Origin of the sequence: Bradyrhizobium forestalis (assembly GCF_002795245.1) — a bacterium.
Classification (GTDB): Bacteria; Pseudomonadota; Alphaproteobacteria; order Rhizobiales; family Xanthobacteraceae; genus Bradyrhizobium; species Bradyrhizobium forestalis.
Genome location: NZ_PGVG01000002.1, coordinates 169370 through 225007, shown reverse-complemented (window position 1 = coordinate 225007; position 55638 = coordinate 169370). Strand labels below are relative to the sequence as shown.

Annotated in this window: 53 protein-coding genes and 1 pseudogene; 30 read left to right on the top strand and 24 right to left on the bottom strand. The window is 65.1% G+C overall.

The window, feature by feature from the left end; all coding sequences use genetic code 11:
• Window positions 1-134 precede the first annotated feature (134 nt).
• On the top strand, window positions 135-1265 hold the full coding sequence (locus tag CVM73_RS03350) for an acyl-CoA desaturase (protein WP_167406622.1): 1131 nt from the start codon (window positions 135-137) through the stop codon (window positions 1263-1265).
• A gap of 34 nt (window positions 1266-1299) precedes the next feature.
• Here CVM73_RS03350 and CVM73_RS03345 read toward each other — a convergent pair whose 3' ends face one another.
• The 3 genes from CVM73_RS03345 to CVM73_RS03335 all read right to left on the bottom strand — a co-directional run bounded on the left by CVM73_RS03345 (window position 1300) and on the right by CVM73_RS03335 (window position 5972).
• Window positions 1300-2523, bottom strand: coding sequence for a hypothetical protein (locus CVM73_RS03345; protein ID WP_100230583.1), 1224 nt, complete (start codon window positions 2521-2523; stop codon window positions 1300-1302).
• 85 nt (window positions 2524-2608) lie between these two features.
• Window positions 2609-4111, bottom strand: coding sequence for a class I adenylate-forming enzyme family protein (locus CVM73_RS03340; RefSeq protein ID WP_100230582.1), 1503 nt, complete (start codon window positions 4109-4111; stop codon window positions 2609-2611).
• A 4-nt stretch (window positions 4112-4115) separates the two neighbouring features.
• Window positions 4116-5972: an extracellular solute-binding protein gene (locus tag CVM73_RS03335; protein ID WP_167406598.1), complete on the bottom strand. Its 1857-nt coding sequence runs from the start codon at window positions 5970-5972 to the stop codon at window positions 4116-4118.
• A gap of 259 nt (window positions 5973-6231) precedes the next feature.
• Here CVM73_RS03335 and CVM73_RS03330 point away from each other — a divergent pair, with 259 nt between their 5' ends.
• A complete protein-coding gene (locus CVM73_RS03330) occupies window positions 6232-7056 on the top strand; it encodes an invasion associated locus B family protein (protein ID WP_100230580.1) in 825 nt (274 codons plus the stop codon).
• 258 nt (window positions 7057-7314) lie between these two features.
• Here the strand turns inward: CVM73_RS03330 and hspQ are convergent, their stop codons facing one another.
• Window positions 7315-7647 carry a heat shock protein HspQ gene (gene hspQ / locus CVM73_RS03325; RefSeq protein WP_028178766.1) on the bottom strand — a complete coding sequence of 111 codons (333 nt, stop codon included), beginning with the start codon at window positions 7645-7647 and terminating at the stop codon, window positions 7315-7317.
• Between the two features lie 106 nt (window positions 7648-7753).
• Between hspQ and CVM73_RS03320 the strand changes: the two genes are divergently transcribed.
• Window positions 7754-8707 (top strand): AEC family transporter, encoded by a 954-nt coding sequence (locus CVM73_RS03320; protein ID WP_100230579.1) that lies wholly within the window; start codon window positions 7754-7756, stop codon window positions 8705-8707.
• A 199-nt stretch (window positions 8708-8906) separates the two neighbouring features.
• Here CVM73_RS03320 and CVM73_RS03315 read toward each other — a convergent pair whose 3' ends face one another.
• Entirely contained in the window at window positions 8907-10091 is a 1185-nt protein-coding gene (locus tag CVM73_RS03315; protein ID WP_100230578.1) for a UbiH/UbiF family hydroxylase, read from the bottom strand.
• Window positions 10092-10176: 85 nt separating this feature from the next.
• Between CVM73_RS03315 and pcsA the strand changes: the two genes are divergently transcribed.
• The 3 genes and pseudogenes from pcsA to CVM73_RS03300 all read left to right on the top strand — a co-directional run bounded on the left by pcsA (window position 10177) and on the right by CVM73_RS03300 (window position 12283).
• Window positions 10177-10956 (top strand): phosphatidylcholine synthase, encoded by a 780-nt coding sequence (gene pcsA / locus CVM73_RS03310; RefSeq protein ID WP_167406597.1) that lies wholly within the window; start codon window positions 10177-10179, stop codon window positions 10954-10956.
• Between the two features lie 8 nt (window positions 10957-10964).
• Window positions 10965-11137: pseudogene (locus CVM73_RS39060) on the top strand (TerC family protein); the annotation flags it as partial.
• Between the two features lie 171 nt (window positions 11138-11308).
• On the top strand, window positions 11309-12283 hold the full coding sequence (locus CVM73_RS03300) for a quinone oxidoreductase family protein (protein WP_100230575.1): 975 nt from the start codon (window positions 11309-11311) through the stop codon (window positions 12281-12283).
• 187 nt (window positions 12284-12470) lie between these two features.
• Here CVM73_RS03300 and CVM73_RS03295 read toward each other — a convergent pair whose 3' ends face one another.
• Together CVM73_RS03295 and CVM73_RS03290 are read right to left on the bottom strand one after the other, a co-directional pair.
• Window positions 12471-13661 carry an acetylornithine transaminase gene (locus CVM73_RS03295; RefSeq protein WP_100230574.1) on the bottom strand — a complete coding sequence of 397 codons (1191 nt, stop codon included), beginning with the start codon at window positions 13659-13661 and terminating at the stop codon, window positions 12471-12473.
• A 269-nt stretch (window positions 13662-13930) separates the two neighbouring features.
• Window positions 13931-14572 carry a hypothetical protein gene (locus CVM73_RS03290; protein ID WP_100230573.1) on the bottom strand — a complete coding sequence of 214 codons (642 nt, stop codon included), beginning with the start codon at window positions 14570-14572 and terminating at the stop codon, window positions 13931-13933.
• Between the two features lie 239 nt (window positions 14573-14811).
• Between CVM73_RS03290 and CVM73_RS03285 the strand changes: the two genes are divergently transcribed.
• Window positions 14812-15753, top strand: a complete 942-nt coding sequence (locus tag CVM73_RS03285; RefSeq protein ID WP_100230572.1) for a hypothetical protein — start codon at window positions 14812-14814, stop codon at window positions 15751-15753.
• Window positions 15754-15940: 187 nt separating this feature from the next.
• Here CVM73_RS03285 and rimO read toward each other — a convergent pair whose 3' ends face one another.
• Window positions 15941-17260 carry a 30S ribosomal protein S12 methylthiotransferase RimO gene (gene rimO / locus CVM73_RS03280; protein ID WP_100230796.1) on the bottom strand — a complete coding sequence of 440 codons (1320 nt, stop codon included), beginning with the start codon at window positions 17258-17260 and terminating at the stop codon, window positions 15941-15943.
• 270 nt (window positions 17261-17530) lie between these two features.
• On the opposite strand from rimO, the gene CVM73_RS03275 reads away from it, so the two are divergent.
• The 6 genes from CVM73_RS03275 (at window position 17531) to CVM73_RS03250 (ending at window position 24154) form a co-directional block, all read left to right on the top strand.
• On the top strand, window positions 17531-18091 hold the full coding sequence (locus CVM73_RS03275) for an Imm21 family immunity protein (RefSeq protein ID WP_100230571.1): 561 nt from the start codon (window positions 17531-17533) through the stop codon (window positions 18089-18091).
• A 237-nt stretch (window positions 18092-18328) separates the two neighbouring features.
• A complete protein-coding gene (locus CVM73_RS03270) occupies window positions 18329-18919 on the top strand; it encodes an ANTAR domain-containing response regulator (protein WP_008564898.1) in 591 nt (196 codons plus the stop codon).
• Window positions 18916-20079: a CmpA/NrtA family ABC transporter substrate-binding protein gene (locus CVM73_RS03265; protein ID WP_100230570.1), complete on the top strand. Its 1164-nt coding sequence runs from the start codon at window positions 18916-18918 to the stop codon at window positions 20077-20079. Before CVM73_RS03270 ends, CVM73_RS03265 begins: the two co-directional genes overlap by 4 nt.
• A 334-nt stretch (window positions 20080-20413) precedes the next feature.
• Entirely contained in the window at window positions 20414-22195 is a 1782-nt protein-coding gene (locus tag CVM73_RS03260; protein WP_100230569.1) for a NirA family protein, read from the top strand.
• Complete coding sequence (locus CVM73_RS03255; protein WP_100230568.1) at window positions 22192-23802, top strand: sulfite reductase subunit alpha; 1611 nt, start codon at window positions 22192-22194, stop codon at window positions 23800-23802. The genes CVM73_RS03260 and CVM73_RS03255 overlap by 4 nt, the downstream gene beginning before the upstream one ends.
• Window positions 23803-24001: 199 nt before the next feature.
• On the top strand, window positions 24002-24154 hold the full coding sequence (locus tag CVM73_RS03250) for a hypothetical protein (protein WP_035666020.1): 153 nt from the start codon (window positions 24002-24004) through the stop codon (window positions 24152-24154).
• A gap of 116 nt (window positions 24155-24270) precedes the next feature.
• On the opposite strand, the gene CVM73_RS03245 is transcribed toward CVM73_RS03250, so the two are convergent.
• The 3 genes from CVM73_RS03245 to pxpB are packed head-to-tail and all read right to left on the bottom strand — an operon-like array spanning window position 24271 to window position 26839.
• A complete protein-coding gene (locus tag CVM73_RS03245; RefSeq protein WP_100230567.1) occupies window positions 24271-25041 on the bottom strand; it encodes a LamB/YcsF family protein in 771 nt (256 codons plus the stop codon).
• Between the two features lie 32 nt (window positions 25042-25073).
• Window positions 25074-26111: a 5-oxoprolinase subunit C family protein gene (locus CVM73_RS03240; RefSeq protein ID WP_100230566.1), complete on the bottom strand. Its 1038-nt coding sequence runs from the start codon at window positions 26109-26111 to the stop codon at window positions 25074-25076.
• Window positions 26108-26839 (bottom strand): 5-oxoprolinase subunit PxpB, encoded by a 732-nt coding sequence (gene pxpB / locus CVM73_RS03235; RefSeq protein WP_100230565.1) that lies wholly within the window; start codon window positions 26837-26839, stop codon window positions 26108-26110. The genes CVM73_RS03240 and pxpB overlap by 4 nt, the downstream gene beginning before the upstream one ends.
• 247 nt (window positions 26840-27086) lie before the next feature.
• On the opposite strand from pxpB, the gene CVM73_RS03230 reads away from it, so the two are divergent.
• Together CVM73_RS03230 and CVM73_RS03225 are read left to right on the top strand one after the other, a co-directional pair.
• On the top strand, window positions 27087-27785 hold the full coding sequence (locus CVM73_RS03230; RefSeq protein WP_028136365.1) for a ribonuclease activity regulator RraA: 699 nt from the start codon (window positions 27087-27089) through the stop codon (window positions 27783-27785).
• 23 nt (window positions 27786-27808) lie between these two features.
• On the top strand, window positions 27809-28213 hold the full coding sequence (locus CVM73_RS03225; protein WP_100230564.1) for a (R)-mandelonitrile lyase: 405 nt from the start codon (window positions 27809-27811) through the stop codon (window positions 28211-28213).
• A gap of 143 nt (window positions 28214-28356) precedes the next feature.
• Here the strand turns inward: CVM73_RS03225 and CVM73_RS03220 are convergent, their stop codons facing one another.
• The 4 genes from CVM73_RS03220 to CVM73_RS03205 all read right to left on the bottom strand — a co-directional run bounded on the left by CVM73_RS03220 (window position 28357) and on the right by CVM73_RS03205 (window position 31243).
• Window positions 28357-28713 (bottom strand): hypothetical protein, encoded by a 357-nt coding sequence (locus CVM73_RS03220; protein WP_100230563.1) that lies wholly within the window; start codon window positions 28711-28713, stop codon window positions 28357-28359.
• A 172-nt stretch (window positions 28714-28885) separates the two neighbouring features.
• Window positions 28886-29761 (bottom strand): DUF2147 domain-containing protein, encoded by an 876-nt coding sequence (locus CVM73_RS03215; RefSeq protein ID WP_100230562.1) that lies wholly within the window; start codon window positions 29759-29761, stop codon window positions 28886-28888.
• A 200-nt stretch (window positions 29762-29961) separates the two neighbouring features.
• A complete protein-coding gene (locus tag CVM73_RS03210; RefSeq protein WP_100230561.1) occupies window positions 29962-30462 on the bottom strand; it encodes a hypothetical protein in 501 nt (166 codons plus the stop codon).
• A gap of 1 nt (window position 30463) precedes the next feature.
• The gene (locus tag CVM73_RS03205) at window positions 30464-31243 is read right to left on the bottom strand and encodes a transporter substrate-binding domain-containing protein (protein ID WP_100230560.1); all 780 of its coding nucleotides are present in this window, start codon (window positions 31241-31243) and stop codon (window positions 30464-30466) included.
• A gap of 127 nt (window positions 31244-31370) precedes the next feature.
• Here CVM73_RS03205 and CVM73_RS03200 point away from each other — a divergent pair, with 127 nt between their 5' ends.
• Window positions 31371-31868: a DUF1993 domain-containing protein gene (locus CVM73_RS03200; protein ID WP_100230795.1), complete on the top strand. Its 498-nt coding sequence runs from the start codon at window positions 31371-31373 to the stop codon at window positions 31866-31868.
• 193 nt (window positions 31869-32061) lie between these two features.
• Here CVM73_RS03200 and CVM73_RS39980 read toward each other — a convergent pair whose 3' ends face one another.
• The 7 genes from CVM73_RS39980 to CVM73_RS39055 all read right to left on the bottom strand — a co-directional run bounded on the left by CVM73_RS39980 (window position 32062) and on the right by CVM73_RS39055 (window position 38645).
• Window positions 32062-32529 (bottom strand): hypothetical protein, encoded by a 468-nt coding sequence (locus tag CVM73_RS39980; protein WP_167406595.1) that lies wholly within the window; start codon window positions 32527-32529, stop codon window positions 32062-32064.
• A gap of 171 nt (window positions 32530-32700) precedes the next feature.
• Window positions 32701-33690, bottom strand: coding sequence for a hydroxyacid dehydrogenase (locus CVM73_RS03190; protein WP_100230559.1), 990 nt, complete (start codon window positions 33688-33690; stop codon window positions 32701-32703).
• Window positions 33691-33727: 37 nt separating this feature from the next.
• Entirely contained in the window at window positions 33728-34828 is a 1101-nt protein-coding gene (locus CVM73_RS03185) for an ABC transporter ATP-binding protein (RefSeq protein ID WP_100230558.1), read from the bottom strand.
• Window positions 34829-34834: 6 nt separating this feature from the next.
• On the bottom strand, window positions 34835-35746 hold the full coding sequence (locus CVM73_RS03180; protein ID WP_100230557.1) for a carbohydrate ABC transporter permease: 912 nt from the start codon (window positions 35744-35746) through the stop codon (window positions 34835-34837).
• A complete protein-coding gene (locus CVM73_RS03175) occupies window positions 35746-36684 on the bottom strand; it encodes a carbohydrate ABC transporter permease (protein WP_100230556.1) in 939 nt (312 codons plus the stop codon). Before CVM73_RS03175 ends, CVM73_RS03180 begins: the two co-directional genes overlap by 1 nt.
• A gap of 130 nt (window positions 36685-36814) precedes the next feature.
• Window positions 36815-38155 carry an ABC transporter substrate-binding protein gene (locus tag CVM73_RS03170; protein ID WP_100230555.1) on the bottom strand — a complete coding sequence of 447 codons (1341 nt, stop codon included), beginning with the start codon at window positions 38153-38155 and terminating at the stop codon, window positions 36815-36817.
• Between the two features lie 145 nt (window positions 38156-38300).
• Window positions 38301-38645, bottom strand: coding sequence for a hypothetical protein (locus CVM73_RS39055; RefSeq protein ID WP_146006560.1), 345 nt, complete (start codon window positions 38643-38645; stop codon window positions 38301-38303).
• Here CVM73_RS39055 and CVM73_RS03165 point away from each other — a divergent pair.
• Window positions 38638-39435, top strand: coding sequence for a Spy/CpxP family protein refolding chaperone (locus CVM73_RS03165; RefSeq protein ID WP_100230554.1), 798 nt, complete (start codon window positions 38638-38640; stop codon window positions 39433-39435). The two genes, CVM73_RS39055 and CVM73_RS03165, sit on opposite strands and share 8 nt — an antisense overlap.
• Before the next feature lie 112 nt (window positions 39436-39547).
• Window positions 39548-39925 carry a response regulator gene (locus CVM73_RS03160; protein ID WP_100230553.1) on the top strand — a complete coding sequence of 126 codons (378 nt, stop codon included), beginning with the start codon at window positions 39548-39550 and terminating at the stop codon, window positions 39923-39925.
• 45 nt (window positions 39926-39970) lie between these two features.
• Here the strand turns inward: CVM73_RS03160 and CVM73_RS03155 are convergent, their stop codons facing one another.
• Together CVM73_RS03155 and glk are read right to left on the bottom strand one after the other, a co-directional pair.
• Window positions 39971-40174, bottom strand: coding sequence for a hypothetical protein (locus CVM73_RS03155; RefSeq protein ID WP_100230552.1), 204 nt, complete (start codon window positions 40172-40174; stop codon window positions 39971-39973).
• A 146-nt stretch (window positions 40175-40320) separates the two neighbouring features.
• The gene (gene glk, locus CVM73_RS03150) at window positions 40321-41307 is read right to left on the bottom strand and encodes a glucokinase (RefSeq protein WP_100230551.1); all 987 of its coding nucleotides are present in this window, start codon (window positions 41305-41307) and stop codon (window positions 40321-40323) included.
• A gap of 269 nt (window positions 41308-41576) precedes the next feature.
• Here glk and pncA point away from each other — a divergent pair, with 269 nt between their 5' ends.
• The 12 genes from pncA (at window position 41577) to CVM73_RS03090 (ending at window position 55578) form a co-directional block, all read left to right on the top strand.
• Window positions 41577-42203 carry a bifunctional nicotinamidase/pyrazinamidase gene (gene pncA / locus CVM73_RS03145; protein ID WP_167406594.1) on the top strand — a complete coding sequence of 209 codons (627 nt, stop codon included), beginning with the start codon at window positions 41577-41579 and terminating at the stop codon, window positions 42201-42203.
• A 16-nt stretch (window positions 42204-42219) separates the two neighbouring features.
• Complete coding sequence (locus CVM73_RS03140; RefSeq protein WP_100230550.1) at window positions 42220-43335, top strand: alpha/beta fold hydrolase; 1116 nt, start codon at window positions 42220-42222, stop codon at window positions 43333-43335.
• A 140-nt stretch (window positions 43336-43475) separates the two neighbouring features.
• The gene (locus CVM73_RS03135; RefSeq protein WP_100230792.1) at window positions 43476-45509 is read left to right on the top strand and encodes an NAD(+) synthase; all 2034 of its coding nucleotides are present in this window, start codon (window positions 43476-43478) and stop codon (window positions 45507-45509) included.
• Between the two features lie 30 nt (window positions 45510-45539).
• Window positions 45540-45923 carry a GrlR family regulatory protein gene (locus tag CVM73_RS03130; protein WP_100230549.1) on the top strand — a complete coding sequence of 128 codons (384 nt, stop codon included), beginning with the start codon at window positions 45540-45542 and terminating at the stop codon, window positions 45921-45923.
• Window positions 45924-46502: 579 nt separating this feature from the next.
• On the top strand, window positions 46503-47318 hold the full coding sequence (locus tag CVM73_RS03125) for a sugar phosphate isomerase/epimerase family protein (RefSeq protein WP_100230548.1): 816 nt from the start codon (window positions 46503-46505) through the stop codon (window positions 47316-47318).
• Window positions 47319-47347: 29 nt separating this feature from the next.
• Window positions 47348-48985 carry an ABC transporter substrate-binding protein gene (locus tag CVM73_RS03120; protein ID WP_100230547.1) on the top strand — a complete coding sequence of 546 codons (1638 nt, stop codon included), beginning with the start codon at window positions 47348-47350 and terminating at the stop codon, window positions 48983-48985.
• Window position 48986: 1 nt separating this feature from the next.
• Window positions 48987-49970, top strand: a complete 984-nt coding sequence (locus CVM73_RS03115) for an ABC transporter ATP-binding protein (RefSeq protein WP_100230546.1) — start codon at window positions 48987-48989, stop codon at window positions 49968-49970.
• Entirely contained in the window at window positions 49967-50953 is a 987-nt protein-coding gene (locus tag CVM73_RS03110) for an ABC transporter ATP-binding protein (protein ID WP_100230545.1), read from the top strand. The genes CVM73_RS03115 and CVM73_RS03110 overlap by 4 nt, the downstream gene beginning before the upstream one ends.
• The gene (locus CVM73_RS03105) at window positions 50953-51882 is read left to right on the top strand and encodes an ABC transporter permease (protein ID WP_167406593.1); all 930 of its coding nucleotides are present in this window, start codon (window positions 50953-50955) and stop codon (window positions 51880-51882) included. Before CVM73_RS03110 ends, CVM73_RS03105 begins: the two co-directional genes overlap by 1 nt.
• The gene (locus tag CVM73_RS03100) at window positions 51879-52736 is read left to right on the top strand and encodes an ABC transporter permease (RefSeq protein ID WP_100230543.1); all 858 of its coding nucleotides are present in this window, start codon (window positions 51879-51881) and stop codon (window positions 52734-52736) included. The genes CVM73_RS03105 and CVM73_RS03100 overlap by 4 nt, the downstream gene beginning before the upstream one ends.
• Window positions 52737-53012: 276 nt before the next feature.
• Window positions 53013-54863, top strand: coding sequence for a dihydroxy-acid dehydratase (gene ilvD / locus CVM73_RS03095; RefSeq protein WP_100230542.1), 1851 nt, complete (start codon window positions 53013-53015; stop codon window positions 54861-54863).
• A gap of 397 nt (window positions 54864-55260) precedes the next feature.
• Window positions 55261-55578, top strand: coding sequence for a hypothetical protein (locus CVM73_RS03090; RefSeq protein WP_100230541.1), 318 nt, complete (start codon window positions 55261-55263; stop codon window positions 55576-55578).
• The last annotated feature ends 60 nt before the right edge of the window (window positions 55579-55638 follow it).

Here is a 55638-nt window from a genome sequence, read left to right as displayed (position 1 = left end):
CCGCGACTGGTTTACCGGCCGCGGTTTTTTCATACCGCAAGCGGGGTGGCCCGCCGAGACAAACAGGAGAGGTCGCAAGCGTGTCTATCAATATCGGTTCGGGCCCGGACAACGACGACGAGCACGATGACGTCATGTATCCGCAGGTTCTGCCGTTCGTATTGGTCCACGCGGGATGCGTCGCGGCGATCGGGTCAGGTATCTCGTGGCAAGCCGTGACCATTTGCGTGGCCCTGTACTGGCTGCGCATGTTCGGGATCACGGCCGGGTATCACCGGTATTTCTCGCATCGCTCCTACGCGACCAGCCGGGTTTTTCAATTCATCCTCGCCTTCCTGGCCCAGAGCAGCGCCCAGAAGAGCGTGCTGTGGTGGGCCACCAAGCATCGTCATCATCATCTTCATTCCGATACGGCGCATGACGTGCATTCGCCCCGGCACAAGGGCTTCCTCTACAGTCATGTCGGCTGGATCTTCTACCGGCAACATGATGCGACGGACCTTGTGAAGGTTTCGGACCTGGCGTCCTATCCCGAGCTGATGTGGCTGCACAGGCTGGAGCTTCTGCCGGCGATCGTGCTCGCGGGGCTCTGCTTCCTCATCGCCGGCTGGTCGGGGCTCGTGGTCGGATTCCTCTGGAGCACAGTGCTGCTCTATCACGCCACGTTCTGCATCAACTCGCTCGCGCATGTTCGCGGCCGCAGGCGGTATGTGACCGGCGATGACTCCCGCAACAACTGGCTGCTCGCGCTCCTGACGATGGGTGAGGGGTGGCATAACAATCACCACGCCTATCAGGCCAGCGCTCGGCAGGGCTTCTACTGGTACGAGATCGATCTGACCTATTACGTTCTGGTGGTCTTGTCCTGGCTCGGAATTGTCTGGGATCTGAAGACGCCACCCGGGCAGGTTCTGCGCAATGAGCATCGGCTGGGATCGCGCGTGATAAGGCAAGCGGCCGAGCAGCTTGCCGCTCGGTTTAATCCCGAACACATCGCATCTGCGATCAAGACATCGATTCATGAGACCGAATTGTCGCTGCGGGACGCACTCCTTCTGTTGCAGCAGCGTGCCGACTTGCATCTGCCCAGCGTGCCGACTCGCGACCAGTTGCTGGCTGAAGCGCAGCGCATGTTCGCGAAGACGATCTCCTTGGAGGACATCGTCGAGCGCGCCCACGAACTCCTGAGCGACTCCGTTGGCTTTCTCCTGGTCACTTCCGCCCAGCCGGTCCACGCGAAGTCGACGACGAATGGTGGCGGTTAGCGCAACGAACCCCCAGGGGGAAGCTGGCGGATGACTACGATGCCGCCCGCGACGCGTCGGCGGACAGCCGCGCCAGCAGCGACCGTGCCGTATCCGACGGCGACAGCGAGTCCACGCTGACCACGGGATCGCTGCGCATCTCGTGCTTGCCGTTGGAGGTGTGCCGCATTACCGCCGAGAGGCGGCGCGCGATCATGTGGGCCGTGCGGAAGTCGGTCTCCGCGAACACGACGATGACGGAGCCATCCTTCTGCGCCGCGCCAAAATCCATCTGCCGCATCAGGCGGCTGAGGATGCGCGCGGCATCGAGCTGGGCGCGGGAATTATTGGGATCGAAGGCGAAGCGGGCGACCGACAGGCCGCCGCCGCGGGCCAGCGTCTGCTCGACCGCCTTGGCAAAGTCGCGGGCGAAGGCTTCCACCGTGAGCAGGCCACTGCGCGGATCGATCCAGCCGCCGGCGTCGATCGAGCGCAGCGTGCGGCTCAGCTGCGCTTCCATCGCGTGCTGGCGGATCAAGGGCAGCGCGTTGGCGGCGATCTTGGCCGGCTCGCCCGGGATCAGCTCGAGATTGGGCAGGTCGTAAGTTTGCGTCAGCTGGTGCGCGGTGACGACCACGGGCAGGCTGCGGAAGCGGGTATCCTCGGCGAGCACCGTGAGGAAGGCATCGGTCACGCGCGCGGTAAAACCTTCGGCGAGCACGACGCCGTCGAGGTCACGGGTGTTGAGGTGCTTGGCGGCGGCCTCGATCGAGAGCGCACCGACCACGCCGACGCGCTCACCCAGAGCGACGGAGAGCGCAGGATAGGCCGCGCCGCGACCGATCAGCAGCACGGTGGCGTCGCGTGCGGGATCGCCCTCCGGCAGCGCGACCTTCGCTTCGGGCAGCCGGCGCAGCACCGTTGCGTGCAGCGTGCGAACGCGTAGCGCGGCACGGAGCCGCGCGATCAGGCGGTCGGGATTGCCGCCGCGCGAGGAGAAGGGCAGGGCGTTGTGCGGCAGCATGCCCGCCGCATCCAGGGTCACGAAGGGAAGGTAAGGCGATTGATCGGCAATTTTCTTTGCAAGCGCCGCCACATGCGGCTCGTGTCCGGCATGCATCGCAGCGAGAACCGCGGCCGGCTGCACCGCTTCGACCGCGCGCGCCGCGCCGGCCCAATCGGTGTCGACCATGGGAAAGAGCCGGGCCTCGTCCAGCGCCGCCACGAAGGCGGGGCGGTGGGCGTCGGACACAAACAGGATCGGGCCCGCCTGGGACATCGAAAGACTCAAATCACGCAACAGATGCCGCGCAATCTAGTTTGGCCGCCTTAATGCTGCGTCAACGCAGGCGCCGAAACTGTGCCTAGGCCGCCCCGGAGCGGTCGCGAAAAGCCTCGACCATCAGGGGGTTAAGCCCGAGCTCGCTGAGCGCCTCGCGGGCGCGGGCATTGTCCTGGGCCCGTCCCGCCAGCCGGTGACCCGAGAGGCGGTCGGGCAGCGCCGTGAGCAGGGCGCCCTGGCCGAGCCGGCGCGCCCATTCCTGGAGATCGTTGGAGAGAAATCGGTAGCCACCGACGGCCATGATGCCGGAGGGCGGCGCGGTGATGCAGATCGCGCCGCTGGCACGGTCGAGCCGCGCCGCATAGCCGGTATCGACATAGTCGCGCGGTGGCTGCGCTGTCAGGGTGTCGCCGACCGGCTGCGGCGGGGCATAGGCCGCGATCGGCACCATCGCGCCGCGCAGGCCGAGCGTGCCCTTCGGCGTCAGCAGGATCTCGCCGGCGATGGAGGAGCCGGCCTGTTCGCGCGGCGCGCCGTGCGGTCCCGGCATCACGGGCACCGGCATGCCGTCCTCGCCGCGGCGGGCGCCGAACAGTCCTGCCTCGCCGAACAGATAGACGTCGGTCAGCGGTGCATGCGGCGCGATCCAGACATCGCTCGCCGCCACCTGCTCGGGCGCGCGCCACAGGCCGATGACGTTGCGTAAGCTGGGCATCCGCGCGGCGAGATCGGAATCGCCGAGGCGCAACGCGAGCTGCGCCGGCGCGATCAGCACCTCGCATTCATGCTCGTTGATCTGCTGCTCCAGCACGTCGTTCTCGAACGGATGATGCAGCGCCAGCGTGCCGCCCGAGAGCAGCCACACCGCGAGGGAGGAGGCGAGGCCCGCAAACGACATCGGCGTGAACGCCGCCATCACCGTTGCACCCTGCTTGACGTCGGCTTCGAGCGACATCGCGAGGCCGCCGGCGATCAGGCTGAAATGAGGCCGCGGCACCGGCCGAAAGCCTTCGGCGGTGACGTCGAAGGAGATCATCGCCGCCTTGCGGCCGTCCTGGATCACGGCGCGCGTGGTGCCAGGCGGGCGGGCAAGGACGTCGTCGAGCGAGGCCATGCCCTCCGGCAGGTCGTCTCCGAAGCCGTAGACATGACGGATCGAGAAGGCTTCGGCGGCGGCGTGCATCGCGAGGTCGGCATAGCCGACGCCGTCAACCGTGCTCATGGTGACGATGGCGCGCGCCGCGGTGCGGTTGAGCGCCGCGGTCAGCTCCGCATGCCGCCACAGCAGCGGCAGCACGGCGACGACGAGGCCGGCACGATGGGCGGCGAGTACGGTCAGCACGAACTCGACCGTGTTGGGCAACTGGATGGCGATGACGGAATTGGCCGGCAAGCCCGATTCGACGAAGTGCGCCGACAGCGCCTCGATGGCCGTGTCGGCCTCGGCATAGCTCATCCGCCGCGGCTGGTGTCCGGTCACGCGCGCCTTGTTGAGGGGATCGAGCAGAGCGGTCGCGTGCGGCTGCCGCATCAGCGTGCGCTGAAACAGTGTGTCGAGCGTCGGCGATACGGCTGGCTGGTTCACGGCGTCACTTTGCTTGATGAGCTTGCGGCGGCCCCTTCGACCACCAGGTCTCCGGCAAATAGCCCGAGAGCGCGGTGGCCCTCGGCCGTTCTATCCGATTCCAGCGCGCGATCCATTGCTCCGATACGTTAAACAGCGGGATTGTATAGAAGCCCGCGATCAGGGCACGGTCGAGTGCGCGCACCGCCGAGACGAAATCCGTATGTTCACGGGCCTCAAGCAGGGCAGCGATCATGGCATCGACGGCGAGATTCCTGGCGCCCATATAGTTGCGGGTGCCCGGATTGTCGGCGGCAGCGCTGCCCCAATAGAAATACTGCTCGTTGCCGGGCGACAGCGACTGGTCCCAGCGGTTCTGGATCATGTCGAACTCGTAAGCCAGCCGGCGCTGGTCGAACTGCACGGGATCGACCGAGCGCACGGTCGGCTCGATACCGGCGCGCTTGAGGTCGCGCTGGAACGCGAGCGCAATGCGCTCCTGGTCGCGGGTCGTGACCATGATCTCGAAGGTGAAGGGCGCCTTGGTCACGCGATTGCGCAGCACGGTGCCGTCGAGATCGTAGCCGGCCTCCGACAACAGTTTGAGCGCGGCACGCAGCGTGGTGCGGTCGCGCCCGGAGCCGTCGGTGACCGGCAGGCGGTAGCTGCCGTCCATGACGTCGGGCGGGATCTGCGCGGCGAAGGGCTTCAGCAGCTCACGCTCGTGCGCATCCGCAGGGCGGCCATAGGCCGACAGCTCCGAGCCGGCAAAATAGCCGGCAACGCGCGAATAGAGCCCGAAGAAGTAATTGCGGTTGACCAGCTCGAAATCGAACAGCAGCGTCAGGGCCTGCCGCACCCTTATGTCGGCGAAGATCGGACGTCGCGTGTTGAACACCAGGAATTCGGACGGCTGCGGCACGCCCGGCTTGACGGTGTCGCGGATCACCTCGCCGCTCCGTGCGGCCGGAAAATCGTAGCCGTCGTGCCAGCGCAAAGGCTCGTGCTCGACGCGGAAATCGTAGAGGCCGCGCTTGAAGGCTTCGAACTGGCCGTTGGCCTCGCGAAAATAATCGAGCCTGATCTCGTCGAAATTGTAGAGCCCGCGGTTGATGGCGAGGTCGCGGCCCCAATAATCGGGATTGCGCGTGAGCGTCACGCTGGCGCCCGGCTTCACCGTGGTCACACGATAGGGGCCCGAGCCGACCGGCGCCGTCAGCGTCGTCTCCTCGAAGGTCGCAACGTCGATCGCATGCTTCGGCAGGATCGGCATCAGGCCGAGGATCAGCGGCAGCTCCCGGTCGTTGGCCCCGGTCAGGTCGAAGCGGACGGTGAGGGGATCGGGCGCCTCGGCCTTTGCGACCTTGGCGTAATATTGCCGATGATTGGGACGGCCGTGGTCGCGCAGCAGCTGCCAGGAGAACAGCACGTCCTCCGCCAGCACCGGCCTGCCGTCGGAGAAGCGGGCGCGGGAATCGAGACGGAAGGTGACGAAGCTTCGCTCGTCATTGGTCTCGACCGTCCTGGCGAGCAGGCCGTAAAGCGTGAACGGCTCATCCTGGCCGCGTGCCAGCAGGCTCTCGACCACGTAGTTGCGGACCGGCTGCACCGCCAATCCCTTCACGATGAAGGGATTGAGGCTGTCGAAGGTGCCGAGAATGCCCCAGGTCAGGCGCCCGCCCTTTGGGGCCCCTGGATTGGCGTAGGGCAGGTGGGTGAAATCGGCAGCCATCGCCGGCTTGCCGTGCATGGCGATGGCATGGGCTTCCTCCGCCAGTGCGCCGCCCGCCGACAGCCCGAAGGAGAGAGCCAGAACGAGGGCTGGGGCGAGACGGGAAAGGCGGAATCCGGAGCCCTCGAGAAGGCGCGGGAGCATGAACATCGGCACACGGTGATTCGAGGACCGGCGGGCCTGAATCCTATCACAGGGAATTTCCCTGGGCGCAGCGGAGGATGTGGCCAAAGCCGCCTGCCGGCATTGATCTTTTCGTCGACCACGTTAAAAGGCGGGCAATCGCGCAAGAGCGCCGAGCCCGTCACTTATCCGCCTCAATTGACGGGGAGAGAGCCGCGCCCAAGGCGGCTTGGTTCGGTGCTTCGGAGCGGTTCGGGCACTTCCCGTTCAGAAAGGGTTTTCTGCAATGAATTTCCGTTACTTGGCCGCGTCCGTCCGGCCGCGCGGGCGACTTCTCGCCCTGTTGACGGCGACGGCGTTGGTCGTCCCGTTTGCCGCTGAGGCCCAAGCTCCCGCACCGGCTCCTGGCGCGCCCGCGCCCAAGGCCGCCCCGGCCCCGAAGGCCGCTCCGAAGGCTGCCCCCAAGGCTCCGGCGCCCGCAGCGTCTCCGCAGGCCCAGCAGGCTCCCGCCCAGGGCGCTCCGGCGCAGCAGGGCGCGGCTCAGCCCGCTGACCAGCAGATTCAGCTGATCTACGCTCCCTGGACCAAGTTCTGCCTGAAGGGCCAGGACGCCAACGCCAAGCAGGTCTGCTTCACCGGCAAGGACGGTCGCATCGAGTCGGGCCAGCCGGTCATCGCCGCCGTCATCATCGAGCCGGAAGGCGAGCCCAAGAAGATCCTGCGCGTGACGCTGCCGCTCGGCATGCAGCTGGTTCACGGCACCCGCATCATCGTGGACAACAATGCGCCGCTGCAGCAACCCTATGTGATCTGCTTCCAGAACGGCTGCATGTCCGACTACGAGGCCTCGCCCGAGCTCATCAACAACATGAAGAAGGGCCAGAATCTCGTTGTCCAGGCGATCAATGCCAACGGCGCGCCGCTGACCCTGCCGCTGCCGCTCGCCGGCGAATTCCAGAAGGCCTATGACGGTCCGCCGACCGATCCGAAGGTGTTCGAGGAAACCCAGAAGAAGCTCCAGGAAGAGCTTCAGAAGAAGGCCGAGGAGCAGCGCAAGAAGCTCGAGCAGGGCGGTGGTGCCCCCGGCGCAGCGCCGACCGGCCAGAAGTAATCGGACGAAAATCCCGGACACGAAAAAGGCGCTCATCTCGAGCGCCTTTTTTATTGGTGTTTCCGATGGAGCGACACTGTTCACCTCTCCCGAAGGGAGAGGTCGGATCGCATCGAAAGATGCGATCCGGGTGAGGGGTTACAGTTTCACTGTGCGCTGCGGCCCCTCACCCGGATTGCTCAGGCGCGCAATTGCGCGCCAAAGCAATCCGACCTCTCCCCGCTGGGGAGAGGTGAACACCGAGCTGTTCGTCGCGTTTTAGTTCAGCGAGGGATTGCGCGGGCGATAGCCGCCGGCCTTGTCCTTGATGAAGATCTCGGCGACCTGGGAATGCCGGACCGGCTCGCCGGAATCATCCGGCAGCAGGTTCTGCTCCGAGACATAGGCGACGTATTCCGACTCCGCGTTCTCAGCGAGCAGGTGGTAGAACGGCTGGTCCTTGTTGGGCCGCACCTCCTCGGGAATCGACAGCCACCACTCCTCGGTGTTGTTGAATTCCGGATCGATGTCGAAGATCACTCCCCGGAACGAGAAGATCCGGTGGCGAACGACCTGTCCAATCTGGAATTTCGCGGTCCGCGCTTTAATCATCCCCCGTCGATAGACCAGGATTGTGGCCGATGCTAGTGCCCTCATCTGGAATTAACCTTCGTTTCCGGGGCGGATAGCCCCCAAGCCTTCAGAAAACACTTCATCAATGGTCGATATCCTCAATCTGGCGCTGCCTTATTTCGGCTTGATCTTCGTTGGTTTCGCGTGCGGCAAGGTCAAGTCCCTCCCGGAATCGGGCCTCGCCTGGATGAACTTCTTCCTGCTCTACGTGTCGCTGCCGGCGCTGCTGTTCGCGATCATGTCGAAGACGCCGTTTTCGGAATTGAATAACCCGCCGTTCCTGGTGGCGACCACGCTGTCGACGGTTGCGGCGTTCACGCTGGCGCTGGTGGTCGGCAAGCTGCTCGGCAGGCTGACGCTGCGCGAAGCGACGCTCGCGGGCCTCTCCGGCGGCTATGGCAATATCGGCTACATGGGGCCGGGTCTGGCGCTCGCCGTGCTGGGGCCGAAGGCGGCCGCGCCGACGGCGCTGATCTTCTGCTGCGACAGCATCTTCCTGTTCACGATCGTGCCGCTCTTGATCGAGCTCTCCGACCGCGACCATCCCTCGCTCGTCCACGCCTTCGGCGTCGTGCTGAAGCAGATCGTGCTCAATCCGCTGATCATGTCGGCCTGTTTCGGAGCGGCGGTCGCAGCGCTCCATATCGAGCTGCCGGTCGCGCTCGATCGCACCATCACCTTCCTGCAGAACGCAGCCGCGCCGACCGCGCTGTTCGTGCTCGGCGTGACCGTGGCGCTCCGCCCGTTCGACCGGGTGCCGTGGGAGGTGCCGGGCGTGATCGCGGTCAAGCTGCTGATCCATCCGCTCACGGCGTTCGCTCTGATGCTGGCGTTCGGCCCGTTCGCGCAGCCCTGGGCCGCCACCGCCGTGCTGATGGCCTCGCTGCCGCCGGCGCTGAACGTGTTCGTGATCGCCCGGCAGAACGATGCCTGGATCGAATCCGCCTCGGTGGCGGTGTTGCTCGGGACCTTTGCGTCGGTGGTCACGCTGACCAGCGTGATGTGGGCGATCCAGAGCGGGCGGCTGGCGTTTCCGTGAGCGGGGTGGAGCGCAATCGAATTGAGCTGCCTGCCGCTCGGTAGGTGCGCTCCCTCTCCCGCTTGCGGTGGAGGGTTGGGGAGGGGGTCCGCGTCGGGATTATCGAAGGATGTCGAGAAAGTCTCCGCGGGGAGAAAGCCCTCACCCGGCGCTACGCGCCGACCTCTCCCGCAGGCAGGCGGGAGAGGTGTCCTCGCCGCTAACGTCGCCAGGTCGGCGTCAGGCCCTCGCGCATGGCGAAGCGCCGGAGCGGACCGATGGCGCCGAGCAGGTGCATGCCGACGGCGCGGACCGGCTGGAGCGGCAGGAAGTCGTTGAGCAGGGAGCGGTTGGCAATGTCGATCGCAAAGGTCCGGCTCAGGATGTCGGGCCGCCGCGCGCGGTCGTAGCGCTTGAGCACCTCGTCCGCGCCGGGATCCTGGCCCGCGGCGATGGCCTCGCCCGCGAGCCGCGCAATGTCGGCGGCATCGCGCAGGCCGAGATTGAGGCCCTGGGCGCCGATCGGCGGCACCACATGGGCGGCTTCCCCGACCAGCGCGATACGGTCGCGGCCAAAGGATTTCGGACGCTCGATCGACAGCGGAAACAGGTTGCGCCCGGGCTCCGCCGTCATGCGTCCCAGGATCGAATGCGACTGCTTCTCGATCGCGGCAGACAGCTCCTCATCGCTCAAGCCGCGGAGCCGTTCGGCTTCCGCAGGCGCCGAGACCCAGACGATACTGCAGCGGTCGCCGGGGAGGGGCACGAACACGCAGGGACCATGCGGCGTGTGGAACTCGGTCGAGACATTGCGATGCGGCCGGGCATGGCCGACGTTGAAGGTCAGCGCGGTCTGGTTCAGCTCGCGCCGTGTCACGGCGATGCCGGCGGCCTGGCGGCAGAGTGAGTGCCGTCCGTCGGCACCGACCACCAGGCGGGCCGAGAGAAACTGTCCGGAGGCCGTGCGCACCGCGACGTCGTCGGCCTCGATGACGACGCTTTCGGCCTCGTCGTCGAAGCGAACGAGGTTGGCCAGCTCAGCCGCGCGCGCTTCCAGCGCCAGCATCAGCGAGCGGTTGTCGATGTTGTAGCCGAACGCGTCGAGGCCGATTTCGTGACAGGAGAAGCGGACCTCCGGCGCGCGGAACAGCCGGCCGGTGTCGTCGACGAGGCGCATGACCTCCAGCGCGGCCGCCTTGTCCTTGCAGCGCGACCAGACGTCGAGCATCTCCAGCAGGTCGATGGAAGCCCCGAGCAGCGCGGTGGTGCGGTTATCGGCATAGGGCACGCGTCGCGCCACCAGCGCGGTCCGCGCGCCCGCCTGGGCCAATGCGATCGCCGCTGCGAGGCCCGCCGGTCCACCGCCGATCACGGCGGCGTCATGGAGTGTCGATGCGTCTGTCATGGAAGACATTTGACACGGCCCGCGGCAAATTCAAGCCCGCTGATTTGGCCTGATTTTATGGCGAATTGTGCGATCGTGCGCCGCAATGGCGGATGTGCAAACCGGCCGCATTCTGATAGCAGAAGCCATGGATACGCAGCAGGATTCCCTCAAGCCGAGACCGGCGATCCGCGCCGCGGCCTTCTCGGTGCACATCTTCACCGCATTCGGTGCGGCGATCGCGCTCCTGGCGATGCTCGAGGCCGTGCGCGAGCACTGGGCGGCGATGTTTCAATGGCTGGGAGTCGCCCTGATCATCGACGCGATCGACGGGCCGATCGCGCGCCGGCTCGACGTCAAGAACGTACAGCCGAACTGGTCGGGTGACGTGCTCGATCTCGTGGTCGACTTCGTCACCTATGTCTTCGTGCCGGCCTATGCGATCGTGGCGAGCGGCATGCTGCTGCCGGTCGCAGCGCCCTTGCTCGGCATCGCCATCATCGTCACCAGCGCATTATATTTCGCCGATCTGCGCATGAAGGCCGACGACAATCATTTCCGCGGTTTCCCGGCGCTGTGGAATGCGGCGGCGTTCTACCTGTTCCTGCTGCACTGGCCGCCGCTGTGGTCGACGCTGCTGGTGGCCGCGCTCGTCGTGCTGACCTTCGTGCCGTTCCACGTGCTGCATCCGATCCGCGTCGTGCGGCTGCGCTGGCTGACGATGTCGCTGATCGCGATCTGGGCGGTGCTCGGCCTCTACACGCTCGAGATGGATTTTCGCGTCGGCACCGGCGTCACCGTCGTGCTCTGCGCCATCGCGCTCTGGATCAGCTTCAGCGACGCCTTGATCCGCCTGGCGAGATCCTTGGCGAGACCCTTGGCGTGACCCTTGGCGTGATGCACCTGTTGACCAGCCCCGAAGCCTGGGCGGCGCTGCTGACATTGACGGCGCTCGAGATCGTGCTCGGTATCGACTGTCGGTGATTGTCTCGCGCATCCGGGAGCAGCAGGCGCACCGTACCCGCCAGATCGGGCTCGCGCTGGCGCTGGCGTTCCGCATCATCCTGTGATCGGCCCAGCCGGCGCCGAGTTGACAAGGCTGGCGCGATGGCTTTCGCTCGGAGCGTTTTCGAGCGAAGTGGACACCGGTTCGCGCCAAGAAAACGCGTCAAGACTGGAATCTGGAGCCCCGTTCCAATTGGCATGGGGCTCCAGGGGCGAGAAGAGGAGGTCAGGCGATGACCAAAGCCATCCGTGTGCACAAGGTCGGAGGCCCCGAAGCCCTGGTCTATGAGAGCGTCGAGGTGCCGGCGCCCGGGCCGGGCGAGGTGCGCATCCGCCAGCGTGCGGTGGGCCTCAACTTCATCGACGTCTATTATCGCACCGGCCTCTACAAGGCGCCGGGGCTGCCCTTCATCGCGGGCAACGAGGCCTCGGGCGAGGTTGTCGCGGTCGGGCCCGGCGTCACGAATTTTCATCCCGGCGACCGCGTTGCCTATTACCACAATCTCGGCGGCTATACCGGCGAGCGCAACATCCCCTGGGAGAAGCTGGTCAAGCTGCCCGACCACATCACCTACGAGCAGGGCGCCGTGCTGATGCTGAAGGGGCTGACGGTCTGGTACCTGCTGCACAAGACCTTCAAGGTCGAGCCGCATCATCGCGTGCTGATCCATGCCGCGGCCGGCGGCATCGGCCTCCTGGCTTGCCAATGGGCGAGTGCGCTCGGTGCGCATGTCATCGGCACGGTCGGCTCGCGCGAGAAGGCCGAGCTTGCTGAGGCCAACGGCTGCGACCACGTCATCCTCTACAACGAGGAGGATTTCGTCGCCCGCGTCAAGCAGATCAGCCGCAACGAGGGCTGCGACGTCGTCTATGACGGCGTCGGCAAGGCGACCTTCCCGGGCTCGCTGTCCTGCCTGAAGCCGCGCGGCATGTTCGTCTCGTTCGGCAATGCCTCGGGTCCCGTGCCGCCGTTCTCGATCGCCGAGCTCAATAATCACGGCTCGCTGTTCGCGACGCGGCCGAAGCTGAACGACTATATCGGCACGCGCAAGGAGCTGCTGGAAGGCGCCGACACGCTGTTCGCCGCCGTCATTAACGGCAAGCTGCACGTGCCGATCAACCACGCCTACGCGCTGAAGGACGCCGCCAAGGCCCATATCGATCTCGAGAGCCGCAAGACCACGGGCGCGTCGATCTTGAAGCCGTAGTTTTTCCCGCGACATTGCAATTCCGTGTCCCGGACAAGCCGCAACGCCCAAGCGTTGCGGCGCAGAGCCGGGACCCAGTGCGATGCACGATGCGGCGAAATGGGCCCCGGCTCTGCAGCGCACCGCTCCCGGACGATGCTTCGCATCGCCTTGAGAGCGCTGCGCTGCGTCCGGGGCACGGAGAGAGTTAAGCCACACGCCGTGCCGCACCCGCCTTGGTCAAGATCCCGTCGAGACAATCGATCATCTCGGCGATCTCTCCCTTCGTGACGTTCAGCGCGGGCATGAAGCGCAGGGTGTCGACCTGCGGCGCGTTCAGCAGCACGCCGGCTTCGAACGCCTGGGCGACGATGCCTGGTGCGATCGGCAGCTTGAGGTCGAGCGCGAGCAACAGCCCGCGTCCGCGGACGCCGCCGAGGCCGTGCCGGGCCGAGACCTTCTGCAGCTCGCTTTCGAGCAAGAGGCCGGTCTCGGTGACCGCCTTCAGGAAGTCGGGCTTCTTGACCTCCTCCAGCACCGCAAGTCCTGCCGCGCACATGATCGGGTTGCCGTTGAACGTGCCGCCCTGGTCGCCATACGCGAAGCAGGAAGCGCGCTCGGTCGCGAGCAGGGCGGCGAGCGGCACGCCGCCGCCGATGCCCTTGCCGAGCGTCATGATGTCGGGCGCGATGCCGGTGTGCTCGTAGTGGAAGAGCTTCCCGGTCCGGCCCATGCCGGTCTGGATCTCGTCAAAAATGAGCAGCAGGCCGTGCGCCTCGGTGAGTACGCGCAGCTCTTGCAGGAACTGGTCGCTCGCCGGCCACACGCCTGATTCACCCTGAATCGGCTCGATCATCACCGCGACGGTGTTGTCGTTGATCAGCTTCTCGACCGAGGCGATGTCGTTCAGCTTCGCCTTCTTGAAGCCTGAGACCTTCGGCTCGAACAGCGGCTCGAACGCCTTCTTGCCCGAGGCCGACATCGTCGCCAGCGTCCTTCCGTGGAAGCCGCCTTCGAAGCTGACGATCTCGAACGCGCCGCCCTTGTGCAGGCTGCCATATTTCCGCGCGAGCTTGATCGCGCCCTCATTGGCCTCCGCGCCGGAATTGGCAAAGAACACCTGATCGAACGCACTGTTCTCGACGAGCGCCTGCGCAAGCTCGAGGCTCGGCTCGTTGTAGAAGGCCGGGCTCGGCGTCAGCAGCCGCTTGGCTTGCGCGCCGAGCGCGTCAGCGATCGCGGGCGGCGAGTGGCCGAGGCAGTTCACGGCCCAGCCCTGCACGAAATCGAGGTAGCGCTTGCGGCTGTCGTCCCAGAGGTAGGAGCCGGCGCCGCGGACGAACACGGCCTTGGGCCGTGCGGTGATGTCCATCAGCGCGTCATACGGATGGGTGGTCATGTCGTACTCCTCTGGAGGCGGGTGGAAAACGGGCGCAAAAAGCAGAAAGGCCGCACCTTGCGGGTGCGGCCTTTGCGAAAACTGGCTGAATTTTAGTGGTTCAGCGGCGTCGTCGGACATGGCGCACCCTCTCGTCGTCGCGGCAGCGACGACGGAGCATTTCGGTGCGCAGGTTGGTCCGGGCGTTGATCATGGGGCGCGTCCCTACAGCCGAATGGCAGGACTTGTCAAGCGGGCATTTTGCAAGATGCTCGCCGAGCGTGCATCGGTCAGGTCGGGTGCGCGGCTTCCTCGGCCTCTTCATCGCCCCAATCCGCGTCCGCAATCGCGGTGTCGATCAACTCGCCGCGCATCAGCTTGAGCGGCGAATTCCAGTACAGCGCGATGTTGTGGAAGGGATCGGTCAGCACCTTGAACACCCAGACCAGGCCGGTCGTGACGTCGCGCGTGGCGAAGAGCTGCAGCATGCGCGCAAGTCCGCCGCCGATGCCGATCGCGAGCCAGAGCGTGCCGACGTGCCGGATGAAATCGAGGCGAGTGGTCGGCGCATCGAACAGTCCGAACAGCGTCGGAAAGGCGAACAGCGCGAGCGGCGCGCTGCCCCAGACCAGCAGCAGCACGATCTTGCGGGTCTGGTTGTAGCCGACCTTGATCGCTTCCTTGTAATCGTTGCTGACGTCGTTGACGGCGTCATAGCCGTTCGGCTCGAAGAAGAAATGCCCGGTCTGCCGCGTCAGCATCGCGAGCCAGCCGACGATGCCGGCGATAGCGGGGTCCTTGAACAGCAGGGCGTAGCAGCCGAGGAAGATGACGGCGCTGATCAGGTGCAGCGTCTGGTTGACGGTGCTCTGGTGGTAGAAGCGGTAATCGTCGAAGCGCTGCGTGCGCAGCATGTCCGAGAGGCGGCTCATCCTCGTTCCTCGCTCGCGTTGAAAGGCGCGGGCAGAGTTAGGCCGAGTCCGTGACTCCTGCGTGAATGCATTATAGTGTCACATTGCAGTGCGCAGGCAGTCTCGCCGTTTCATCGATCGCCCCGCTGCAACCATCGGGTCGCTGGCGCGTTTGTGATCATGGAACGCGATTGGGTTCGAACCGGACCCACGGCGGTTCAGACCAAGGAAGACGGGGACCAATTAGACAGTTTTCAGCCTTGTCCGACACGCCTTACCCAATCGACCTCGACAGCATTCGCGGCGCATTTCCGCCGGGCATCGACGCGCCGCCACTGCTGGTCGATTTTGCCGCCTGGCTCGAGGGGCGCCCGTGGGGCAGCGTCGGCCGCTTCTCCTTGCAAGGCCAGTTCTCCGATTCCGCGCCGATCGTCGACGGCAGTCCGTTGCGCGACAGGTTCTCGCTGTTCATGCGCTTGCCGGATGGCTCGGCCGTCGGCGGCTGGTACGGCGCCGGTCTCGACCGCGACAATCCGCCGATCGTGGGACTGGGGTCGGAGGGTGATTACGAATTGCTGGCGCCAAGCCTCGATGCTTTGCTGGGCAAGCTCACATCGCAGGCCTTCGACAGCGCCTGGAGCGATCTCAAGCCGCATGCGGATGTGGAGTGTCAGACGGTCGAGCTTGCGCAATGGCTCGCGGGGCAGCCCGCTGGCGACAAGACAACATGTGATGACGGCGCGCCGGATCTGCCCGACTTCCGCGGCTTCGTTGAAAAATGGAGCAGGGATCGCGAGGATTATTGGGCCAATCACCGCTTGATGGCCGAACTCGGCTGGCGCCTGGCTGCGCATCTGCCCAAGGGCAAGAAGCCCTGGGACCAGACGCATTTCGAGGTCGCGATCGTCGGCAAGCAGTACGAGGCGCGCGTCCTTTCGCGCGGACCGCAGCCATTCGAGGAAGCCGCCTCGATCGAATCCCTGCTGCGCGACCTCCGCGAGGAGATGCGCCGCGCACAGCCCGAGCTTGGCCTGTGGTACGTGATGAAGTTCGGCCTCCATGCCGACGGCCGCATCATGCCGAGCTTCGAATACGATTTGCGCCCGACCATCGATGGCGAGCCGGCGCTGCTGTCCGAAGCAAAGGCCGATCTCGCCCGCGCGCCGAGGCCGGAGCGCTGGGTGCCGAAGTGGTTGGCGTGAAGATGTAGCCCGAGCGGCGGTCTGCTCCCTCTCCCGCTTGCGGGAGAGGGGTGGGGAGAGGGTGCCTCCGCAGAGAGACTCCCAATGAGGAGAAAGCCCTCACCCGGCGCTTCGCGCCGACCTCTCCCGCAAGCGGGAGAGGTTGCAGTGAGCCTGCGGCTGGACCGATCGCAACAGCGAAACGCCGTCAGAATCCCGCGACGCTGCCGTGCAGATCGTATGCGTCGGCGCGTTCAATCTTGGCCGTGACGATCTCGCCGACGCGCAAGGGGCGGCGGCTGGAGAGGTAAACCGCACCATCGATCTCCGGCGCATCGGCCTTGGAGCGGCCTTTCGCGACGGTTGGGCCGACCTCGTCGATGATGATCTGCTGGCGCGTGCCGACCTTGCGCTTGAGCCGGCGCGCCGAGATCTTCTGCTGACGGGCCATCAGCGCGTTGTAGCGCTCCTGCTTGACCTCTTCGGGCACGGGGTTCTCGATCGCGTTCGACGTTGCGCCGGCGACCGGTTCGTATTTGAAGCAGCCGACGCGGTCGATCTCGGCCTCGTCGAGCCAGTCGAGCAGATAGGCGAAGTCCGCATCGGTCTCGCCGGGGAAGCCGACGATGAAGGTCGAGCGCAAAGCGAGATCGGGACATTCCTCACGCCAGCGCTTGATCCGCGCCAGTGTCTTGTCCTGGGCCGCCGGACGCTTCATCGCCTTCAGCACCTCCGGGCTCGCATGCTGGAACGGGATGTCGAGATAGGGCAGCACCTTGCCCTCGCTCATCAGCGCGATGACCTCGTCGACATGCGGGTAGGGGTAGACATATTGCAGCCGGACCCAGGCCCCGAGCTCGCCGAGCTCGTGCGCGAGGTCGAGGAATTTGGCGCGGACCTGGCGATCCTTCCACGGGCTCTCGGCATATTTGAGATCGACGCCGTAAGCCGAAGTGTCCTGTGAGATCACCAGCAGCTCTTTCACGCCGGCGCCGACCAGCCGCTCGGCTTCGCGCAACACGTCGTTGGCGGGGCGCGAGACGAGGTCGCCGCGCAGCTTCGGGATGATGCAGAAGGTGCAGCGGTTGTTGCAGCCCTCCGAGATCTTCAAATAGGCGTAGTGGCGCGGCGTCAGCTTGATGCCCTGCGGCGGCACCAGATCGAGATGCGGGTTGTGCGCCGGCGGCAGCGCGCGGTGCACGGCATCCAGCACGCTCTCATATTGCTGTGGGCCGGTGATGGAGAGCACGCCCGGATAAGCCTGCTCGATCTGCTCGGGTTCCGCGCCCATGCAACCCGTCACGATCACCTTGCCGTTCTCGGCCATGGCCTCGCCGATCGCCGAGAGCGATTCCTGCTTGGCGCTGTCGAGGAAGCCGCAGGTGTTGACGATGACGATGTCGGCCCCGTCATGCTTGCGGGCGAGCTCGTAGCCCTCCGCGCGCAAGCGCGTGATGATGCGCTCGGAATCCACCAATGCTTTGGGGCAGCCGAGTGATGTGAATGAAATACGCGGCGCTCTTTCCATGTAATCGCCTGGAACCTGCATCTGAATTGTCGGGATATGCGATCCAACTAATTGATCTGATGATAAAATTCAACCGCTGGCGTGTTCGGGCGATGAGAAAATTTCGCGCGTTCGTGGCGACCTCGACCAGTTCCTAGGGATACAATTCGACGCCCGCGAACGTTCCACCGGCCGTGACGAGTGAAATGTGCTTAAAACCACAACCGATAAAGAGCGAACATTTGCAGATAACGATCGGTGAAAAGGAAAGATGCTGCTATCCATAGATGCATGATCCAAACACGTAACTGGATAGCGACAACCGGCGGTCCTCACCTGCTGATTGCCGATGAACAGCTCTCGCATTGGCAGGGTATCGAGCGATCGCGCGATCATAGAGATCCGGCTGACCAAAGTGACTATGCCCGTGCGTGCCGAGTAACGACGTGGCTGGGATCAATCGCCTGCCACCAGGGCCACGCTGTTGTGTTATCGGGCGATGCCGGCGACATCGCATGGTACTCCGATGGTCAGGATGACGGCGGCTTTCTCGTCCAATGGCTTGGCGTTGACGACGAACGACTCATCGAGCCTGCATTGCGCACACCACAGATGCGAGACCTTCTGGAAAGTTCAGGGGCTGAGCGGCTTGAATTTGAGACAGGTGCATCCGGTGCAATGTGGCTGATTGATGCATCGGAGCGAGGCTCCGATCTGCGCGACAATCATCAAGCTCTGACTTTACGACCAGGCAGCTACCTCGCAAAGGCTGCGTACTACTCCTCTCCCGGGCTGTCGATTGTCGTTCGCGAAATCTGTCGGATCAGTCCACCGCACGGCGATGCTAGCTAGAGTTCGGAGCCAGACGACAACCACCTCCGGGCTGTTTTGCGAATAGCCAGCTCAGAAGTTTACATTCGTAGTCTCAGGCACACCCGAGCGACACGAAGCTGACCTTGGGCGCAGCCGTCTGATCCATATCTGATCTGCCTGATTGACGGGCCTCAGCTAGTCCCAATTGCCCATAATTACAACCCTTTGCAGGGCGTTCCGGCGTGCTATGGATGAATCACCTGCCGTGAGTGAGCTATGAGCGCCGAACAGTCGCCCAAAATCGTGATCGTCGACGAAAGCCCGATCCGGGCCGCGATCCTGGAGGAGGGATTGCGGGAGGCTGGGTTCACCCAGGTCGTCCATATCCGCGAGATGCAGAGCCTGCTTGCCCGTATTTATGCGGTGGACCCCGACATCATCCTGATCGATCTGGAAAACCCCAGCCGCGACGTGCTGGAGGCGATGTTCCAGGTCAGTCGGGCCGTCAAGCGGCCGATCGCGATGTTCGTCGACCAGAGCGATTCCGCCTCGATCCAGGCCTCGGTCGAGGCGGGGGTGTCCGCCTATATCGTCGACGGGCTGAAGAAGGAGCGCATCAAGCCGATCCTCGACCTCTGCGTGTCCCGCTTCAACGCCTTTGCCAAGCTCCAGGAGGAGCTGGAGCGGACCAAGTCGCAGCTCGAGGACCGCAAGATCATCGAACGCGCCAAGGGCATCCTGATGAAGGTGAAGGGCCTGACCGAGGACGAGGCCTATGTGCTGCTGCGCTCCACCGCGATGCGCGAGAAGAAGAAAATCGGCGAGATCGCGCAGTCGATCATCACCGCGTCGGAGATGCTGAAATGACCGCCACCCTCCGCATCGGGTTCATTCCGCTGGTCGATGCCGCCGCCCTGATCGTCGCGGTCGACAAGGGATTTGCCGCCGCCGAAGGGCTCGACGTCGAGCTGGTGCGCGAGGTGTCCTGGTCCAACGTGCGCGACAAGCTCAATATCGGCCTGTTCGACGCGGCGCATCTCCTAGCGCCCGTCGCGATCGCGTCCTCGCTCGGGCTCGGCCACGTCAAGGTGCCGATCGCCGCGCCCTTCAATCTCGGCATCAATGGCAATGCCATCACGGTGTCGCCGGCACTGCACGCCGCGCTGATGGAGGAGATCGACGGCGATCGTTTCGACCCGATGGCGACCGCGAAGGCGCTTGCGAAGGTCGTTGCCATCAGGCGCAAGCTAGGTGCCGAGCCGCTGACTTTCGGCATGACCTTCCCGTTCTCCACCCACAATTATCAATTGCGGTTCTGGATGGCCGCGGCGGGCGTCGACCCCGACGAGGACGTGCGCCTCGTGGTGCTGCCGCCGCCCTATATGGTCGACAGCCTCAAGAACGGCCATGTCGATGCGTTCTGCGTCGGCGCGCCCTGGAATTCGGTCGCGGTCGATCTCGGCATCGGCCACATCCTGCATTTCGTCTCCGACATCCTGGTCCGCGCGGCGGAGAAGGTGCTGGCGGTCCGCCAGACCTGGGCCGAGACCCATCCAGACGTGGTCGCAAGCCTGGTGCGCGCGGCGGTGAAGGCCGCCGCGTTCATCGAGCATCCGGAAAATCGGACCGAAACGGCGCGGATCCTGGCGCAGCCCGAGCGGATCGGCGTCGATGCCGAGGTCATCCAGCGCACCCTGACGGGACGCCTGAAGATTTCTCCCGACGGCACGTTCCGCGAAAGCGGCCGTTACCTCCTGGTCGGGCGCGAGGAGGCAGGGCGCCCCGATCCGGTGCAGGCCGCCTGGCTCTATGCGCAGATGGTGCGGTGGGGGCAGACGACGCTGACTCCTGACGGCGTCAGGACGGCGATGGCGGTGTTCAGGCCTGATCTTTACGACGCGGCGCTTGGCACCACGGCGCCCAGCGAAGCGCCCGCGGCGTTCGGCGCCTTTGCCGGCCCCGTCTTCGACCCTGACAACATCCGGGGGCATCTCGAGGCCTTCGCGGTTGGGCGCTGGAAGGCCTGATTCGGGTCTGCTCTGTTTTTGAGCATGTAAGTTCGCTGGCTAATATTTGGGCTGACTGCTCGAATTTCGGGAGAGAATTCCGGCCGGTACTTCCTGGAACTTGACTTAACTAACTGAAACTACGGCATTTTTTTATTTCGATCAAGCTGGCACGCAACTTGAATGTTGCACTGCGGCCAGCTTGTCATAGGTGCCTGCTGAGCCAAGTCCCGCAGCAACGAAGCTGATCGGACCGTGGGTAACGAAGCCGGCTCCTGAGCCAGCCCTAGTTCCTCGCGGGTCGCGCCAATCCGTCGAAGCCACTCTGGTGGCCGCAGGAGCTTCGTTACCGACCATGAAAATCGATACGCTCTCAGTCGACTTTACCGACGAGCAGAAACGCTATCTCGAAGGCTTCACGACCGGCTTGCAGATCAGCCGGGTCGGCCGCGGCCTTGGTAGCGGCGCCGGCAAGGCGAGCGCCGAGCCTGTTGGTCCCGATGCCGTGCACATCAAGGCGCAGGACAAGGTGATCGCGTCGGGCAAGAAGCTCGCCGACCAGGAGAAGTTCAAGCGCGACGAGCATCCCTTCGACGCCTATCCGCGGCTGCGCCAGCAGGCGCTCGACAATACCCCGCCGAGCCCGGCGGACAATTTCCGCTGGCGTTATTACGGCATCTTCTACGTCGCGCCGACGCAGGACTCCTACATGAGCCGCCTGCGCATTCCGAACGGCATCATGAAGCACTGGCAGCTGTCCGGCCTTGCCGATCTCGCCGACGAGCTCTGCGGCCCTTACAGCCACGTCACCACGCGCGCCAATCTCCAGCTGCGCGAGATCCCGCCGAAGAATGCCGTGAAGCTGATCGAGGGCATCCAGGATCTTGGCCTGTGCTCGCGCGGCCCCGGCGCCGACAACATCCGCAACGTGACGGGAACGCCGACCGCCGGCATCGATCCGCAGGAAATCATCGACACGCGGCCGTACGCGCGCGAGTGGCACTACCACATCCTCAACGATCGCTCGCTCTACGGCCTGCCGCGCAAGTTCAACGTCGCCTTCGACGGCGCCGGCAGGATTGCCGTGCTCGAGGAGACCAACGACATCGCGTTCACGGCCTATGAGGTGCAGGACGGCTTCGGCGTCGAGCCGGGCGTCTGGTTCCGGCTCGGCCTCGGCGGCATCACCGGTCACAAGGACTTCGCGAAATATTCCGGCATCATCGTCAAGCCGGAGCAGGCGACCGCCGTCGCCGACGCCATCGTGCGCGTGTTCATCGACCATGGCGACCGCACCAACCGCAACAAGGCGCGGCTGAAATACGTGCTCGACGCGATGGGCCACGACGGCTTCCTCAAGCTGGTCGAAGAGCGGCTGAAGACGCCTTTCGCGCGTGTGCCCGAAGAGGCCTTTGCGCCGCGCCCGGCCGCGGACCGCATGGCGCATGTCGGCGTGCACAAGCAGAAGCAGGACGGCCTCAACTGGATCGGCGTGTCGCTGACGCTCGGCAAGCTCACCTGCGATCAGATGCGGGGCCTCGCCAAGCTTTCACGCGACCTCGGCGACGGCGAGATCCGCCTCACGGTCTGGCAGAACCTCTTGATCTCGGGCGTGCGCGACGAGAATGTCGCGCTTGCGATCGCCGCCATCAAGCAGATCGGACTCGCGGTCGAGGCCTCGCATATCCGCGCCGGCCTGATCGCCTGCACCGGCAATGCCGGTTGCCGCTTCGCCGCTGCCAACACCAAGCGCCATGCCGCCGAGATCGGCGACTGGTGCGAGCCGCGCGTCGACATGGACAAGCCGGTCAACATCCACGTCACCGGCTGTCACCACTCCTGCGCGCAGCACTACATCAGCGATATCGGCCTGATCGGTGCGCGTGTGCCGGCCGGGGAGGAAGACACGGTCGAGGGCTATCACCTCTTCACGGGCGGCGGGTTCGGTCCCGACGCCGATGTCGGGCAGGAGGTCTATCACGACCTCAAGGCCGAGGACGCGCCGAAGACGGTCGAACGACTGCTCAAGGCCTATATCGCCCATCGCGCGTCTCCCGACGAAACCTTCTTGTCTTTTGCGCGCCGCCATGACGGCGAAACGCTGCGCAAGCTGGCCGATGCACAGGTGTCCGCATGAACCAGATCACCCCTCCGCCGAAACTCGACCTCATTCCCGCCAGCGCCCCGTTCTCCGATGCGCAGCGTTCCTGGCTGAACGGCTTCTTCGCCGGATTGCTGTCGCCCGACGTCGCAACGCCGCTGTCGGCGGAGCAGGGCGCTGCCGTCATGCAGGGCGCCGCCGGTGACGGCGACGACGGTGAGGCGCCGTGGCACGACCAGACCATGCCGATTGCCGACCGGATGAAGCTCGCCGAGGGTCGTCCCGTCCGTCGCAAGATGATGGCGGCGATGGCGCAGCAGGATTGCGGCCAGTGCGGCTACAATTGCCACGACTATTCCGAGGCGATCGCGAGCCGCAGCGAAGCACGGCTCAATCTCTGCGTTCCCGGCGGCAAGGAAACCGCGCGGATGTTGAAGTCGCTGTACGAGGAGCTGGACAAGGCCCCAGTGGCCAAAGCGGCTGACAAGCCGGACGCTCCGGCGCCGGCTGTGACCGTGACCATCGCGGAGCCCGGCCGTTCGCGCGACAATCCGACCGAGGCGACGTTCCTGTCGCGCCGTCTGCTCAACAAGGGCAAGTCGGAGAAGGAAACCTATCACATCGAGTTCGATCTCTCCGCAAGCAAGCTCGACTACGTGGTCGGCGACAGTTTCGGCGTGTTCGCGCGCAACGATGTCGGCCTCGTCGACCAGATCATCGCGCTGCTCGGCGCCTCCCACACCACTGAGGTCAACGGCAAGACGCTGCGCGAGGTGCTGATCGACGACGTCTCGCTGTCGCCGGCGCCCGACACGCTGTTCGAGCTGATCTCCTTCATCACCGGCGGCGCGCAGCGCGAGAAGGCGCGGGCGCTGGCGCAGGGCGAGGATCCCGATGGCGATGCCGCGACCCTCGACGTCATGGCGGCGCTGCAGAAGTTTTCCGGCACGCGGCCGCATCCCGAGGCCTTCGTCGAGGCGCTGGAGCCGCTGCAGCCGCGGCTTTATTCGATCTCGTCCTCGCACAATGCGACGCCGGGAAAGCTGTCGCTGACGGTGGACTCCGTGCGCTACGTCATCGGCAAGCGCAAGCGCCTCGGGGTTGCCTCGACCTTCCTCGGCGAGCGCATCACTGAGGGCGAGAAGCTGAAGGTCTATGTGCAGAAGGCCCACGGCTTCGGCCTGCCGCAGGATCCGAAGACGCCCGTCATCATGATCGGCCCCGGCACCGGCATCGCGCCGTTCCGCGCCTTCCTGCTCGACCGCAAGGCCACCGGTGCGCCCGGCAAGAACTGGCTGTTCTTCGGCCACCAGCGCAGCGATTGCGACTTCTTCTACCAGGAGGAGCTCAACGCGATGAAGACCTCGGGTCAGTTGACGCGGCTGTCACTGGCCTGGTCGCGCGACGGCGAGAAGAAGTTTTACGTGCAGGACCGCATGCGCGAGGTCGGCCGCGAATTGTGGACCTGGCTCGCCGAAGGCGCGCATCTCTACATCTGCGGCGATGCCAAGCGCATGGCCAAGGACGTCGAGCGCGCGCTGGTCGACATCGTCGCCCAGTTCGGCGCGCGTTCGACGGATGAGGCAGTCAGTTTCGTCGCCGAGCTCAAGAAGACCGGCCGCTTCCAGGCTGACGTGTACTAACTGTCATGCTGCCGTCATCCGAGCCGGTTCCAGCTGGCTCGGAATTTAACGAATGGGATTCTCGGAACCCTCGACTCAAGAGAATATGCATCTGCGATCGGGCTTCCTAGAAGAAGCTCATTGCTATTTCTGCGGGTATCTTGCCTCCCGCCAGGGTTGAGCCTTCATACTCCCGCAAATGGGGCGTTGGAGATCGACCATGCGCGAACTATCGGCGGAAGCGAGGCTGCATTTCTACGCGCGCTCGCTCTCGCGGCGGACCGGGGCGAGCGCCCATCACCTCGCGCTGTACAGCGCCTTTGCCGTGATCGCAGCGATCGTGTTCGGCACGTTGTCGGTGCATCCGTTCTGAAGCTCTCCTAGGGTGGGCAAAGGCGCGCCTTCGCGCCGTGCCCACCGTCTCTCAACATACGAGATCGACGTGGTGGGCACGCTTCGCTTTGCCCACCCTACGGCACCTGTTGTGCCTCACGCTCCGCGCTTGAACGGCGCGACCTCGATCCCCGCTTCCTTCAACGCCTGACGCAAGGTCCGCGCGATCTCCACGGCACCGTGCGTGTCGCCATGGATGCAGACCGTATCCGTCCGCATCTTGATGACCTTGCCCGTGACCGAGACCACCGCGCCGTCCTGCACCATGCGCACCACGCGATCGGCGATCATCTTGGCATCGTGCAGCACCGCGCCGGGCTTCTTGCGCGAGACGAGATTGCCGTCGTCCTCATAGGCGCGGTCGGCGAACACCTCGTGCACCATCGGCAGGTTGGCCGCTTCGCCGGCCTTCACCAGCTTCGAATTGGCGAGCACGACGAAGATCAGGCTGGGATCGACCGCCTTGATACCGGCGGCGATCGCCTTCGCGGTCATGTCGTCCTCGCAGGCGACGTTGGAGAGCGCGCCGTGCGCCTTCACATGGGTGACCTTGTGGCCGGCCGCGGTCGCGATCGCCTGCAAGGCGCCGATCTGGTAGGCGACGAGGTTCTCGATCTCGGAGGCCTTGAGCCCTGCGATCGGATGGCGGCCGAAGCCGTGCAGGTCGCGGTAGCCGGGATGCGCGCCGACCGAGACGCCGCGCGCCTTCGCCAGCTCCACCGTCCGGCGCATGATGTCGGGGTCGCCGGCGTGGAAGCCGCAGGCGACGTTGACCGAGCTCGCCAGCTCGATCATGGCGGCATCGTTGCCCATCTCCCACGCGCCAAAACCTTCGCCGAGGTCGCAGTTGAGGTCGATCGTCTTCATGGGGTGCTCTCCGCCTCTGGTCTTGTTGCCGCTTACGGTTCTGCCGCGACCTGCCACGTCCCGGCATCGACCGCGCTGACCGCATAGCCAGCGACATTAGCATCGCTTAGCGCCTCGATGTTGAGCGCGACGGTGTCGGAGGAGCGCAGGCGATCGGGCAGGCTGCGGATCAACTGTGCAAAGTTGCGCGCCTCGTCCTGCGCCTCGGCCATGCTGACAGCCTTGTAGCGGAACGCGGTTCCCGCCGAGGTCTGGGCGAGGCGGCCGATATCGGCCGTGATCACGGTTGCGATCTTAGGGTAGCCGCCGGAGGTGCCGCGGTCCATCATCAGCGCGATCGGCGCGCCGTTGCCGGGCACCTGGATGCTGCCATTGACGGTGCCGTCGGAGACGATGTTGTGGCCATGCAGATGCTTGATGGCGGGGCCATCGAGCCGGTAGCCCATGCGGTCGGAGGTTGCCGAGATCCTCCACTCACTGTCCAGGAACAGTGCCTTGTTGGCCTCGTCGAACTCATCGTCCTGCGGACCCAGCAGCACGCGGATCGGGCCGTTCGCCGGCTTCGGCAGCTCGATGCGCAGCTCCGGCGCACCGCTGGCAGCATCGACGTTGAACTCGTCACCGGCCTGGAGCGGGCGCGGGTAGGGGCTGCCGAGGCCGGCGCGGGCGTTCACCGCGAGACTGCCGAACACCGGTTCGCCCTTGATGGCGCCTTCGATTGCGAGATAGGTGAAGGCGCCGCCGCGGGCAAAGCCGAGCGTCAGCGTCTCGCCGTCCTTCAGCGTCACCGATGCGTCCATCGCAACCGGGTTTCCGGCAACGTCCGCATTGCGCGGCGCGCCTGATATCGCCACGCGGACGGCGCCGTCGCGGGCGGTGAAGGAGGCGCCGAATGGGCCGATCTCGACGGCGGCCGCGAGCGGCTCGTTGCCGACGAGCGTGTTCGCCGCCGCAAGCGACAGCCGGTCCATCGCCCCGCTGACCGTCAAGCCGTAGCGCTGCGCGCCCAGGCGCCCGCCATCCTGGACGGAGCTTGCGGGGCCGATGCTGGCGACGACGAGCCGGCTCATGAGACCACCTGCTCGGCGATGATCTCGCCGGCTTCCGCAGCGCGGTCCATCTCCTCGAACATCTTGTGGTCGATGGCGAAGAACGTCACGCGGTCACCGGGTTCGGTGAGGAAGGTCGGATCGCGATGGAGCTGATAGGTTCTGACAGGCGTGCGGCCCAAAAGGTGCCAGCCGCTCGGGGCGGCTAGGCACTGGATGCCGGCCTGGATGCCGCCGATCGAGATCGTCCCGGCGGGCGTCAGCAGCCGCGGCGACTGCCGCCGCGACATGTGCAGGGACTTGTCGAGGCCGCTGAGATAGGACCAGCCCGGCGTGAAGCCGATCATGGCGACCTTGTAGTCGCCGCCGACATGCCGGGCGACGATGTCATCGGGCGTGGTGCCCAGCGCCTTGGCGACATCCTCGAGATCGATGCCATGCTCGCCGCCATAGGCGACGGGAATGCGCCAGCGGCGCGCCTTGGTGACCGGCGGCAGCGGCCGGATGGCGATCGGGAGGATCTTTTGGCCGAGCGCATCGAAACCGATCTTGCCGGGATCATAGTGCACCAGCAGCGAGCGATAGGTCGGCACGGTTTCGGTGATGCCGTCGATGGGCGCCGCGGTAAGCGCCTTGTCGAGCGCCAGCACGCGCTGGTTGGCCTCGTCATCGATGGTGCGGCTGAACTCGACCGTGACGGCGCTGTCGCCACTGGGCAGAAGGCGGGGCGGGGGAAGCGTCGCGGCCATGAGCTGTCGAAATCGGGCTTCTGAAGAATGCGGTCCCCGGCGTTCGAGTTCCGCTTCGTCCTGCTTCGCGTAAATGCGCTCGCAAGTCCAATAAATTAATCCAAGGGCACGCGATAAAGCCTTGTTATCGCGTCGCATAATAGCCCAGCGGCCCTGCGTAATTGCTAGCCTCTTGGCCCTTGACGCAAGGCGCCCGGCTCGCAAGATGCGCCCGTTCTTTCCTGCACCTCGGAGCTCGTTCTCGTCCATGTCGCTGTCCCCCGAAGCCCGCAAGACCCTCGCCGGCATCACCACTGCCACCATCACCACGGTCCTGCTGAAGAAGGGCCTGCGCAACGTGTGGATGCGCGGCGCACGTCCGTTGCGTCCGGGCTTGCCGCGGCTGGTTGGGCCGGCCTTCACGCTGCGCTTCGTGCCGGCGCGCGAGGATCTGGCGACGCCGGAATCCTGGTCCTCGCCGATCTCGACCCGCACCGCGATTGAGGCGATGCCGGAGGGCTGCATCGCGGTGGTCGATGCCATGGGCATCACCGATGCCGGCATCTTCGGCGACATCCTCTGCGCGCGCATGGTCAAGCGCGGCGTTACTGCGCTCGTCACCGACGGCGTGGTGCGTGACGTCGAGGGCGTGCTCGGCACCAATCTGCCGGTGTGGTGCGACGGCTACGCCGCGCCGCCTTCCGTTGCCGGCCTCACTTTCGTCGGTTGGGGCGAGCCGATCGGTTGCGGCGGCGTTGCCGTGTTCCCGAACGACATCGTGGTCGCCGACCAGGACGGCTGCGTGCTGATCCCGCAGGCGATGCTCGAGCACGTTCTCAACGAGGGCGTCGAGCAGGAGCGCATGGAAGCCTGGATCGTCAACGAGGTGAACAACGGCGCCGTGCTGCCGGGCCTCTATCCCATGAACGCCGAGACCAAGGCGCGCTACGCCGCCAGCAAGAAGTAACAGGTAAGGAAACGAGGTACCCCATGGATATCACGCTCGCCGGTGCGCGGCCGACCCGCCGCGCGCCCAATGAACACTTCACCGGCACCGTGTGGCAGGACCCCGTCATCATGGCGCCCGCGCCGGCACGGCTGAACTGCTCGCGCGTCGCCTTCGAGCCCGGTGCGCGCACCAACTGGCATCACCATCCGCTCGGGCAGACGCTCTACGTCATCTCCGGTGTCGGCCGCATCCAGTCCAAGGGCGGCCCGATCCGCGAGATCCGCCCCGGCGACACCGTCTGGATTCCGCCGGGTGAAGTGCACTGGCATGGCGCATCGCCGACCAACGGCATGTGCCACATCGCCATGCAGGAGGCGCTCGACGGCGTCTATTCGACCTGGCTGGAGCCGGTGACGGACGTGGAGTATGGGGCCGCGGTCGGCTGAGGCGTTGTGTCCCGGACAAGACGCATCGCCCGAAGGCGATGCGTCGCCGATCCGGGACCCAGAATCTTCCGAGCGATTGATACTGCTGGGTCCCGGCTCCCGCAGCAACGCTTCGCGTCGCTGCTTGTCCGGGACACGAGAAACTACATCTTCTCCGCCGTCCACGTTCCCGTGCACATGGTGCCGCGCCAGGTGCCGGCGCCGGACGTGCCGCTGAGCCGGCCGAAGCCGACCGCGCGCTTGATGCCCGTGCTCAAGGTGACGTTGATGCTGCCGGCGTCGGCGACGCGGCCCGACGCCGTCACGGCCGCGCTGCTCGATGCGATCTGACCGTTGTTGATGCCGATCGCGACGGTCGCGCCGTTGCCGCAGGCCTGGCTCGAGGAGGCAATGCGGACGTTCCATGCGCCGTCGAAGCTGCTTGTCGCAGCGGCTGCCTGCGTCAGCGGAAAGGAGATGGCGACAATGGTGGCGAAAAGACCCTTGCGAAATCCAGTCATGACACGCCCCTGTGGGTGACCATGCGGGATCGTGGCATGGACGCGGAACCGGCGATGTGAGGGCTGTCACGTGCGCAAGGGCAGTGTGAGCTTGCGCACGTCGCTATGATCTATCGCGAAAAGCAAAGGGGCCCGCTTTCACGGGCCCCTTGTCTCCGTCAGGACGCCGAATTCAATTCACGCGCGTCCAGGTCTGGCCGCCGCAGAACATGCCGCCGAAGGCGCAGCCCTGCACACGCAGCCGGTCGGTGCCTTTCATTGCGATCGTCGAATCGTAGGTCGAGCCCGAGTTCGGATCCAGGATGCGGCCGGACCATTTCTGGTCCTTGCCGGGCTTCATGTTGATCAGCACCTGCTCGCCGTTCTGGTTCGACTTGCTGTCGACCGAATAGCCGCAGAGGTTGCTGCCGCATTGCTCGATGCGGACCTTGCCTTCCTTCTCCTCGGTGAGCCAGACGCCGAGCGGCGAATTGAGATCGCGCGTCGGCGCAGCTGCCGGAGAGGGCGTTGCTGCGGCCGCCTGAACGGGAGCGGGGGCAGGCGCCGGGGCGGGTGGCGGAGGCGGCGCCGGTGCCGGTGGCGCGGCAGCCACGGTCGGAGCCGGCGGCGGCGTCACGGCGGGCGCAGCCTGCTGTCCGACCGGGGCAGGAGCCGGAGGCGGTGCGGGCGGCGGCACGACGGCCGTGTCGGCGGGTGTGGTATTGGCGGTCGTGGTCGGCGCAGGAGCCGGCGGTGGCGGCGCAGGAGGCGGCGCGACGGCCGCAGCCGCGGGCGCCTGCACCGCGGCGGGCGGTGCGGCGACGGGAGCGGGGGCTGGTGCCGGAGCAGCCGGCGCTTGCGGATCGACCGTGGCCTGCTGCGGTGCCTGCTCGTTCTTCTTGGCCTTCTTGGGCTTGCTCTGGCCGGTGTTGTCGTACACGCCGGGGATCTGCACCGTGCCGCGATCGGGATCGATGCGGATGGTGCGACCGCCATATTCGAAAGTGTACTGCGCCTGCGCAGCCGTGCTCGCCAAAAGGAATGCGGCCGTAGCCAGCAGCTTCTTCATTTCCGTCTCCTGAGCAGGTGGTCCCCGCGTCGACGCTTACGCTCCGGCCCCGTCACGTAGCGTGATCTAGATCACTTTCAAGCTATGAGTCGTCCTCTCACGGAAATTGGTTCAATAGTGCTGAACTCCGCCCGGAGTTGGGCGGGGCGGCGCCCGGTCCAAGGTGCGCGCCTGACCGGCGAAGAATCGGCGCGCCGCGTCTACTTCTGCGGACAACCCGCGTTGGCCGCCTGCTGGGCGCGGGCAAGCGCTGCGTCGTTCGCCTTATCGGTATGGATCTCGACCGAGCCGACGAGACAGGCATTTGCGCCACTGATCGCGAACACGGAGAGTTCCTGGAGCTCCTTCTCATCCTCGTCGACCCGTCGCCAAGTGCGGATCACCGCCGCCCTCGGTACGCCGCCACGCAAGATCCATTGCACCTTTTCGCCAAACGACTTGCCGGCGCCGCGCCATTGCGCGGTCGGCCCGGACACCTTCTCGATTCCGCCCCGAGGCGCAATCGTGACCGATACGATGTTGCCTTCGTCGGCAAAGCGCACCACGTAACCGGCCGGACCGGGGCAGGTCCACAGACCGAGCTCGTCTGTCGATTCATCCTTGCATGTTTGCCCGGTCGCGGGTGTGAATTTCGTCTGCGCGAGCGCACCGTGGACCCCGGTGATACCGAGCACAATTGCGAGCACTAATTCCTTTCGCATGTCAGTCGAACCAGGTGCTGTAGATTTTCTTGAAGCTGCCGTCCTCCATGGAGACATGGAGCCACTGGTCGACGAAGGCTTTCAGCGCCATGTCGCGCTGCAGCCAGTAGGCCTTCTCCGAAAAATCGAATGGCTTGTCCGGATGCACCGCGCAGAGCACGCCCGCATGCTGCTTCTGCTGGTAGCGGGTTTCGGAGGCATCCGTCATCATCAGGTCGGCATTGCCCTTGGCGATCTCGTCGAAGATCACGGTGTTGTCGGGGAACACGGTGATCTCGGCGTCCTTGATGTTGGCGCGGGCGAAGCGCTCGTTGGTGCCGCCGGGATTGACGATGATGCGGGTGCCCTTCTTGTCGATGTCGGCGATGCTCTGGTACTTGCCGACGTCGGCGCAGCGCGCGATCGGCGTCTTGCCTTCGCGCATGATCGGCATGGAGAAGAAGCCCTTCTTCTGCCGGTCGAGTGTCACCGAGACCCCGCCCATGGCGATGTCGAACTGATCGGCCTCGAAATCCTTCATCAGCTTCGGCCAGGCCGTCGGCACGAATTCGACCTTGACCCCGAGCGCCTTGCCGAGCGCTTCCGCCATGTCGACGTCGAAGCCGCTGAACTGCTGCGTCGCCTTGTCCAGATAGGTGAAGGGCTTGTAGTCGCCGGTCATGCCGACGCGCAAGGTGCCCCGCTTGACGATCTCGTCGAGGCGCGAGGGCGCCTGCTGCGCTTGGGCCGAAAGGTTAGCCAGCAACGCCACGGCCAAAGCCGCCACGAATCGAACAGCCATTCGAACGATCATCTCTTTTCCACCCCTGCGCGAGCTGTCATTGTGCAGCTCTTCGGACGTGGATTTAGACCAGATGCCCGTCGCTGGCGAGGCAGAATTGAAGGGAATCCTTGAGGTGACGATCTCGATGTACGAGGCCTCAGTCGGCCTCTTCGTACCCTATTTGGGCAACCTGTCCGCGCTGCTCGACAAGGGCGTCGCTTATGCGGAGGCCCGCAAATTCAACCCGACGGTTCTGCTCGGCATGCGCCTTGCGCCGAACATGTACGATCTGGCGCAGCAGGTCGGTGAGGCCTGCCGCCACGCCACGGTTGCTCCCGCCTTGTTGGTCGAGCGCGATCCGGTGGCGCTGCCGGCGCTGGAGCACGACATGGCCGGGCTTCAGGCGCGCATCGCAACGTCGATCGAGTTCATCGAAAGCCTGCCGCGCACGGAGATCGATGCGGCGGCGGACCGGAATGTCTTCTTCAGGTTGAAGAACGGCACCGAGCTGCCTTTCACCGGGCGCACGCTGCTGCTGACGTTCAGCGTCCCGCAGTTCTTCTTTCACGTCACGACCGCTTACGACCTGTTGCGGCACGCCGGCGTCGAGCTGGTGAAAAAGGATTATCTGGGGAGGAAGTAATTGGCTCGGTGCTCACCTCTCCCCGACGGGGAGAGGTCGGATTGCTATGGCGCGCAATTGCGCGCCTGAGCAATCCGGGTGAGGGGCCGCAGCATCCGGTGAGGCTGTAACCCCTCACCCGGATCGCATCTTCGATGCGCTCCGACCTCTCCCTTCGGGAGAGGTGTGCGGAGAGAGCAGGCCGCAAATAGCCTTACGCTTCGCCTTTGCGCTCGTAATCGGCGAGCGAGCTGCGGCCGGCGATCTCGCTGCGCAGCAGCTCGAAGCGCTTGTTCGCCTCGTCCTGCTGCGCGTCGACGAAACGTACAGCGGCCTCGCTCGTCATGGGGCCGCTGACCACGGGGGCGGACTGTTCGCCGATGGTCTCGTGGACGTAGTACTGGCCGTCATCGCCGCGATGGACCGTCCATTTGAGACGGATCGCCACCATGGGTCCCGGACCGACCTTGCTGTAGCCGTCGGCATCGGTGTGCTCCGGCACCAGCGGCTGTTCCTCGACGACAGGATGTTCGTCGGTAACGACCTGCTCCTGGGCCATCGCCTGCTCATCCGCAACCGCCGTCTCGGCCGCGGTATCGCGGACGACGAGGACGGGCTCGGGGTGCTCCAAAATGCTGGCGATGGTCGCCAGCGCATGGTCGGTCGGGTCGATCTCTGACAAGGGGGCATCCTCCAGCTCGACGCGTTCGGCCAGTCTGTCCCACTGCCGCCGCGGCCGGTCTTATTACGCGCGTTTGATTAAGGCTGAGTTGGGGCTCGATCTGCACCAAAATGGGACGCTTTCTGGCATCCCGAAGGCGGGCGGATGGGCGGGCGCGCGCCCGCCTGTCGCTCAGCCCAGCACGTCCTGATTGATGACGTTCTGCCGAATGGGGTCGCCGTCCAGCACGCTCAGGATGTTGCGCGCAGTCTGCTCGCTCATGCGGCTCACCGCCTCGACGGTGACGCCGGCCACATGCGGGGCCATGATGACGTTTGGCAGCGCAAACAGCGCGTTGCCGACCGGTGGCGGCTCCGCCTCGAACACGTCGATGCCGGCGCCGGCGAGCTTGCCGGAGACCAGGGCGTCGTAGAGCGCGGCTTCCTTCACGATGCCGCCGCGCGCAGTGTTGATGAGATAGGATCTCGGCTTCATCCGGCCGATCCGCGCCGCGTCGAACAGGCCGACCGTCTCCGGCGTCTTGGGACAGTGGATGGTGACGAAGTCGGCGTGAGGCAGTGCGGCGTCGAGGTCAGTGACCGGCTCGCAGCCGGCGGCCTTGATCTCGGCGGCTCCCTTGTAGGGATCGTAGACCTGCACCTTCATCTCCATCGCCAGGCAGCGCTTGGCGGTGCGACTGCCGATGCGGCCGAAGCCGATGACGAGCACGGTCTTGCCGTAGAGGTCGAACGGCAGCATGCCGAGCCGGTCGGCCCATGTTCCGTCCTTGACGCAGGAATGAAGCTCCTGCGCGCGCTTGGCCAGCGTCAGCATCATGAACAGCGCCGCTTCCGCGACCGAGGGCGAGTTGGCGCTGCCAGCGATCATCAGCGGCACCTTGCGGCGGGAGAGGGCGGGCACGTCGACGGCGTCGTAGCCGACGCCGATGCGGGTCACCACTTTCATGTCGCGGGCGGCCTCGAGCTCGGTCTCGCCGAAGGCGGTGGCGCCGAGGGCCACGCCGTGGACGGGGGCATGGCTCTTCAGCAAGGCCTCGAAATCCCTGGCCGAGATCAGGTTCGCAAACTCGACGAGCTCGATATCGTCGCGCTGGGTGAGGAGGGCGCGTGCCCCTTGCGACAAAGTCTGTGTAACGAAAATCTTCTTCTTGTTGGTCGCCATCGCTCCCCTGCCTGCCTGCGTTTCTTGGATCGCGGCGTCACAACACGACGCCGGTCTCTTCATTTAGCAGGTGCATGTTGTTGAGGTCCATCGCCAGGCGCATGGGTGCCCCGTCCTTGGCGCCGGCATTGGGGTCAACGCGGCCGCAGACCGGCGTGCCATCGAGCCCGAAATAGACCAGCGTCTCCATTCCCATCGGCTCGGTGACGTCGAGCACGGTCTCGAACGTCTCGACGCCCGGCCCGAAATGCGCGTGCGACTCGGTGAGATGCTCGGGCCGGAGGCCGAGCAGCAGCTTCTCGGTGCGCGGCAGCGCGTTGTAACGTGCGGCGCGGGCCGGCGGCAGCGGGAAAGCGATGCGGTCGGTAAGGCGGATCTGGAGCGTGCCGCCGACGTCCTCGAGCCGGCACGGGATGAAGTTCATCGCCGGCGAGCCGATGAAGCCCGCGACGAAGCGCGTCGCAGGCTTGTGGTAAAGTTCGTTCGGCGTGCCGATCTGCTCGATGCGGCCCTTGTTCATCACCACGACGCGGTCGGCCAGCGTCATCGCCTCGACCTGGTCGTGGGTGACATAGACGGTGGTGGTGCGCACCTTCTGGTGCACCTTCTTGATCTCGATCCGCATCTGCACGCGGAGTTTCGCGTCGAGATTGGACAGCGGTTCGTCGAACAGGAACACCTTCGGATTGCGCACGATGGCCCGGCCCATCGCGACGCGCTGGCGCTGGCCGCCGGAGAGCTGCTTCGGCTTGCGGTCGATCAGGTCGGTGATGTCGAGGAGGCGGGCGGCTTCCGTCACCCGGGCCTTGATCTCGGCCTTGGGATAGTGCTTCAGGCGCAGCCCGAACGACATGTTCTCGGCGACCGTCATGTGCGGGTAGAGCGCGTAGTTTTGGAACACCATCGCGATGTCGCGATCCTTCGGCGGCACGTCGTTGACGATGTCGCCGCCGATCATGATGTCGCCGTCGCTGATGTCCTCGAGGCCTGCGATCATGCGCAGCGTCGTCGACTTGCCGCAGCCGGAGGGGCCGACCAGCACGATGAACTCATGGTCGGCGATGTCGAGGTCGATGCCGCGCACGGCTTCGACATCATCGTAACGCTTGACTACCTTCCGCAAAGCAACGTCAGCCATGAGTCATCAACCCTTTGTCGCGCCGGCGGTCAGGCCGGCAATGTAGTAGTCCATCAGGAATGCGTAGATGATCAACGGCGGCGCGGCGCCGAGCAGCGCGCCGGTCATGATCTGCCCCCAGTTGAAGACGTCGCCCTTGATCAGGGTGGTGGTGATGCCGACCGGCAGCACGAGCTGGTCGATGGAGGTCGTGAACACCAGGGGATAGAGGAACTGCGCCCAGGATACCGTGAAGGCGAAGATGGTCGCGGCAATCAACCCGGGCAGCGCGACGGGGATGAAGATCCGCGTCAGGGTCTGCAGCCAGGAGGCGCCGTCGATGAGCGCCGCCTCATCCAGCTCCTTCGGGATCGAGGCGAAATAGCCGATCATGATCCAGGTGCAGAACGGCACCGTCAGCGTCGGATAGATGAACAGCAGGACGTACCATCTGTTGAGCAGCGTGATGCCGGTCAGGTCCTGGACCACTGCCAGCATCTTGAACAGCGGAATGAACAGCAAACTGTCCGGAATGAGATAGGTCAGGAACACGCCGGTCGCGAGCGTCGCCGATCCCCAGAACTTCATCCGCGCCAGCGCGAACGCCGCCGGGATGCTGATCAGCATGGTGATGATCACGACCACGATCGACACGATCGCCGAGTTCCAGAAGAACCGCAGAAACTGGTTCGAGGTCAAAAGTTCGACGTAGTTCGACAGAGTGGGGTGGAACACCCACCACGGGTTGGTGGCGGCCGAGATCTCCGCGCTGCTCTTGAGCGAGGTGATCAGCATGTAAAGCGGCGGCGTCAGTGAGAAGAGGGCAAATAGCACGAGGAAGAAGTAGGACCAGCGCAGCGCCCAGGCGCGGTCGCGGCTCATGCTGCCATACTTGACCTTGCGCGTCGGCCCGGCCTTGTCGATCGTGAGCGTGCTCATCAGGCTTCGTTCCCGCGTTTGCTGACATCCCGAAGGATGAAGATCGCCGCGACGGCGAGGATTGGCACCATGAACAGCGAGACGCTGGCGCCAAGCGGAATGTCGCTGCCCTCGATGCCGACCTTGAAGGCCCACGTTGCAAAGATGTGCGTCTGGTCCAGTGGACCGCCCGACGTCAGGATCCGGACGATATCGAAATTGGCGAAGGTGACGATGAGCGAGAACAGCGTGGTAATGGCGATGATGTTACGCATCATCGGCAGTGTGATGAACCAGATCTTCTGCCACCAGTTGGCGCCGTCGATCGCCGCAGCTTCATAGAGCTGGTCCGGCACGGATTTCAGCGCGGCCAGGTACATGATCATGAAAAACGGCGCGCCATACCAGACATTGACGAGAATGACCGAAAAGCGAGCCCACAGGTTGTCGCCGAGCCAGTTGATCGGTCCGATGTGAAAGAAAGAAAGCGTGTAATTGAAGGCGCTGTAGGACGGATCGAACAGCCACAGCCAGGCCAGCGTGCTCATCGCCGGTGGGATCACCCAGGGCACCAGCAGCATGCCGCGCCATTTGCGCTGGCCCTTGGCCGGAATGTTGTGCACGAAATGCGCGACGATGAAGCCCATCAGCGCCTTGAAGAACACGGCGGTGATCGCGAAGATGCAGGATTGCTTCACCACCATCCAGAACGTGTCGCGCTTGAACAGGAAGGTGAAGTTTCCGAAGCCGACGAATTTCTGCATCGACTTGTTCAACGTGGCGAGATGGATGGAGTAGACGGCGGGATAGAGCACGAGCAGCGCAATCAGGATGATCAGCGGCAGCGTCAGCAGAAACGCAACAGTTGATTTTCGTCCGAGGACATTGCGCAGGCTTGTCCGCTTGCGTGTGCCCGCCGCCCCAATTGGGCGACCTTGCTCAACGACGGCGTCGGCCATGGCGTAGGCTTTCCTTAGAGATGTCGAGTGGCGAAGCCGGCCTGTTCGGTCGGCTCCTGCGATACGCGGATGAGGTGCGGGTGCCGGGTGGTTCACGCGTGATCGAGTGAACCGACCGGCGGAAACCCGGCTAGCTTCGCATGAAGCCTTCGCACTCGCCCTCGGCCCAGGCGAGCGTCGCCTCCATCTTCTCGCCCTGGGCGTAGCGGAGCGCCATCTTGGTCAGCGTCGCCTGGAAGTAGATCTGCTGCGCGACCTTGGGCGGCGCCGGAGACGCCGCAATCGATAGCGTCTGATGATTGTAGGGGTTCGGATAGTGGTAGAGCGTCCCCTTCGGTGGGCCTTCCTCCGCCCAGGTCTTCAGCGTCGTCATGTTGGCGTAGGCCGGCAGATCGTAGCCGCCGCTCGCTGCGACGAACTTTGCGATCGACGATGGCGCGGACAAGTGAACGAGCAGGCTCTTTGCTGCCTCCTTGTTCTTGCTGAAGCTCCAGAGGCCCCAGAAGTACGGCAGGTAGGGTGCGAAGCGGCCCTTTGGGCCAGCCGGGAAGCCGTGTGTCCAGCATTGTTCGGCGACCTGCGGTGCATCGCGCTTGGCGACGGCCCACGCGCTCGGCGGATTCAGGATGAGCGCGCCACGGCCCGAGATCAGCCACTTGTTGTTCGAGGCGTCGTCCCAGGACGGAGCGTCAGGCGGCAGGAAAGCAATCAGCTTCTTGTAGTATTCGAGAGCTTGGCGAACGGCGTCGGTCTTCACTGTGACGTCGCCCTTGGCGTTGACGAGCTCCGCGCCGAACGACTGGAAGATTGCACCGGCCGTGTCCACGCTGTCTGTGGTTTCGCCGAGGCCGATGCCGAACGGGAAGCCGCCCTTCTGGCAGGCTTCAGCCGCCTTCAGGAACGTATCCATCGTCCAACCATCCGCCTTTGGCTGCGCTCCGGCCGGGTACATCTCCTGGACGTCGATGCCTGCGTGCTTCTTCATCAAATCGATGCGGGAGCAGGGTCCCTTGATCTGGCTGCCCGGAGTTGCGGGGATGGCAAGCCATTTGCCGCCCGCCTGGCCGAGATATTTGACGGTGCCGTTCACCTCGCCATTCTGCTTGATCAGCGGCTCCATGATATCATTGAGTGGCTCGAGATTTTCGGCGTAGGCATGCGGCCACCATGTCGGCATCTGCAGGATATCGTGGCCCGATTTCGCTTGGGCTTCCGCTGCGACGGTAAGCTGGATCTTGTTGTTGTTGCTGGTGATGTAATCGATCGAGACTTCGACCTTCTCCTTCTCGGCCCATTCATTGACGAGAGCGCGGGAGGCATCGTTGGCGCCCGGCACCCAATGGTCCCAGAAGCCGATCGAGAGCTTGCCGGCGGCGTAAGCGCCTCGGACATAGGGCGCTGTGATCAGCGCCGCGGAGGACATTGCAGTGGCAGCCACAAATTGACGTCGCGTCAGTGTCTTGCGTGACATCTCGTTTCCTCGCTTGGGTGTTGTTGTTGGAGTTTCCTCTGAGAGACTTTCTTTATTGCGTTCTTGTTGCTCGATTTTCTTATTGGTGCCGTCGGCCCGCGTGGGCAAATCACGCATGCCGCAGCAAATTGGTAGCGCGATCAGATCATGATTGATCGCGTCTGTCGAGAAAGCCGAATGGCTCTGCGTCTAAAACTAACGTTGTGTCCGGAAACGTCGCGACGCGTGTCGAGGCGACGCGTCGCAGGTGCAGGGCGCTCGTTGTTTTTGCGACGCACACTTCGCGCCGAACCGTCTGGAACGATCCGTGCGCATTTACGCCGCAGTTTCGAATAAGCCTGCATAACCGCTTCGCGTGAAAGACTTTTCGGGCGTGGACAGCAATCGGCCGCGTCTGGACCTCGAAGCGGCGGAAACGATAGAGTTGCAGTTGCGGGTGACGCCCGCCCGATAGGCCAGTCAGGTCGACGATGGAGACGAGAATGATCAATACGGCGCCGCCAGCGCGGCTTTACCTGCGGCGATGCTTCGCGCTGGGGTCCGTGCTTGCGCTGTTGCTCGGTGCCGCCGCGGTGGCGAATGCTCAAGGTTTGGTCAAAGGTGTTCAGGAAGGCGCGGCGGCCGGGAACAAGGCGGCGGGTCCGGTCGGTGGCGTGCTCGGCGGTGCGATCGGCGGCGTGGTCGGCGTCTTCACCGGCGTGCTCGGTGTCGGCAACAACAACGGCGGCAATCCGGCGCCGGCCGCCAAGGACTCCAGCAAGGACGCCAAGCAGCAGGGCGCGGCCAAGGACAAGGATGCCAAGAGCGCCAAGGCGGGCAAGGGCGCCAAGGCGGGTAAGGAGGCGAAGAACGCGCCGCAGGACAACAAGGGTAATAAGGACAATAAGGACGTCACGGTTCTCACCCAGACCGGCACGCCGCAGCTGACCGCCGAGCAGATCGTCGCCAACAGCGATTCCTACATCGAGCGGATCAAGACCGAGCTGAACCTCACGCCGGATCAGGAGAAGCACTGGTACGGCTTCTCGAGCGCGATGCACTACCTCGGGCATAATGGTGCAGAGCGGCTCAACCTGCGGGTTGCGCGCGCCAAGCGGGATCCGCCCGACGACATCGTCGAGCAGATGCGCAACGAGGCCCAGTTCCTGATTGATCGTGCCGCCGACCAGCGCAACGTCGCCGACGCCGCCGAGCCGCTTTATTCGAGCCTCGACGACAAGCAGAAGCAGGTCTTCATTCAGGAGATGGTGCGCCTCAGCCACGAGCGCGGATTGGATTGATCAAGTTAGATCGGTTCGGGCGGGTCTGAGTGGACGGCGCCCGCCACGAATTCGTGAATCCTCTCCGCAATTCGGTTATGGTTAGCTTCGCGAGACTGACTGCGGGGTTGATATGGCGGACGGACTCTCCGTTTTCCTGGTCGAAGACGAGGCGTTGATCCGGATGATGATCGCCGACATGGTGGAGGAACTCGGACACCACGTCGTCGCGGAAGCGGACAATGTGCGCGACGCCAGCGCCTTTGCCATGACCGCGCAATACGATCTGGCCATCCTCGACATCAATTTGATGGGCGTCTACGTCGATCCGGTCGCCGACCTGATCGAGCGCCGCGGAAAACCGTTTCTGTTCGCCACAGGCTACGGTCCGGAACTGCTGCCGTCCTTGCTCCGGCGCAGGCCGATTCTGCGCAAGCCGATCGCGATAGATCAGCTCAAGGCGATGATCGATTCGATGTTTCCGGAGCCGTCAGCCAAAATTCAAAGCTGAGCAATCATCGCTGGGGCGCATGGCCGGAGGGTGAATTCAATCGCGTCAGTTGCGACCGTTCCTCAGCACCGTGGCAATGGTATGAGCCGTCATCGCCGCTCGATCCGACGCGCGCTGGGCAGCCAGCCGGTCACGGGCCTTTTCCTCGATCAGGAGTTCGATCAGGGCCAACCGCTTGTCTTCGCTGTCGGCCTCGCGCAGCAGGCGGTGATAGCGGTGATAGTCGAAACCAAAATCCTGCTTACGCATGTCACGCCCCCGCAACTACGCCACACACGATGAGATTGTTTCTCATCTGAAACATGTACGCAAGCACGTTCCTCCCCGGGACCGGGCGTGCGCAGTAATCTGCTGTGAATTACTGGCGCCCGCGAGCAGCAGGAAGCGACCGTCCGTCAATCCGCAGTGTGGTCGGCAAACATCTTCAGGCCGACGAAGCTCGCATCAGGCTTGATCACGAGCCGGGTCGGGATGTTGCGCAGATAGTCCTGGAACCGTCCCTTTGCTTCAAAGCGTGCCCGGAACGCGGAGGCTGCGAGGAACTCGCGAAAGCGCGGCACGATTCCGCCGGCGATATAAACGCCGCCGCGGGCGCCGAAGGTCACCGCGAGATTGCCGGCGACCGAGCCAAGGATGGCGCAAAACATCTCCAGCGTCGTGCGGCTGACGGGACAACTTCCCTCCAGTGCGGCCTTGGTGATGGCGGCCGCATCGCGATGCGGCACCTGAACGCCATCGATCTCAGCCAGTGCTTCGTAGAGGTTCTGCAGCCCGGAACCCGAGAGCGCGCCGCGCTCGATGGAGACATGGCCGAGGCGCCGGCGCAAGCACGCAATCACGCGTTCCTCGCGCTCGTTCTCTGCCGGCAGCGTCGCGTGTCCGGCCTCAGTGACGACGGCCAGTCGCGAACCATGGCGTTCAATCAGGCAGGAGACACCAAAACCGGTTCCTGGCCCGACCACCAGCAACGGCTCTCCGGGCAAGCCGCCGCCTCCGCCGAGCGGGACCAGGTCGGCAGGCTGCAAGGCGGGCAGGGACCAGGCCACCACCTCGAAGTCGTTCAGCACATGGACGCTGTCGAAGCCGAGCGCGGGCTGCAGCTCGTTGCCGTCGATGACCCAGGGGCTATTGGTCATGACGCAGCGATTGTTGGTGACGGGACCCGCCACCGCCAGCACTGCTCTTTGGGGCTGCTCGCCGCCCGACCGGCGCGCCAGGAGGTCCGCGATGGCTTCGCGGACGGTCGGGAAGTCGGCGACCTTCACATAGTCGATCGGCCCGGTCTGGTCGCCATCGCTGGATTCGGCCTTGCTCAGCGCGAAGCGCGCATTGGTGCCGCCGATATCGGCGAGAAGAATTTTTCCTGTCTTGCCGATGCCCATGGCCCTGCGGCTTCCGCGGCCTTGCCGGCCTTCGGGAACCTTCGCCTCCCTTCCTGATCCGATCCGCAAGCACGCGGACGGCCTGAGAATCCTCGCTTGATTGTTGCTAGTCAACACGGACGAGGTCAAACCGTTGCATTCTGGACAATCCTTGGCCATCAGCGCGGTGTCGCCGCACGCGGTCGGTGGTTGCGAAGCCGCGCTGGAAGATCGACATTGGGAGGGAGCGTCCGGCGCTTGACGCCGGGCGGATCGAACGGGACCTTGCGATGAAGATTTCCGACCACGACGTGCTGCTGGTGATCGACGTACAGAACGACTTCTGTACCGGCGGCGCGCTCGCCGTTCCCAGTGGCGAGAAGGTCGTCCCCGCCATCAACAGGATCGCCCAAAAATTCGCCAATGTGGTCCTGACCCAGGACTGGCATCCGCGCGACCACGTCTCGTTCGCGCCGAACCATGCGGGCAAGCAGCCGTTCCAGATGATTGAGCTCGACTACGGCCGGCAGGTGCTGTGGCCGACGCATTGCGTGCAAGGCACGGCGGGTGCTGAATTTCATTGCGATCTCGACGTGACACGGGCGAGCCTCGTGGTGCGCAAAGGCTTTCGCCGTGACATCGATTCCTACTCGGCGCTGTTCGAGAACGACCATCGCACGCCGACCGGACTGCTTGGTTATTTGCGCGAACGCGAGCTGAAGACTGTCTTTGTCGCGGGTCTGGCGCTGGACTTCTGCGTCCGCTTCTCGGCGGAGGATGCGCGTAAGGCAGGGTTGGAGGTGGCCGTCATCGAGGATGCCTGCCGGGGTATCGATCTCGACGGCTCGGTTGCGGCGACCCATCAAAGCTTTCGGGACCTCGGCATCGCTGTCGTCAGCCTCGAGGCGTTCCTGTGAGGACATCGAGGTAGCCATGGTGGAAAAGACCGCCAAACAGACACGCGGACCAGGGCATGCTCCTGATGATCCGCGGCTGTGGCCGTTTGCGGCGGCGCAGCTTGCCATGGATGCCTGCTTCTGGTGGCTGGAGCGCGAACCCGCGGAGCAGCGTGACGGCAGCCTGCCATGGACGACACCCAACAGCGTCGCATTGGAGCTCGCAACGATGCAGCTGCGCGATTGCTCGCAGATGCGGTCCGGCCAGCCGGTGCTGGTTTGCGCCCCCTATGCGCTGCATCGGGCCCTGATCGCCGATTTCGCGCCGGGCCACAGCGTGGTGCAGTCGTTGCAAAATGGCGGCATCGACCGGGTCTATCTCACCGACTGGCGGTCGGCGACATCAGACATGCGCTATCTCTCCATCGACAGTTATCTCGGCGATCTCAACGTCGCCATCGACGAGATCGGCGCGCCGGTCGATCTCGTCGGGCTCTGCCAGGGCGGATGGCTGTCGCTGCTCTACGCGGCGCGTTTTCCAGCCAAGGTGCGGCGGCTGGTCCTGGTCGGCGCTCCCGTGGACCTGTCGATCGATTCCTCGCTCTCCCGGCTCGCCCGCAACGCACCCGAGCTGGTCTATGACCAGCTCGTCGCGCGGGGCGGCGGCAATGTCAGCGGCGAGGAGATGCTGCGCTTCTGGTCCAAAGCGCCTGATAACGACGATATCGTGGCGGCATTGCAGAGGGATCTCTCGGACGATCAGGGCACGGCGCTGCTCGCGCGCTTCGACCGCTGGAACGCCGAGACGCTCAATCTGCCGGGCACTTATTATCTCGGGATCGTCAATGGGATTTTCCGGGAGAACCTGATTGCTCGCGACAAGTTCGTCGCGCTCGGCCGCCCTGTTCATCTGAAGGACGTCAAGGCACCGATCTTCCTGCTCGCCGGGCTCGATGACGATGTGGTGCCGGCGACGCAAGCGCTTGCCACCGCCGGGCTCGTCGGCACGCCGCCGGCCTTCATTGCGGCGGCTTCCGAGCCGAGCAATCATCTCGGCCTGTTCATGGGCGCGCGCACCCACGCGCATGCCTGGCCCCGGATCGCCGGGTGGCTGCGCGGCGATCTGCCCGGCGTGCTGGCCCGCAGCGCCTGAGCTCGTCACCTTGGGCAGGCCGCTTTGCAAATCCGTTATGCATGACGGCGGATGGCTCGCACGGGCCCCGCTCGATGGGCTACATATGGTCCGGAGCTGACGGCTTCGGCAGCGAAGAGATTTTGAGGAAACTGCGCTCGATGACTTTCCACTCGATCTACGCTCACGGATTTGCGCGCGTGGCGGCCTGTGTCACCACGTCCCATGTCGCCGATCCCACGGCCAACGCGAAGGCCGTCCTGGCGGCGGCCGATGCCTGCCACGAGCAGTCGGTGGCGGTGGCCGTGTTTCCCGAGCTGTGCCTGTCCGGTTATGCGATCGAAGATCTGGTGAAGCAGGATCCGCTGCTCGATGCGGTCGAGCGCGGCCTCGCCGCGATCGTTGAGGCCTCCGCGGGGCTGATGACGGTCCTGATCGTCGGGGCGCCGCTGCGCTTTGGTCATCGCATCTACAACTGCGCCGTCGTCATTCATCGCGGCAACGTCCTCGGCGTGGTGCCGAAGTCTTACCTGCCGACCTATCGCGAGTTCTACGAGGGACGGCATTTCGCCTCCGGCGCCGGCATCGCCGGCGAGACGATCGCCTTCGTCGACCTGCACGCGCCGTTCGGCGTGGATCTTCTGTTCGCGGCCGAGGACGTTCCGGGCCTCACCATCGGCGTCGAGATCTGCGAGGACATGTGGATCCCGGTGACGCCGGCCTCCGAGCTCGCACTCGCGGGCGCGAGCGTGCTGATCAATCTTTCGGGCAGTCCGATCACGGTCGGCCGGGCGCGCTCGCGCGCGCTGCTGTGCCAATCGACATCGGCGCGCTGCCTCGCGGCCTACGTCTATTCCGCCGCCGGGGCAGGGGAATCCACCACCGATCTCGCCTGGGACGGCCAGACCTCGATCTACGAGAACGGCGTGATGCTGGCCGAGGGCGAGCGGTTCCGGCAGGGCGGCCAGATCACGTTGGCCGACGTCGATCTCGACCTGCTCAGGCAGGAGCGTGCGCTGATGGGAACATTCGACGACAACCGTCGGCAGCGCGAGGCGTTTTTCCGCAAGGTGACATTTGCCCTGAAGCCGCCGGCGGCCGATATCGGCTTCCTGCGCAAGGTCGAGCGCTTTCCGTTCGTGCCGAGCGACGAGAGCCTGCTCGAACAGGATTGCTACGAGGCCTACAACATCCAGGTCGCCGGCCTCGTGCAGAGGATGCGCGCGACCGGCACCAAGCGCGTCGTGATCGGCGTCTCGGGCGGGCTCGATTCCACCCATGCTCTGATCGTCGCCGCCAAGGCGGTCGACCTGCTCGGCCTGCCGCGTGAAAACATCCTCGCCTACACCATGCCGGGTTTTGCCACCGGCAGTGAGAGCAAGACCAATGCGCTCGCGCTGATGCAGGCGTTGCAGACGAGCTGGCAGGAACTCGACATCCGGACCACCGCAACCCAGATGCTGAAGGACATCGGGCACCCCTTCGGCAAGGGCGAGAAGGTCTATGATGTCACCTTCGAGAACGTGCAGGCGGGCCTGCGCACGGACTATTTGTTCCGGCTCGCCAACCATCACGGCGGCATCGTCATCGGGACCGGCGATCTGTCCGAGCTCGCGCTGGGGTGGTGCACCTATGGCGTCGGCGACCAGATGGCGCATTACAACGTCAATGCCGGCGTGCCGAAGACGCTGATCCAGCATCTGATCCGCTGGGTGATCTCCTCGAGACAGTTCAGCGACGACGTCAACCGGACGCTTGGCTCGATCCTGGCCGCTGAAATCTCGCCCGAGCTCGTGCCGGTGCAGCCGGGCGAGAAACCGCAGAGCACGGAAGCGTCCATCGGGCCTTACGAGCTGCAGGACTTCAACCTGTTCTACACGCTGCGCTTCGGCATGCGGCCGTCCAAGATTGCTTTCATGGCGCTCCAGGCGTGGAAGGACGCCGCCAAGGGCGAATGGCCGCCGGCGTTCCCGAGCGACCGGCGCAAGGCCTACGACTTGCCCGAGATCCGCCGCTGGCTGGACGTGTTCCTGCGCCGCTTCTTCGCCTTCAGCCAGTTCAAGCGCTCGGCCATGCCGAATGGACCGAAGGTCTCGGCCGGCGGCTCGTTGTCGCCGCGCGGCGACTGGCGCGCGCCGTCGGATTCGAGTGCGGCCGCTTGGCTCGAGGATCTCGAACGGAACGTGCCGAACTGATCGGGGCGGCGTTGGGGGAGGGACGATCTGATGTCGGCCGGGGATGGGGCGGAAACCGGTGAGGAGGCCAAGGTCACCAACGGCCTCTACATTTTCGACATCGAGATGCGCGAGGGCAAGCGCGGACAGGCCAGGGGCGTGGTCGTGCTCTGCGACGGCCGCATCATGGGCGGCGACAGCTATTTCTACTATACCGGCAGCTACACGTTCCGGAACGGCAAGTGGCGTGGCGACATGATCGTCAACCAGCACACCGAGGCGGTCGGCAGGACGCTAGCATTCGGCGGCCGGGAGGTCACCTGCGGCTTTTCCGGCGACTACTCCGCCGGCGGCGCTGAGGTCGAAGGCATGGCGCTGGTCGGCAAGACCAGCGTGACGTTCACGGCACGGCTGACGCTGAAGGACGCGATCTAAGCCGGTGTGATCTGCCTTCTTTGCGTCTCAGGAACCGTCGCGCTCAATCCGGCAAGTAGACCAATCAAGCCAATCAGACGACGCAGTCTAACACACAGGTCAATCAGCAGGCCCGGGTGGCGTGCGAGAAGCAGCCGAACCGAAATGCGACGCCTGAAACGACAACGCGCCGCCCGGCTGAATCAGCCGGACGGCGCGATGTGCGTTCAATCTGAAAGGTTTCAAGGTCCGGAGTGCCTAGGAGTCCGGACCTCGTCACCTTGCCCCAGCCTTCAATCCCCCGCCCCATGTGGTCCCCCAACCCATGTTGCGCGATCAGAGATGATGCTCGTGGAAGTGGCCGCCGATCGATGTCCGGCGATGTACGCGAAGGCTGGATAGGATTCCATTCCGGATCACTACGGACACGATAGCGCTTGCCATGTGTTCGTTCTGCATCGGTCGCTGATTGCCGATCTGCAGCGCGCGACCGACGGGATGTCCACATCTCATCGGCACCTCCCAATCTGCATTTCACGGGCCTGTCATTGAACTGGTCTAGCGCTGCTCCCGTCATCGCTGACGGCCAAGGAGCATGCCATGTCGAAGCCGGTGTTGGGCGCCGCATTGTCTATCAAATCGATCCCCGCGCATCGCGACTGGCTTCTCGAACGGCAGCGCGATCTCGAAATCCAGGATTTTTTCCGCGCCGATCTGCTCGATAGCGACTGGCGCAGCACGGCAAGCGAGATCAAGCAGATGCTGACCGGCCACACCGGTCGGCTCGGAATTCATGGCCCGTTCTGGGGCTTCAAGATCGACAGCCATGATCCCATGATCCGCCAGGCGGTGACCAAGCGCCTGCTTCAGGGACTGGACGCGGCCGAGTTCCTCGGCGCGACGCAGATGGTGATCCATTCGCCGTTCACGACCTGGGACTACAACAACCTCGACCTCTATCCCGACAACCGCGGCAATCTGGTCGAACGCGTCAAGGCGACACTCGCCGAGGTGATCGCGCGCGCCGAGACGATCGGCTGCGAGATCGTCATCGAGAACATCGAGGACAAGGATCCGCGCGACCGCGTGCGCCTCGCCAAGGCGCTCGAGAGCAATAAGGTCCGCGTCTCGCTCGACACCGGCCACGCCAATTACGCCCACATCTCCACCGGCGCGCCGCCGGTGGACTATTACGTCGAGACCGCCGGCGACATGCTGACGCATGTGCACCTGCAGGACACCGACGGCTTTGCCGACCGGCACTGGGCGCCGGGCGAAGGCAACATCCCCTGGGTCGCCGTGTTCCGCGCCCTTGGCCGGCTCACGTCGAATCCGCGGCTGATCCTCGAACTCCGCAATCACGACGACGTCCGCGCCGGCGCAGCCTATCTCGCTGCGCTCGGGCTCGCCGAATAACAGCATCATCCAGGGCAGGGGTTACCGCCATGAGTAAATTCACCCGTCGCACCATCCTGAAATCCGGCGGCGCTGCCGCAAGCACATTGCTGCTGCCGCGCTTTGCCATCGCGCAAGGCGACAACCGCCCGTCGGTGACGATCGCCGTGCAGAAGGTGACCAACGCGAACGTGCTCGACGTGCTGCGCGAGCAGTCCAACGTCGGCGAGCGCGTGTTCTTCTCCTCGATCTGGGAAGGCCTGATCTCCAAGAACTGGCGCGGCAATCTCGAAGCCGTGCCCGGCCTTGCCACCGAATGGCGCCGCATCGACGATCAGACCGTCGAGGTGAAGCTGCGCAAGGGTGTCAAGTTCCACAATGGCGATGAGCTGACGGCAGAAGACGTCGTCTTCACTTTCAGCCGCGAGCGCATGTTCGGCGAGACCGAGGCCAAGAGCCGGTCCACAATCAAGGCGTTCGAGAAGATCCCGACGCCACGGCCGGGCAAGGAGCTGCCGCCCGACGTGCCCGCGGTTGCTCGCCGGATCTGGCCGGACCTGGTGCGCGTCGATGCCGTCGACAAGTACACGGTGCGCTTCTACAACGCGACGCCCGACGTCACGATCGAGGGCCGGCTGTCGCGCTACGGCTCCGACATCATGAACCGCCGCGCCTGGGAAGAGGCCGCCAGCTATCTTGATTGGGCTCGCAGGCCGGTGACGACCGGTCCTTATAAGGTCGTCGAGCTCAAGCCCGACGTCTCGCTGACCCTCGAAGCCCACGACGAATATTGGGGCGGTCGTCCGCCGCTCAAGCGCATTCGTTTCCTCGAAGTGCCTGAGGTCGCGAGCCGCATCAACGGCCTCTTGTCGGGCGAATACCAGTTTGCCTGCGACATCCCGCCGGACCAGATCGCCGGCATCGAGAAGAACGCCGCGTTCGAAGTGCAGGGCGGCACCATCCTCAATCACCGCCTGACCGTGTTCGACAAGAACCACGCCGTGCTCGCCAATCCGCTTGTCAGGCGCGCCTTTACCCACGCGATCGACCGCCAGGCCATCGTCGACAGCCTGTGGGCCGGCCGCACCCGCGTGCCGAAAGGCCTGCAATGGGAATTCTACGGCGACATGTTCAACGCCGACTGGAACGTGCCGGCCTATGATCCCAAGCTCGCGCAGGACCTGTTGAAGCAGGCCAATTACAAGGGCGATCCGATCCCCTATCGCCTGCTCAACAATTACTACACCAACCAGGTCGCGACCGCGCAGGTGCTGGTCGAGATGTGGAAGTCGGTCGGCCTCAACGTCCAGATCGAGACCAAGGAAAACTGGTCGCAGATTATGGAGCGGGCGCCCACGCGCGCCGTGCGCGACTGGTCGAACTCGGCCGCTTTCAACGATCCGGTGTCCTCGCTGGTCGCCCAGCACGGTCCGAACGGCCAGCAGCAGCAGATCGGCGAATGGACCAATGTCGAGCTGAACAAGCTCTCGGAGTTCCTGGAGACCTCGACCGACCGCGCCGCCCGCAGGAAGGCGTTCCACCGCATGCTCGAGATCGCCGAGCGCGAGGATCCCGCCTACACGGTGCTGCACCAGAACGCGACCTTCACCGCCAAGCCGAAATCGATCAAGTGGAAGGCGGCGCCCGCCTTCGCGATGGATTTTCGCGCCGGCAATTTCGAGGCCTGAGGTGCCGCAGCTGGTCAGCATCCGGGACTTGCGCGTCGCCTTCAGCGGCGTGCCGGTCCTGCGCGGCGTCGACATCAACTTGCACAAGGGCGAGGCGCTCGGCCTCGTCGGCGAGTCCGGCTCCGGCAAGTCTGTGACATGGCTGGCCGCGCTCGGCCTCTTGCCGCGGCATGCGAAGGTCACAGGCTCGGTGCGGCTCGAGGGACGAGAGATCCTCGGCGCGCCGGCCACCGAGCTTGATCACGTGCGGGGCGGGCGCATCGCCATGATCTTCCAGGATCCGGCGAGTGCGCTCAACCCGGTACTGACCATCCGCAGGCAGCTTTGTGAAGCGCTGGCGCTGCATCGGGATCTCCAAGGCAACGCCGTGAAGGCGGAAGCGCGGCGGCTGCTCGATCTCGTCGGCATTCCCGACGCAGGCCGGCGGTTAGAGGCCTATCCGCATGAATTCTCCGGCGGCCAGGTCCAGCGCATCATGATCGCGATGGCGCTGGCCGGAAATCCCGATCTGTTGATCGCGGACGAGCCGACCACGGCGCTTGACGCCACCATTCAGGCCCAGATCCTGGAGCTGCTCTCCACGGTCCGCCGCGAGATGAGCATGGCGATGGTGCTGATCAGTCACGACCTCGGCGTCGTCGCTGAGAATTGTGACCGCGTCGCGGTGATGTATGCCGGCCGCATCGTCGAGCAGGCACCGAGCAACCAGCTGTTCGCCGACCCCGTGCACCCTTATGCGCAAGGGTTGATCGGTGCGCTGCCGCCGCTCGATGGGCCGCGGCGGCGCCTCACGGCCATTCCCGGCACCGTGCCCGATCCCGCGCACATGCCTGATGGATGCGCCTTCGCGCCGCGCTGCGCGCTGGCGGCCGAACCGTGCGGCCTGGCCGCGCCGAGCCTGGCGCCGATCGCGAACGATCGGACCGTTGCCTGTATCCGCGCCGAAGCCTCGCGCCGCGCGCTGCTCGGAATCGCTGCCGAATGAGCGCGCCGCTCGTCGAAGTGTCCACGATCTCGCGCAGCTACAGCATGCGCTCCGGAATGTTCGGCCGAGCTACGGCCGTGCATGCCGTCGACGGCGTGTCGCTCACGATTGCCAGAGGCCAAACGCTGGGTCTCGTCGGCGAGTCCGGCTCGGGCAAATCCACGACCGGCCGCATCGTGCTCGGCCTCGAGCCGCCCGATCGCGGCGAGGTACGGTTCGACGGCAAGCCGATGGCCGCGCCGGGAACGGCCGCCTGGCGTGCGCAGCGCGCGCGCATGCAGATGATCTTCCAGGATCCGCTGGGTGCGCTGGATCGGCGCCTGCCGGTCGCCACCCAGATCCGCGAGCCCCTGGATATCCACGGTCTCGGCACGCCCGCCGAGCGCGCCGAGCGGGTGCGCGAGTTGCTGCGCGCGGTCGAGCTGACGCCGGCGCACGGCGTGCGCTATCCGGGCGCACTGTCCGGCGGACAGCGCCAGCGCATCGTGCTGGCGCGGGCGCTGGCGACGAAGCCGGATTTCCTGGTCTGCGACGAGCCGGTCAGCGCGCTCGACGTCTCGATCCAGGCGCAGGTGGTGAACCTGCTCGCCGATCTCCAGGCGCAGCTTGGGCTGACGCTGCTGTTCATCAGCCATGATCTGCGTGTCGTCCGGCAGATCAGCAATGTGGTTGCCGTGATGTATCTCGGCCGCATCGTCGAGATCGGCAGCGCCGACGACCTGTTCGCGCGGCCCGAGCATCCCTATACCCAGGCGCTGGTCTCGGCCTCGCCCGCACCGGGCCGCCGCAGCGCCGGCCGTATCGTGCTGTCAGGCGATCCGCCGAATCCGGCCGCGCGCCCCAAAGGCTGTGCCTTCCATCCGCGCTGCCCGCGGGCCATCGCGCGCTGTGCGAGCGAGGTGCCGGCGCTCGAAGCCGTCGGCGGTAACCGGCAGGTCGCCTGCCATCTCGTCACCGGCGCCGCGACACGGGACGCTGCCTGATGGGACGCTATTTCGCCATTCGGATCGGGCGCGCGGCTCTGACGATCATCCTCGTCGTCACCTTCGCCTTCGTCGTGCTTCGCCTCTCCGGCGATCCCGCGCTGATGATCCTGGGACCCGAGGCGCCGCCGGAAGTGCTCGCGGCGTTTCGCAAGGCCTGGGGCCTCGATGATCCCATCTGGTTTCAGTATCTCGACTATTTCGGCGCCATCGCCAAAGGCGAGCTCGGCCGCTCCATGCGCGACGGCCGGCCCGCGATCGAGCTCGTGCTGGAGCGGATTCCGGCGACGCTGGCGCTGACCTTGCCGGCCTTCGCCTTCAAGGTCGCGCTCGGCATTCCCGCCGGCATCTACGCCGCGCTGCATCGCGGCTCGGGAATCGACCGCGCCGTGATGATGACGGCGGTGGCTGGTTTCACGGTCCCGAGCTTCGTGCTCGCGCTGCTGCTGGTGCTCGTCTTCGCCGTGCAGCTCGGCTGGCTGCCGTCGGGCGGGCAGGACAGTTGGCGCCACGCCATCCTGCCGATCGCAACGCTGAGCCTCGGCGGCGCCGCGGTGCTGGCGCGCTTCACCCGCAGCGCAATGCTGGAGGTGCTGGGCCAGCCCTATATCCGCACTGCATCCGCAAAAGGCGTGCCTTGGCGCAAGGTGGTGACATCGCACGCGCTGCCGAACGCGGCGATCCCGACCATCACCATTCTCGGCTTCATGGTGGGCACGCTGATCGCGGGCGCCGTGGTGGTCGAGAGCGTGTTTGCCTGGCCGGGAGTAGGGCGCCTGCTCGTCGTCGCCGTTGCCAACCGCGACCTCGCCGTCGTGCAATGCATCCTGCTGCTGGTCGCGATGACCATGGTGACGTCCAACCTGATCGTCGACTTCCTCTACGGCTTCCTCGATCCGCGCCTGCGCACCAAGGGAGCCCATGCATGACCGACGCCACGTTGAAGGACACAACCGCGCGCCGTCGCATCAGCCTTCCCGCAATCCCGGTCTCGGTCGCGCTCGCGATCAGCTGGATCGTCGCGATGCTGCTGATTGCGGCTTTCGCCGAGAAGATCGCGCCTTACGGCTTCACCCAGCTCGATCTGCGCAACCGGCTCTCGGCGCCCGGCAATGCCGCGCATTGGCTGGGCACCGACGAGCTCGGCCGGGACGTGCTGTCGCGGCTGCTCGTCTCGATCCGCATCTCGCTGCTGATCGCATTCGGCGCCACCACGATCTCGGCGATCGTCGGCACCACGCTCGGCTTCCTCGCCGCGCATTTCCGCGGGGCCGTGGAGCAACTCGTGCTGATGCTGTCCGACTTCCAGGCCAGCATGCCCTTCCTGATCATGGCGCTGGCGGTGCTCGCCTTCTTCGGCAATTCGCTGCCGCTTCTGATCGGCCTGATGGGCCTGTTCGGCTGGGAGCGCTACGCCCGCATCGCGCGCGGCCTTGCGATTTCCGCCAATGCGCAAGGCTATGCCGCCGCCGTCCGCCAGCTTGGTGCAACGCCGTCGCGGATCTACCTCCGGCACATCCTGCCCAACATCGCCTCGACCCTGATCGTCTCGACCACGCTGGTCTTCCCGGAGGTGATCCTGATGGAGTCCGGCCTGTCCTTCCTCGGCCTCGGCGTGCAGCCGCCGATGACCAGCCTCGGCAACATGGTCGGCTATGGCCGCGAATATCTGACCCGGGCGCCCTGGATCATGCTGGCCCCGGCCACCACAATCGTCGTGACCACGCTGGCGGTCTCGGTCATTGGCGACTGGCTGCGGGACCGATTGGATCCGACGCTGTAGTCGGGGGGCAGATCTCGTGTCCCGGACGCGCGGAGCGCGAGCCGGGACCCAGGAAGCCACATCGCTCGCTCCCACATGGGCCCCGGCTCTGCAGCGCACCGTCGAAGAGACGCTGCGCTGCGTCCGGGGCACGAGAGAGAGCCCGTGCCGGGGGCAGGGGAGCCCTGCCATGCCCAAGTTCCCGTTGCGCCCGCCCGGCGCGTGCGCTATCCGGCCGGAAAGGCCTGAGGCGGCTCCACATTTTCCCGCCCGGCCGGCAAACCCGAGGACGGAAACATGCCAGCCTATCGCTCCCGCACCACCACCCACGGCCGTAACATGGCGGGCGCCCGCGGCCTCTGGCGCGCGACGGGCATGAAGGATGCGGATTTCGGCAAGCCGATCATCGCAGTCGTCAACTCCTTCACCCAGTTCGTGCCCGGTCACGTCCATCTCAAGGATCTCGGCCAGCTGGTGGCGCGCGAGATCGAGCAGGCCGGCGGCGTTGCCAAGGAATTCAACACCATCGCGGTCGATGACGGCATCGCCATGGGCCATGACGGCATGCTCTACAGCCTGCCGTCGCGCGAACTGATCGCCGACAGCGTCGAGTACATGGCCAACGCGCATTGCGCCGACGGCCTCGTCTGCATCTCCAACTGCGACAAGATCACGCCCGGCATGCTGATGGCCGCGCTGCGGCTCAACATTCCCGCCGTGTTCATCTCCGGCGGCCCGATGGAGGCCGGCAAGGTCAAGCTCGAGGGCAAGACCAAAGCCGTCGACCTCATCGACGCCATGGTGGCGGCCGCCGATTCCAAGGTCAGCGACGACGACGTCAAGGTGATCGAGCGCTCGGCGTGCCCGACCTGCGGCTCCTGCTCGGGCATGTTCACGGCGAACTCGATGAACTGCCTCACCGAGGCGCTCGGCCTCGCGCTGCCCGGCAACGGCTCGGTGGTCGCGACCCACGCCGACCGCAAGCGCCTGTTCGTCGAGGCCGGTCACACCATCGTCGATCTCGTCCGCCGCTATTACGAGCAGGACGACGCGTCCGTGCTGCCGCGCAACATCGCCAACCTCAAGGCATTCGAGAACGCGATGACGCTCGACATCGCGATGGGCGGCTCGACCAACACCGTGCTGCATCTGCTCGCCGCCGCCCATGAAGGGCAGGTCGAGTTCACCATGCGCGACATCGACCGGCTGTCGCGCCGCGTGCCCGTGCTTTGCAAGGTCGCGCCGTCAGTGGCCGACGTGCATGTCGAGGACGTGCATCGCGCCGGCGGCATCATGGGCATTCTCGGCGAGCTCGACCGCGCCGGGCTGATCGACACCTCGGTCTCGACCGTGCACGCGCCGACCATGAACGAGGCATTGGAGCGCTGGGACATCAAGCGCACCAAGAGCGAGACGGTGCGCACCTTCTATCGCGCCTCGCCCGGCGGCATCCCGACCCAGGTCGCCTTCAGCCAGGAGCGCCGCTACGACGAGCTCGATGCCGACCGCGAGAAGGGCGTCGTGCGCGACCTCGCGCACGCCTTCAGCAAGGACGGCGGTCTTGCCGTGCTCTACGGCAACCTCGCGCAGGACGGCTGCATCGTGAAGACCGCCGGCGTCGACGCCTCGATCCTGAAATTCTCCGGTCCCGCGCGCGTGTTCGAAAGCCAGGACGCGGCGGTCGAAGGCATTTTGGGCGGCAAGGTCGTGGCCGGCGAGGTCGTGGTCGTGCGCTACGAAGGCCCGCGCGGCGGCCCCGGCATGCAGGAGATGCTGTATCCGACCAGCTATCTGAAATCGATGGGCCTCGGAAAGGCCTGCGCGCTCGTCACCGACGGCCGTTTCTCCGGCGGCTCGTCCGGCCTGTCGATCGGCCACCTGTCGCCGGAAGCTGCCGAGGGCGGCACCATCGGTCTCGTGCGCGACGGCGACCGCATCGCCATCGACATCCCGAACCGCAGCATCAGCCTGGACGTCTCCGACGAGGAGCTCGCCAAGCGCCGCGCGGCGGAGGAGGCGAAGGGCGATGCCGCCTGGCAGCCGCAGAGCCGCAAGCGCAACGTCTCGACCGCGCTTCAGGCTTACGCCGCGCTCACCACCAGCGCTGCGCGCGGCGCGGTGCGCGAGGTGAAGCGGCGCTCGAGATAGGCGCGGATCGGCACGTCACAGGCTGGATCGCCAGCTTTCGGAACGACTCGCGGCTCCACGCGAGCGCGCGGATGCGCCGTTGCAGGAACCACGGAGCCGGAACGGAGATTCGGAAAGAACGGCCCCCGCTTCCCGGGGGCGTGGGCAGTTGGGGGTGGGAGCGGGAGCCGTTTGCGAAGTGGGCACCCGACGTGCGGGCTCGCCCGCCAGGCACGGTCAACTTAGTGCATTTGTCCACACCCTGCTATTTAATTTTTATTAATTCACATTTTATTTTTGATTTAATCGTGCCATCCTAGGAAAAATCGCCGAAATCCCTTTTTCCGAATCCGGCCGAGGCGGTCGCCGTATCGAGATCCGTCCGCAACGGTCCGGATTGCCAGTAGCGGAGTTAGCCATGAGTCATTCTCCATCGCTCGTGCCGCAAATTTCGACGGACCGGGACGTCTATCTCGTGCTCGATGACTTCGGCCGCCGGCTGGGCCGCGCCTGGTGTGAGACTGCCGAGGAGGACGCCAATCGCGAGACCCTGCTCAGACATCTCGCCGAAGGGCAATATCTCCATCCCACACGTATCGTGGCCTTCAATACCGCGGAGGGGTGGTCGCGGGATGCCACCGCTGAAATCGCCGACGAGCTGCGCCGCCGCTTTGTCGAACTCGAGGAGACCGATCCCTCGCTGCTGGAGTTCCTGGAAAGAGCGGCGAGGCATTGAAGCTCGACCATCGAAGGCGGCTGAACACTGCGGATTGTGCTCGAACGCGTCCTGCGGCGA

What these genes read in the sequence shown, in the direction of transcription:
- CVM73_RS03335 (WP_167406598.1), bottom strand. Translation starts at nt 5,972, where the DNA reads ATGTTCATGCTCCCGCGCCTTCTCGAGGGCTCCGGATTCCGCCTTTCC.
- CVM73_RS03330 (WP_100230580.1), top strand. Translation starts at nt 6,232, where the DNA reads ATGAATTTCCGTTACTTGGCCGCGTCCGTCCGGCCGCGCGGGCGACTT.
- CVM73_RS03250 (WP_035666020.1), top strand. Translation starts at nt 24,002, where the DNA reads ATGCGCGAACTATCGGCGGAAGCGAGGCTGCATTTCTACGCGCGCTCG.
- CVM73_RS03345 (WP_100230583.1), bottom strand. Translation starts at nt 2,523, where the DNA reads ATGTCCCAGGCGGGCCCGATCCTGTTTGTGTCCGACGCCCACCGCCCC.
- CVM73_RS03270 (WP_008564898.1), top strand. Translation starts at nt 18,329, where the DNA reads ATGAGCGCCGAACAGTCGCCCAAAATCGTGATCGTCGACGAAAGCCCG.
- hspQ (WP_028178766.1), bottom strand. Translation starts at nt 7,647, where the DNA reads ATGATTAAAGCGCGGACCGCGAAATTCCAGATTGGACAGGTCGTTCGC.
- CVM73_RS03240 (WP_100230566.1), bottom strand. Translation starts at nt 26,111, where the DNA reads ATGAGCCGGCTCGTCGTCGCCAGCATCGGCCCCGCAAGCTCCGTCCAG.
- CVM73_RS03220 (WP_100230563.1), bottom strand. Translation starts at nt 28,713, where the DNA reads ATGACTGGATTTCGCAAGGGTCTTTTCGCCACCATTGTCGCCATCTCC.
- CVM73_RS03245 (WP_100230567.1), bottom strand. Translation starts at nt 25,041, where the DNA reads ATGAAGACGATCGACCTCAACTGCGACCTCGGCGAAGGTTTTGGCGCG.
- rimO (WP_100230796.1), bottom strand. Translation starts at nt 17,260, where the DNA reads ATGGAAAGAGCGCCGCGTATTTCATTCACATCACTCGGCTGCCCCAAA.
- CVM73_RS03180 (WP_100230557.1), bottom strand. Translation starts at nt 35,746, where the DNA reads ATGAGCACGCTCACGATCGACAAGGCCGGGCCGACGCGCAAGGTCAAG.
- CVM73_RS03255 (WP_100230568.1), top strand. Translation starts at nt 22,192, where the DNA reads ATGAACCAGATCACCCCTCCGCCGAAACTCGACCTCATTCCCGCCAGC.
- ilvD (WP_100230542.1), top strand. Translation starts at nt 53,013, where the DNA reads ATGCCAGCCTATCGCTCCCGCACCACCACCCACGGCCGTAACATGGCG.
- pxpB (WP_100230565.1), bottom strand. Translation starts at nt 26,839, where the DNA reads ATGGCCGCGACGCTTCCCCCGCCCCGCCTTCTGCCCAGTGGCGACAGC.
- CVM73_RS03185 (WP_100230558.1), bottom strand. Translation starts at nt 34,828, where the DNA reads ATGGCTGACGTTGCTTTGCGGAAGGTAGTCAAGCGTTACGATGATGTC.
- glk (WP_100230551.1), bottom strand. Translation starts at nt 41,307, where the DNA reads ATGGGCATCGGCAAGACAGGAAAAATTCTTCTCGCCGATATCGGCGGC.
- CVM73_RS03100 (WP_100230543.1), top strand. Translation starts at nt 51,879, where the DNA reads ATGACCGACGCCACGTTGAAGGACACAACCGCGCGCCGTCGCATCAGC.
- CVM73_RS03130 (WP_100230549.1), top strand. Translation starts at nt 45,540, where the DNA reads ATGTCGGCCGGGGATGGGGCGGAAACCGGTGAGGAGGCCAAGGTCACC.
- CVM73_RS03200 (WP_100230795.1), top strand. Translation starts at nt 31,371, where the DNA reads ATGTACGAGGCCTCAGTCGGCCTCTTCGTACCCTATTTGGGCAACCTG.
- CVM73_RS03225 (WP_100230564.1), top strand. Translation starts at nt 27,809, where the DNA reads ATGGATATCACGCTCGCCGGTGCGCGGCCGACCCGCCGCGCGCCCAAT.
- CVM73_RS03210 (WP_100230561.1), bottom strand. Translation starts at nt 30,462, where the DNA reads ATGCGAAAGGAATTAGTGCTCGCAATTGTGCTCGGTATCACCGGGGTC.
- CVM73_RS03090 (WP_100230541.1), top strand. Translation starts at nt 55,261, where the DNA reads ATGAGTCATTCTCCATCGCTCGTGCCGCAAATTTCGACGGACCGGGAC.
- CVM73_RS03315 (WP_100230578.1), bottom strand. Translation starts at nt 10,091, where the DNA reads ATGACAGACGCATCGACACTCCATGACGCCGCCGTGATCGGCGGTGGA.
- CVM73_RS03135 (WP_100230792.1), top strand. Translation starts at nt 43,476, where the DNA reads ATGACTTTCCACTCGATCTACGCTCACGGATTTGCGCGCGTGGCGGCC.
- CVM73_RS03205 (WP_100230560.1), bottom strand. Translation starts at nt 31,243, where the DNA reads ATGGCTGTTCGATTCGTGGCGGCTTTGGCCGTGGCGTTGCTGGCTAAC.
- CVM73_RS03120 (WP_100230547.1), top strand. Translation starts at nt 47,348, where the DNA reads ATGAGTAAATTCACCCGTCGCACCATCCTGAAATCCGGCGGCGCTGCC.
- CVM73_RS03320 (WP_100230579.1), top strand. Translation starts at nt 7,754, where the DNA reads ATGGTCGATATCCTCAATCTGGCGCTGCCTTATTTCGGCTTGATCTTC.
- CVM73_RS03190 (WP_100230559.1), bottom strand. Translation starts at nt 33,690, where the DNA reads ATGGCGACCAACAAGAAGAAGATTTTCGTTACACAGACTTTGTCGCAA.
- CVM73_RS03140 (WP_100230550.1), top strand. Translation starts at nt 42,220, where the DNA reads ATGGTGGAAAAGACCGCCAAACAGACACGCGGACCAGGGCATGCTCCT.
- CVM73_RS03165 (WP_100230554.1), top strand. Translation starts at nt 38,638, where the DNA reads ATGATCAATACGGCGCCGCCAGCGCGGCTTTACCTGCGGCGATGCTTC.
- CVM73_RS03265 (WP_100230570.1), top strand. Translation starts at nt 18,916, where the DNA reads ATGACCGCCACCCTCCGCATCGGGTTCATTCCGCTGGTCGATGCCGCC.
- CVM73_RS03175 (WP_100230556.1), bottom strand. Translation starts at nt 36,684, where the DNA reads ATGGCCGACGCCGTCGTTGAGCAAGGTCGCCCAATTGGGGCGGCGGGC.
- CVM73_RS03260 (WP_100230569.1), top strand. Translation starts at nt 20,414, where the DNA reads ATGAAAATCGATACGCTCTCAGTCGACTTTACCGACGAGCAGAAACGC.
- CVM73_RS03275 (WP_100230571.1), top strand. Translation starts at nt 17,531, where the DNA reads ATGATCCAAACACGTAACTGGATAGCGACAACCGGCGGTCCTCACCTG.
- CVM73_RS03295 (WP_100230574.1), bottom strand. Translation starts at nt 13,661, where the DNA reads ATGACCACCCATCCGTATGACGCGCTGATGGACATCACCGCACGGCCC.
- CVM73_RS03300 (WP_100230575.1), top strand. Translation starts at nt 11,309, where the DNA reads ATGACCAAAGCCATCCGTGTGCACAAGGTCGGAGGCCCCGAAGCCCTG.
- CVM73_RS03155 (WP_100230552.1), bottom strand. Translation starts at nt 40,174, where the DNA reads ATGCGTAAGCAGGATTTTGGTTTCGACTATCACCGCTATCACCGCCTG.
- CVM73_RS03125 (WP_100230548.1), top strand. Translation starts at nt 46,503, where the DNA reads ATGTCGAAGCCGGTGTTGGGCGCCGCATTGTCTATCAAATCGATCCCC.
- CVM73_RS03170 (WP_100230555.1), bottom strand. Translation starts at nt 38,155, where the DNA reads ATGTCACGCAAGACACTGACGCGACGTCAATTTGTGGCTGCCACTGCA.
- CVM73_RS03110 (WP_100230545.1), top strand. Translation starts at nt 49,967, where the DNA reads ATGAGCGCGCCGCTCGTCGAAGTGTCCACGATCTCGCGCAGCTACAGC.
- CVM73_RS03105 (WP_167406593.1), top strand. Translation starts at nt 50,953, where the DNA reads ATGGGACGCTATTTCGCCATTCGGATCGGGCGCGCGGCTCTGACGATC.
- CVM73_RS03230 (WP_028136365.1), top strand. Translation starts at nt 27,087, where the DNA reads ATGTCGCTGTCCCCCGAAGCCCGCAAGACCCTCGCCGGCATCACCACT.
- pcsA (WP_167406597.1), top strand. Translation starts at nt 10,177, where the DNA reads ATGGCGGATGTGCAAACCGGCCGCATTCTGATAGCAGAAGCCATGGAT.
- CVM73_RS03290 (WP_100230573.1), bottom strand. Translation starts at nt 14,572, where the DNA reads ATGAGCCGCCTCTCGGACATGCTGCGCACGCAGCGCTTCGACGATTAC.
- CVM73_RS03350 (WP_167406622.1), top strand. Translation starts at nt 135, where the DNA reads ATGTATCCGCAGGTTCTGCCGTTCGTATTGGTCCACGCGGGATGCGTC.
- pncA (WP_167406594.1), top strand. Translation starts at nt 41,577, where the DNA reads ATGAAGATTTCCGACCACGACGTGCTGCTGGTGATCGACGTACAGAAC.
- CVM73_RS03160 (WP_100230553.1), top strand. Translation starts at nt 39,548, where the DNA reads ATGGCGGACGGACTCTCCGTTTTCCTGGTCGAAGACGAGGCGTTGATC.
- CVM73_RS03215 (WP_100230562.1), bottom strand. Translation starts at nt 29,761, where the DNA reads ATGAAGAAGCTGCTGGCTACGGCCGCATTCCTTTTGGCGAGCACGGCT.